At 42.8% G+C, this 57671-nt stretch carries 35 protein-coding genes and 7 pseudogenes (1 of these 42 running past the window's edge); 30 read left to right on the forward strand and 12 right to left on the reverse strand.

Translation table 11 applies throughout. The features are described from left to right. Positions 1-179: pseudogene (locus HMPREF9007_RS26785) on the forward strand (IS5/IS1182 family transposase); the annotation flags it as partial. Positions 180-291: 112 nt separating this feature from the next. Here HMPREF9007_RS26785 and HMPREF9007_RS19575 read toward each other — a convergent pair. From HMPREF9007_RS19575 to HMPREF9007_RS19555, 5 genes and pseudogenes are all read right to left on the reverse strand, one after another. Next, positions 292-1863 (reverse strand): arylsulfatase, encoded by a 1572-nt coding sequence (locus HMPREF9007_RS19575; protein ID WP_008760398.1) that lies wholly within the window; start codon positions 1861-1863, stop codon positions 292-294. Between the two features lie 54 nt (positions 1864-1917). Next, entirely contained in the window at positions 1918-4605 is a 2688-nt protein-coding gene (locus HMPREF9007_RS19570) for a glycoside hydrolase family 2 TIM barrel-domain containing protein (protein ID WP_008760399.1), read from the reverse strand. 193 nt (positions 4606-4798) lie between these two features. After that, a complete protein-coding gene (locus HMPREF9007_RS19565; protein ID WP_032850140.1) occupies positions 4799-6820 on the reverse strand; it encodes a RagB/SusD family nutrient uptake outer membrane protein in 2022 nt (673 codons plus the stop codon). A gap of 10 nt (positions 6821-6830) precedes the next feature. Next, positions 6831-10361, reverse strand: a pseudogene (locus tag HMPREF9007_RS19560) (TonB-dependent receptor). Between the two features lie 252 nt (positions 10362-10613). Further along, entirely contained in the window at positions 10614-11558 is a 945-nt protein-coding gene (locus tag HMPREF9007_RS19555) for a FecR family protein (RefSeq protein WP_277754624.1), read from the reverse strand. Positions 11559-11692: 134 nt separating this feature from the next. Between HMPREF9007_RS19555 and HMPREF9007_RS19550 the strand changes: the two are divergent. Further along, positions 11693-12271 (forward strand): annotated as a pseudogene (locus HMPREF9007_RS19550) (RNA polymerase sigma-70 factor). 595 nt (positions 12272-12866) lie between these two features. On the opposite strand, the gene HMPREF9007_RS19545 reads toward HMPREF9007_RS19550, so the two are convergent. Both HMPREF9007_RS19545 and pulA read right to left on the reverse strand, forming a co-directional pair. Further along, positions 12867-13931 (reverse strand): mechanosensitive ion channel family protein, encoded by a 1065-nt coding sequence (locus HMPREF9007_RS19545; RefSeq protein ID WP_008760401.1) that lies wholly within the window; start codon positions 13929-13931, stop codon positions 12867-12869. A gap of 56 nt (positions 13932-13987) precedes the next feature. Then, positions 13988-15955, reverse strand: coding sequence for a type I pullulanase (gene pulA, locus HMPREF9007_RS19540; RefSeq protein ID WP_008760402.1), 1968 nt, complete (start codon positions 15953-15955; stop codon positions 13988-13990). A 297-nt stretch (positions 15956-16252) separates the two neighbouring features. Between pulA and HMPREF9007_RS19535 the strand changes: the two genes are divergently transcribed. The 6 genes and pseudogenes from HMPREF9007_RS19535 to HMPREF9007_RS19510 all read left to right on the forward strand — a co-directional run bounded on the left by HMPREF9007_RS19535 (position 16253) and on the right by HMPREF9007_RS19510 (position 27707). After that, on the forward strand, positions 16253-17698 hold the full coding sequence (locus tag HMPREF9007_RS19535) for an alpha-amylase (protein ID WP_022471040.1): 1446 nt from the start codon (positions 16253-16255) through the stop codon (positions 17696-17698). A 116-nt stretch (positions 17699-17814) separates the two neighbouring features. Continuing rightward, a complete protein-coding gene (gene rlmF, locus HMPREF9007_RS19530) occupies positions 17815-18738 on the forward strand; it encodes a 23S rRNA (adenine(1618)-N(6))-methyltransferase RlmF (RefSeq protein ID WP_008760404.1) in 924 nt (307 codons plus the stop codon). 287 nt (positions 18739-19025) lie between these two features. Beyond that, positions 19026-22019, forward strand: a complete 2994-nt coding sequence (locus HMPREF9007_RS19525; protein ID WP_225651408.1) for a hypothetical protein — start codon at positions 19026-19028, stop codon at positions 22017-22019. A gap of 237 nt (positions 22020-22256) precedes the next feature. Next, positions 22257-23366, forward strand: coding sequence for an efflux RND transporter periplasmic adaptor subunit (locus tag HMPREF9007_RS19520; protein ID WP_008760406.1), 1110 nt, complete (start codon positions 22257-22259; stop codon positions 23364-23366). Between the two features lie 6 nt (positions 23367-23372). Further along, positions 23373-26479, forward strand: a pseudogene (locus HMPREF9007_RS19515) (CusA/CzcA family heavy metal efflux RND transporter). Further along, a complete protein-coding gene (locus tag HMPREF9007_RS19510) occupies positions 26457-27707 on the forward strand; it encodes a TolC family protein (protein WP_008760407.1) in 1251 nt (416 codons plus the stop codon). Before HMPREF9007_RS19515 ends, HMPREF9007_RS19510 begins: the two are co-directional and overlap by 23 nt. Positions 27708-27792: 85 nt before the next feature. On the opposite strand, the pseudogene HMPREF9007_RS25875 reads toward HMPREF9007_RS19510, so the two are convergent. After that, positions 27793-27897, reverse strand: a pseudogene (locus HMPREF9007_RS25875) (MmcQ/YjbR family DNA-binding protein); the annotation flags it as partial. A 145-nt stretch (positions 27898-28042) separates the two neighbouring features. Here HMPREF9007_RS25875 and HMPREF9007_RS19505 point away from each other — a divergent pair. From HMPREF9007_RS19505 to HMPREF9007_RS19465, 9 genes and pseudogenes are all read left to right on the forward strand, one after another. Next, positions 28043-28809: pseudogene (locus HMPREF9007_RS19505) on the forward strand (N-acetyltransferase). 377 nt (positions 28810-29186) lie between these two features. Then, positions 29187-30956 carry an AraC family transcriptional regulator gene (locus HMPREF9007_RS19500; RefSeq protein ID WP_008760408.1) on the forward strand — a complete coding sequence of 590 codons (1770 nt, stop codon included), beginning with the start codon at positions 29187-29189 and terminating at the stop codon, positions 30954-30956. 71 nt (positions 30957-31027) lie between these two features. Further along, positions 31028-31390 carry a DUF488 family protein gene (locus tag HMPREF9007_RS19495; protein ID WP_008760409.1) on the forward strand — a complete coding sequence of 121 codons (363 nt, stop codon included), beginning with the start codon at positions 31028-31030 and terminating at the stop codon, positions 31388-31390. A gap of 84 nt (positions 31391-31474) precedes the next feature. After that, on the forward strand, positions 31475-32707 hold the full coding sequence (locus HMPREF9007_RS19490; RefSeq protein WP_008760410.1) for a Cof-type HAD-IIB family hydrolase: 1233 nt from the start codon (positions 31475-31477) through the stop codon (positions 32705-32707). Then, positions 32704-33816 carry an isochorismate synthase gene (locus HMPREF9007_RS19485; RefSeq protein ID WP_008760411.1) on the forward strand — a complete coding sequence of 371 codons (1113 nt, stop codon included), beginning with the start codon at positions 32704-32706 and terminating at the stop codon, positions 33814-33816. The genes HMPREF9007_RS19490 and HMPREF9007_RS19485 overlap by 4 nt, the downstream gene beginning before the upstream one ends. A 19-nt stretch (positions 33817-33835) precedes the next feature. Then, a complete protein-coding gene (menD, locus tag HMPREF9007_RS19480) occupies positions 33836-35503 on the forward strand; it encodes a 2-succinyl-5-enolpyruvyl-6-hydroxy-3-cyclohexene-1-carboxylic-acid synthase (protein ID WP_008760412.1) in 1668 nt (555 codons plus the stop codon). Between the two features lie 3 nt (positions 35504-35506). Then, positions 35507-36331: a 1,4-dihydroxy-2-naphthoyl-CoA synthase gene (gene menB, locus HMPREF9007_RS19475; RefSeq protein ID WP_008760413.1), complete on the forward strand. Its 825-nt coding sequence runs from the start codon at positions 35507-35509 to the stop codon at positions 36329-36331. 3 nt (positions 36332-36334) lie between these two features. After that, positions 36335-37360, forward strand: a complete 1026-nt coding sequence (locus tag HMPREF9007_RS19470) for an o-succinylbenzoate synthase (protein ID WP_008760414.1) — start codon at positions 36335-36337, stop codon at positions 37358-37360. Continuing rightward, complete coding sequence (locus HMPREF9007_RS19465; RefSeq protein WP_032850223.1) at positions 37360-38463, forward strand: AMP-binding protein; 1104 nt, start codon at positions 37360-37362, stop codon at positions 38461-38463. Before HMPREF9007_RS19470 ends, HMPREF9007_RS19465 begins: the two co-directional genes overlap by 1 nt. Here HMPREF9007_RS19465 and HMPREF9007_RS25880 read toward each other — a convergent pair. Continuing rightward, positions 38437-38603 (reverse strand): annotated as a pseudogene (locus tag HMPREF9007_RS25880) (sigma factor-like helix-turn-helix DNA-binding protein); the annotation flags it as partial. The gene HMPREF9007_RS19465 and the pseudogene HMPREF9007_RS25880 overlap by 27 nt on opposite strands. Before the next feature lie 374 nt (positions 38604-38977). Here HMPREF9007_RS25880 and HMPREF9007_RS19460 point away from each other — a divergent pair. Further along, entirely contained in the window at positions 38978-40858 is a 1881-nt protein-coding gene (locus HMPREF9007_RS19460; protein ID WP_008760416.1) for an alpha-L-fucosidase, read from the forward strand. Between the two features lie 97 nt (positions 40859-40955). On the opposite strand, the gene HMPREF9007_RS19455 is transcribed toward HMPREF9007_RS19460, so the two are convergent. Beyond that, positions 40956-41432: a DNA starvation/stationary phase protection protein gene (locus HMPREF9007_RS19455; RefSeq protein WP_008760417.1), complete on the reverse strand. Its 477-nt coding sequence runs from the start codon at positions 41430-41432 to the stop codon at positions 40956-40958. 137 nt (positions 41433-41569) lie between these two features. Here HMPREF9007_RS19455 and HMPREF9007_RS19450 point away from each other — a divergent pair, with 137 nt between their 5' ends. Further along, positions 41570-42496: a hydrogen peroxide-inducible genes activator gene (locus HMPREF9007_RS19450; protein ID WP_008760418.1), complete on the forward strand. Its 927-nt coding sequence runs from the start codon at positions 41570-41572 to the stop codon at positions 42494-42496. A gap of 6 nt (positions 42497-42502) precedes the next feature. Here the strand turns inward: HMPREF9007_RS19450 and HMPREF9007_RS19445 are convergent, their stop codons facing one another. Next, entirely contained in the window at positions 42503-43435 is a 933-nt protein-coding gene (locus HMPREF9007_RS19445; protein WP_008760419.1) for a DMT family transporter, read from the reverse strand. Between the two features lie 121 nt (positions 43436-43556). On the opposite strand from HMPREF9007_RS19445, the gene HMPREF9007_RS19440 reads away from it, so the two are divergent. Further along, positions 43557-44246, forward strand: coding sequence for an MIP family channel protein (locus HMPREF9007_RS19440; protein ID WP_032850146.1), 690 nt, complete (start codon positions 43557-43559; stop codon positions 44244-44246). 118 nt (positions 44247-44364) lie between these two features. Here the strand turns inward: HMPREF9007_RS19440 and HMPREF9007_RS19435 are convergent, their stop codons facing one another. Next, a complete protein-coding gene (locus tag HMPREF9007_RS19435) occupies positions 44365-45084 on the reverse strand; it encodes a NigD-like protein (RefSeq protein WP_008760421.1) in 720 nt (239 codons plus the stop codon). 179 nt (positions 45085-45263) lie between these two features. On the opposite strand from HMPREF9007_RS19435, the gene HMPREF9007_RS19430 reads away from it, so the two are divergent. The 10 genes from HMPREF9007_RS19430 to HMPREF9007_RS19395 all read left to right on the forward strand — a co-directional run. Beyond that, positions 45264-45812 carry a sigma-70 family RNA polymerase sigma factor gene (locus HMPREF9007_RS19430; protein WP_008760422.1) on the forward strand — a complete coding sequence of 183 codons (549 nt, stop codon included), beginning with the start codon at positions 45264-45266 and terminating at the stop codon, positions 45810-45812. 8 nt (positions 45813-45820) lie between these two features. Next, a complete protein-coding gene (locus HMPREF9007_RS19425; protein WP_008760423.1) occupies positions 45821-47080 on the forward strand; it encodes an outer membrane beta-barrel protein in 1260 nt (419 codons plus the stop codon). A gap of 169 nt (positions 47081-47249) precedes the next feature. After that, on the forward strand, positions 47250-47870 hold the full coding sequence (locus HMPREF9007_RS19420; RefSeq protein ID WP_008760424.1) for an RNA polymerase sigma-70 factor: 621 nt from the start codon (positions 47250-47252) through the stop codon (positions 47868-47870). A gap of 128 nt (positions 47871-47998) precedes the next feature. Next, a complete protein-coding gene (locus tag HMPREF9007_RS19415) occupies positions 47999-48994 on the forward strand; it encodes a FecR domain-containing protein (RefSeq protein ID WP_008760425.1) in 996 nt (331 codons plus the stop codon). A gap of 45 nt (positions 48995-49039) precedes the next feature. Further along, complete coding sequence (locus tag HMPREF9007_RS19410) at positions 49040-51538, forward strand: SusC/RagA family TonB-linked outer membrane protein (RefSeq protein WP_277754625.1); 2499 nt, start codon at positions 49040-49042, stop codon at positions 51536-51538. After that, the gene (locus HMPREF9007_RS27495; protein ID WP_277754626.1) at positions 51525-52289 is read left to right on the forward strand and encodes a hypothetical protein; all 765 of its coding nucleotides are present in this window, start codon (positions 51525-51527) and stop codon (positions 52287-52289) included. Before HMPREF9007_RS19410 ends, HMPREF9007_RS27495 begins: the two co-directional genes overlap by 14 nt. A 23-nt stretch (positions 52290-52312) precedes the next feature. Continuing rightward, the gene (locus tag HMPREF9007_RS0124720) at positions 52313-53779 is read left to right on the forward strand and encodes a RagB/SusD family nutrient uptake outer membrane protein (RefSeq protein WP_008760426.1); all 1467 of its coding nucleotides are present in this window, start codon (positions 52313-52315) and stop codon (positions 53777-53779) included. 33 nt (positions 53780-53812) lie between these two features. Beyond that, on the forward strand, positions 53813-54850 hold the full coding sequence (locus tag HMPREF9007_RS19405) for a hypothetical protein (protein WP_008760427.1): 1038 nt from the start codon (positions 53813-53815) through the stop codon (positions 54848-54850). Positions 54851-54860: 10 nt separating this feature from the next. Next, a complete protein-coding gene (locus HMPREF9007_RS19400; RefSeq protein WP_008760428.1) occupies positions 54861-56576 on the forward strand; it encodes a DUF4091 domain-containing protein in 1716 nt (571 codons plus the stop codon). Between the two features lie 13 nt (positions 56577-56589). Further along, on the forward strand, positions 56590-57671 hold the 5' portion of the coding sequence (locus tag HMPREF9007_RS19395) for a family 20 glycosylhydrolase (RefSeq protein ID WP_008760429.1). 994 nt of this gene lie beyond the right edge of the window; 1082 of the gene's 2076 nt are visible here — the first part of the coding sequence; the start codon lies at positions 56590-56592; its stop codon lies off the right edge, out of view.

Genomic DNA, 57671 nt, shown 5'->3' on the forward strand with positions numbered 1-57671 from the left:
AATGGACTTTGCCTTCTTTGCCATAGCTTTTAATATCAAAAAGAATGTGTACAAAACTACTAAAAGCAGGAAAGAGAAGGAGTGCACACACTATATTTATCTTTATCAGACCACGTGTGACTCAAAATACGACGAATATTAAGCCTTATTACCTAATTACTGAAAAAATAGTCGCATAGACAAAAAAAGAGGAATGACTATTTTATATTAAAAAAAGAAGGGGATGTGCCTTAGTTTTGACACAGCCCCTTTTTCTAAACCTAGTATTAAGAAGGCTATTGTTCCCGGATTTTATTCTATTCCGCTTTGATCCGGATTTTGTTTCAGATAGTAGTTAATTCTTTCGGTCCAAGGTTTGTTTTCGAGTGGAAAGACATTACATTGTTTCGCCCATTTATTCCATTTAGCCTCTAGTTTTTTCACTAGCTTCGGATATTGGGCGGACAAATCCTTGGTTTCGAACGGATCTGCCGATAAGTCGATTAGCTCCCATGGTTCATTCCGGCTGCCGCGTACCAGTTTCCAATGATTGGAAATAATGGCGCAGGAACTTTGATGCTCAAAGTATAATTCTCTGGGCTTTATCTTTTTTCCATGGATTGGAGGGAGTAAGCTCTTGCCGGGCAAATTCTCTTTGAATTCTGACGGATAAGTAGCTGTGGCAATATCCATGCAGGTAGGCAGTATGTCTATAATGTGGGCAGGTTGCCTGCAAATCTGACCTTTCATCTTGTTTTTTTCGGCATCGCCATAAGATAAGATAAAAGGGGTACTTGTGCCTCCCTGAAAACATTGTGACTTATAGCTTCTATAAGGAGTATTGCTCAAATCAGCCATAAGCTGGCCCAGGTATCCGCCTTCTTTGGTTGCACCGTTATCGCTTAAGAAGATAAATACGGTATTGTCCAGCATCCCTTTCTCCTTGATGGTTTCCACCAGTTCACCGATTCCGCTATCCACAATTTCGATCATGGCGGCATAGGTTGCCATATCGGTAATCCATTGCTCCTGTTGCTTTGGTGTGAGTGTTTCCCAAGAGGGACGTTTTCCGTCAAATTCTTTTTGGTAGACAGGATAATCCATTTCGTCCGAAATGAACTTCAGCTCCTTTAACCTGTCGAAACGTTGTTTACGCAACATGTCATATCCCACTTTATATCGGTCTCTGCATTTCTCTACACGATCGGCAGGAGCTTGGAGGGGTAAGTGAGGGGCATAATGAGCTACGTACATAAACATCGGTTTGTCTGTAGGGTGTTGCTTGACAAAACTGACGGCGGAATCGGTGATGGCAGTGGTATAGTAATAGTCATCGGGGAATTCTTTGATTCGGGTCAGATTGCTGTATACCGGTGTTGGTTTATAATAACTGCCTCCTCCGCTCAGGCAACCGTAATATTTGTCAAATCCCCGTTGGGCCGGATAGCTGCCATTGGGAGTATCAAAAGCTCCGTCCACTGTGACGTGCCATTTACCGCTCATATATGTGCTGTAGCCATTCGCTTTCATCACCTCGGCAATGGTGGGGATGTTTTTTGTAATTTGTCCTCTGTATCCGGGGCGGTGTTCATCTACTGCCGTCATCCATCCCATGCCGGCTTCGTGCTGATAATGTCCTGTCAGCAAAGCAGCACGGCTAGGGCAGCTTCTTCCTGTATTTTTGAACAGGCTGAAGCGTACCCCGTTTTCTGCCAGACGGTCTATGTTGGGAGTCTGGATTTCACTTCCGTAGCAACCCAGATCGGAGAATCCCATGTCGTCACATAAAATCAATACAATATTGGGAGGAGTACTTACCTGTGCTTCTGTACTGGCGAAACTCGCTCCTAATAAAAATGAAGTATATACTATTCTATTTATCATAACTGTATTTTAATAAGTTTGTGTTTTTTCTGTTTATAGATAGAACTATGCGCATTATTCAAAGTCACTCTGTTGTTTTTCGACTTCTTTCAGTTTCAGGCGGTTCAGTTCCTGTTGTAATTCAAGTACACGTTTCTCACAATCGGATGGAGCGGTATTTATTTTATTTCCGGCATCTTTGCTTGCGGATTGTGCTTGTGTCAGTTCATCTTTGTCTGCTACCAGCGTATGTTCTGATGGAAAAGTAGGAATAATCAGTTCTGCCGGAACCGGCGTATGTTTGCCTTGCCATACCACTGATGCACGGATTTTAATTTCTCCCGGTGTAGTGGTGGACCTTACCAGCACCGGAGCAGTTCCCCAAAGTACCGGACGTGGATTGGTGAATGTTTCTTCATCGGCAACCAGTTGGCCCTGCCCTTCGATTTCGAACTTTACTTCATAATTATTCAAACGCTTGATGTTTCCGTTTTCATCTGCGATGGCTGCAATGATCGTCACGATGTCCGATCCGTCCGCTTTCATCTGTACTTTCTCGTCATCTGCCCAAAGCAACAGTTTTGACGGGCGGCGTGTGGGTGTTACTTTATGTGTCGCAACCACTTTTCCGTCCATTAATCCTTCTGCCAGAAGGTAAGAATCTGCCTGTTTCTTTTGGCGTGACAGCTTTTTATCATACATGACATCAAATACATCCTTGAATGTGATGACGGGTGAGGGCATTCCGCTTTCATTTGCCGGCTTATGATAAGTATATTCTTTGCCTCCCTTGCAATACGTGAGGCGAACTTCGTCACAGTTGCTATATATCGTTACATCTTTCGGAGAGAATGGGGTCATGGCATTGGCTATGTAAATCATCGGTCCATTATCTGCGATCAATTCTTTGTTAGGTTCGGCAGGACGCTGGGAACAGAACATATAATAAGATAGTTTAGGTTGTCGGAAGGCATCCATGATACCTCCGTAAAACGGGTCAGGATGATATCCTCTCTGGTGATCGAACGAGTGCCACAGGCAACCGCCCATATGTTGTCTTGAAGTTCTGTATAGTCCATCATAACTGGTGAGTTGGTAATCGTTTTTGGCATATCCCTGTGCCTGAATCAGCATCGGTACTTCTCCCCAGCCACGATTGACCCGGCTTGGTGAGTTGTGAGAGTTCCAGTCATCCACATTATCTCCCCATTCGCGGGTGAAATAACTGATTTTCGGATCCAGATTTTCGGTATTAAAGGCTCCTCCACCTCCGTTCATCGGATGGGTGAAGTGTATCGGAAAGTATTCGTGTCCACGTGCGGTTACATCACATCCGGCATAGCAATAAGGATACGGATATTCTTCATTGAGAATGTCCACTACATTTTTAGCAAAGTCAGCCGGATACCATGTTTCGTTCAGAATCGGTTCCCACATCCATACACTGGGGTGGTTGCGGTCGCGGCGAACCATATTGCGGATATCACTATATACTCTCTGAGCAAATATCGGCTGATCATTCCAGAATTGCCATCCCGGTGTGTTGACAATAACAAACAGTCCTAATTCATCACAAGCATCCATAAACGCCGGATCTTGCGGATAATGGGCGTTACGGATAACACGCATTCCGGCATCACGCAACTTCTTCGCATCCCGCCAATGAAGGCTGTTGGGTAAGGCGTTGCCAATCACTGCAAAATCTTGATGACGGTTGGCTCCCATCAGAGGATAGGGGTAAGGTTTGCCATTTAGCCAGAATCCGTCTTTTCCTTTAAATTCAATGCTGCGAATGCCGATACGGCGGTAATATCCGTCGATGGTGTTACCGGCTTTGTCTTTTATATAAATGTGTAGTTTGTAAAGATAGGGGCTGTCGGGTGACCATAAATGAGGTGTTTCTACGGTCACTTTGCAAGAAATTTGTTTCGCAAGATCCTTGCTTACCGACAAATCGGTCTCCTTAGAGAGAACACGTTTGTCGTCGCGGTCATAGAGTTCATAGATTATTTTACCACTGAAGGATTTTCCGGAAGTGTTACGTATATGTGCATCCAGTTTCAACTGTGCGGATTGCTCGGAAACTTTGTCGAAAGAGACAAACAATCCGCCTCCGGCTGTCTCATTCTCATAATTCGGATCGGTAATGAATACTTTGTTGTGAACTATCATCCAGCAATCTCGGTAAATTCCTCCAAAATATGCAAAGTCCAGTGCATCTTGCGGTTTGCCGGGAGGGTAGGAGGGATCGTCACTGTTGTCTGCCCATACGGTGATAACATTGTCTTCTCCATACTTCAGACTGGAAGTGACATCTACGATGACAGGTAGAAAACCACCGAAATGCTCTTTCAGCAACTTTCCATTCACCCATATTTTTGATTTTCCCATAATGGCTTCGAAGTGGAGGAATTGTTGTTTTCCTTTCCAGTTTTCCTCGGGAGTGAAATGCTTGCGATACCAGATTTCACCCTGATAATTGATGCATCCGCTTGCCTCGGTGGGGAGATATTCTATGCCATCGGGTAATGATACGATGTTCCAGTCTTTATCATTGAATCTCGGCTGTTCCGCTCCTTCGATATTGCCTTTATAAAATCGCCAGGCAGGATTCATGTTATACACTGTGCGGCCTGTGTTGGAAAGCTGATAAAAGCCTGCTGTGGAGTAAGATGGCTGGTAAGTGTCGGCGTTAGCTACCAGTGTCCCAGCCAATAACAGACCACTGAGTAAGATTTTCCACCATGTTGAAGTACTTTTCATAATTCTTAGATTTGCTTGATTGATCTATCTTTAATATATTAATGTCAGACTGTTTTGTTTTGCATTAGAACTTCGTCCCGCCAAGGTACAAATTTTCTAATAGTTTGAAGCATAGGACGCTGAGCTTTATTTTTTCTTAAACATTAGCCCGGTGCGTCCTACATTTTTACCATATCCGAAATGACCTATATCTTTATTTAATACCTATCGGGCCTTCATTGGCTTGAATTGGCCATCCTGGATTCTGGTAAATAATAGAAGTACTCAGATCGTTAGGATTTGAGGCCGTAATTCTGAAGTGCGTGATAGCGATAGGATTCAGATAATGCGCTTCACACCATGTGTATCCTGCATCATACATCAGATTATTTGTCTTCACAGAACGGTAAGGACAAAGATACTTACCGCTATTAACATAGCTTGATACATTGGAGGTTTGTCCTTCCGTTCCTTCCTGTATCAGAAGATTTTTTCCGTCCTGCATGTATTTATCCTTTAAATCGGATTCCCACAAGTTAACTCCTTGGATTACAAATTGTTTAACCTGGTCCAGTGCTCTCCAGCGTTTTAAGTCTAACATGCGTAAACCTTCTGCAAGTAGCTCACAACGCCGTTCACGGCGGATGTTATATAGTAGAGGAGAGACTAGTTTACCTGCCGAATATATGGCCCAGTCCAGTTCTTTGGACAGATCGGTATTGTTCACGGTCACTGTATAGTCTCTTGGTAATCCGGCTCTTTCGCGGAGATCTCCCCAATATCCTGCGGCCTCCGAACCAATGGAAGTTCCATTATGTTCCATACAGTCAGCCTCGATGTAATTGAGATAAGCTTCGGCTGCACGGTATACCGGACACCCTTCAATCGCTGTGTTGCCATCCCGATACCAGTTTCCTGATAATCCTTTACGTACCTGATAGCCTGTTACGCATCTCTTTTCCGTTATATCCAGAAGTTGTGGAACCTCCGGCAGCAAATCGGGAGTACCATTCATCACATTCGGGCTGAGAGTCTCACCCGGTGTCATCAGGAATAGTTGTAGACGTAGATCTCTGTTTTTGCGTACATTCAATAATGATTCGTCACCTTTATACTGGTCGGTTGCATAGATCGGCTTACCGTCACGGCAAAGGAAACTTTCTACATATTGCCGGGTAAATCCGGTATTTCCACCTACGCGAATATAGAAAGGAGCTGAGTGCACAATCTTATAGTCAAGCAGATTATACGCACGCCACATTAATATTTCTGAATATCCTTCCAGGCTGTTCGCTGAGAACTGAGCAAAATAGGGGTTGCTCATTTTATATTTGTCTTCGTCTGTTTTAGCTGTTTCATCCATGCAGTCTTTTGCTGTATTCTGTACCAAGGCTGCATTGCCTATCACTTCTTTGGCTGCCGCTTTGGCCTCCTTCAGAAAAAATGCGATTTCCGTATCGATATTAAAGTCCGCAATGTCTTCTGCCTTTCCCGGCCATCCCGGACTACCCGGTACTAGAGCAGTGCCTTTGTGATAAGTCAGCCAGGAAGCTTCAAACAGAGCTGCTCTGGATTTCAATAACAGAGCAGCATTTTTGGTAATTCGGTTCTTCCCACCGGATATATTATTGGTTAGCAAACTGATTGCCTGATCCAGATCTTCTAGAATAAAATGTGCTACTTTATAGCGGGGGGCCCGTTTGCTGGCCTGAATCAGAGATTCACTTTCATCCGGCAATGTGTTTTTTATAATCGGGAAGTCACCGAAGGTCTCTAGTTTTGACAAATAATTCTTAGCGCGCAGGAAATACATTTCACCTATATAATGCTTTATGTTTGTTTCCGAACCTTCTATCTCTCCCTTTTCGAAGCGGGGCACTACTGTTTCGAGGAAGTAATTAGCTTCACGAATGGCAGAGAAATACCACGGATCATTACTTGCTGGATTATCATAAGCTTCCGGAACTTTCCATTGACCGGGAATCCATTTCTTATCATAGTCAGTGGCAGCCTGATTATCTGTAGCATTGTCGTTTTTCCAGATTCCGGCATTAAATCCCTCATGCGTCGTGAAGTTGTAATGCTTTACAGCATAGGCAGCCAAGTCATTTTCAGTAAAGAAAAAGTTGTCCGGGGTTACACTGTCTAAAGGTTCCCTGTCCAAAAAATCATTGCAAGAAGCGAGTATAAAGCTTCCCCCTGTCAGCAAAAATAAATATTTAATTATCTTTTTCATACGTCATCAATTAAAAGTTAACACTAAATCCTGTGGAAAAAGTACGGGACAACGGATAAGTTTTTCCTGAACTGTTCGATCCGTCTTTCGCTCCATAACCGGTATTAATTGTTTCCGGGTCGAATCCTCCGGGCAATCCCGTAAGGGTGAATAAGTTTTCTCCTGAGAAGAAGACTCTCAGGTTGGAAACACCTATTTTGCGTGTGATATAGGCGGGGATGGTATACCCGATCTGCAAATTCTTCAACCGTACATAGGCGGCATTCTGAAGATAGCGGGTTTGCGTCTTTTGATTTTTTGCGAAGTTATCAACCAAGATACGCGGGAAATAAGCGTCCTTGTTAGCGCTCCAGAAATCATCCCCTTCTTCGCGGAAGAAATCAAGATGAGAAGTAAAGCAGGCCGATTGCCAGATCCCTCCTGTAGCTCCCCAGAACATGTTGTCGTTCAACCAGGCATCGCGTTTTGCCACTCCTTGGAAGAATAAGCGTACATCAATGCCTTTCCAGGATGCATTCAGATCCAGACCAAAACGGAATCGTGGGGAAGTATTGCCAATCACTTTTTTGTCACCTGGGTCATTAAGCGTAGCTCCATCGGAAATCTTGCCATCACCATTCAGGTCCCGATACATGATGTCACCTGCGCCCCATTTGACTCCTAATGCATCTTGTCCGCCGTTGGGCAGTGAAGCAAGATGAGCATCCATTTCTTCCTGGCTTTTGGCTATGCCAATGGTTTCGAATCCCCATATATCTCCATTATATTTACCGACATACCACGTGTTTATTTTACCGGTCGTGTTTGGGTATTTGAGGATTTTCTGACGGTCGTCCGAAAGCAACAGGTGCACTCCGTAGTCAAAATCTTTAATGCGGTCCCGCCATCCTAGATCCAATTCAAAACCGGTAGACTGCATATCCGCATTGTTCATTTTGGGTACATTTGCCCCTAAAGTTACAGGAAGTTCGGGAGCTGGTCCTACCATATTGATAGTCTTCCGGTTGAACCAGTCAAAACTTACGGTCAGACGATTGTTCAGCGTACCCAGGTCAAAACCGATGTTCCATGACCGCATGGTTTCCCATCCTAATAGCGCTGAAATCAAATCCGGTGCATTCGCTGTGTTGGGACGGCTGTTGTTAATCAGCCAGTGGGAGTCGGGATCTTGGGCGACAAACTTCATTAACTGGATATACGGATATAGGTTTTCCGTATTCTGATTGCCCAGCTCTCCCCAGGAACCGCGGATCTTTAACGTATTAATGATATGGTTGGTAGGTTCCATGAATGCCTCACGGGCTACGTTCCATCCGGCAGAGAAGGAAGGGAACAAATTCCAGCGTTTGTCTTTTGCAAAACGTGAAGTACCGTCATACCGGAGATTGACTTCCAGCAGATACCGTTCTTTATAATCATAATTGAGTCGGCCGAAGAAACCGGCTGTTGCCCAATGTGTCAGTTTGGACTTATCGATAGTCGATTCACCCGTAGCGGCATTAATACTGGGCACGGATTCTGAGATCAAGTCCAGCTTGGACGCCTGCAACTGCCGCCATTTATTTACTTCGGCCTGAAAACCGACCATTGCTTTCAGATGGTGTGCGTCGGCAAATGATCTGTAATATTCACTGTAGACGTTGGCATTGAAATAATTGGTACGTTCGGCGCCTTCGGTAACTTTCGACGTTTTCCATGTATCACCGGAATAAGGCTCTCCGGCTACATTCATCTGCGGCACCTTTAAATAATCCGTATGGGTGAAGGCATCTATCACTTTATAATTGATTTCTCCGAAGATTTTCCAGTCTTTGATCGGTTCTATCACCACCTGGAACTGTTGGTATAGCCAGTCAGTCTGCGAATTGTTGTCGCCTCCATAGAGAATCGGCCGGATAATCGTGTTACCCATCGGATAACCGTTGGGGTCTACAGTTGGTTCCATCGGCCAGCGTTTGGCTATATTCTGATATAAGGTATTATCAGTCATCGCGGTAGGCTTGCTATAATCTTTCCGCATATATTTCATGCTGTAATTCATGTTCAGCCACGGATAAAGCTGTGCGTTAATCTTGCTGCTCACCGAATAACGCTGTAATTTATCACGGCGGATAGCCATCATTCCTTCCTGTCCCATATAGTTGCCGGAGAAATAATACTGTATTTTTTCTGTTCCTCCGCTGACGCTGAGAGAATGCTCCTGCGAGAATGCCGTACCTCCGAAAACTACGTCATACCAGTCTGTATTCGTATTACCGATCCAGTCCCAGATAGTGGGAGTATTTCTGTTCGGTTGGGTAGTAGTGGTAATTGTGCCTGATGCGTAATCTTTGATAGCCTGAAGACGGGTATCGTCAAACTGTACCGCTGTTTTACCATCATTCAACTGCATTTTGTTGAAGTACATGGCATAAGTGTAGGCGTCTGTTACATCCGGCAGATTAATGGCTTCCGACCAGCGGAAACTATTATTATAATTAATGTTGACTTTTCCCGCTTTTCCTTTTTAGTCGTTATCAAACACTACGCCGAATGGCGCACGGGAACCATAGATGGAAGAGGCTGCCGCATCCTTCAATACCGAAATACTTTCAATATCATTGGGGTTCAGCATATTCATATTTCCTTCCATACCGTCGATCAGAATCAGCGGAGATGCATTGGAACCGTCGCCGATCGTACCGGCTCCACGGATATTCACTTTCATGTCTGCGCCGATTTCACCACCGTTGCCGTCCGAAGCATAAGAAAAATTCATTCCCGGGACTAATCCTTGTAATGCCTGGCTTACATTAGAAACCGGACGAGACAGTAAATCCTCTGCATTTACCGTAGATACCGAACCGGTCAGGTTGACTTTCTTCTGCGTACCGAAACCTACAACAACGATTTCGTCCAGTGTCTTGGTATCCTCTTTCAGAATGACCGACAAACTTTTGCCGGATTGCGCCTTCACGGTCTGAGACATATAGCCTACGTAAGAAACCGTAATCGTCACATTGGCGGATGCTGTATTCAATATGAAATTCCCATCCAGGTCTGTAATCGTACCATTCTGGGTGCCATCTTCCATTACGGTAGCGCCAATGACCGGATCGCCAAACATATCCGTCACTTTTCCCTTTATCTGCACGGTTTGCTTCACGGCAGGCGCTTCCACTATTTGCGTAGATAATATTATTTTTTTATTGCGTACGGCATATTTGACGTTGGTGTTTTTAAACACTTCATTTAATAAGGTAAATATATTGCTCCGTTCGGTAACTACCGATACCCTGCGGTCTACATCGATATGATGGTCATTGTAGAAAAAGCTAAAATCAGATTGTGCCTCAATTTGTGACAGAACTTCTTTCACAGTTAAGTTTTGCGCTTTCACATAGATCATAGTACGTTGGGCATAGCTGTCATTAGCACATAGAAGCCCAACAAAACAAAAACAGAAAACAAAGAGCATTTTCATAGACAAAGGAATTTTTTTCCAAGCAACAAAAACGGGATTATCCACCCACAATTGTTGGACATAATTGTTTTTCTTCATATATTTGCATGAATTAAAGTTAAGAAATAATTTTCTCTGTTTGTATTCAAACAGGTTAAAGGCTTTCTCATACAGGCTGGATGCGGGAACATCTGCCTGTATGCTTTTTTTTAAGGCGGTTGGAAGTTTCTCATACGTATTATAATTTTATTGGTTAAACATGAAAGGCTTTAATATATTTCAATCTGCCTCCTTTCTTCACTTTGATTATTTGTCAGTTTCACATTACGCCAGCGTATGTGTGAGGATATTTTAAAAATTCTCCAGAATCTCTTCTATATATTGTTCTGTAAACGCTCCGGTAAATGTATATTTGTCAAATTTCGAAGTGTTTACAATAAAATCTACATTATAGCGTTTCTTCAGTATATGCAATGCTGCCTTAAATGGAGTTTTATCAAAAATAATCTTTTGGTCCATCCAGGCAAGCTCCGATTCGCCATTGGTGTTGTATGACAGAATCTGTCCGTCCTTATTATTATAAATCACTTTTTGTCCGGGACGCATTAGTATTTTACTTCCCTGTCCGTCTTTCTCATAAACAAATTCGACCTTTCCCTCTACCAAAGTGGTAATCACCTCATCCATCTCATCAAATGCTTCCAGGTTAAAGTGTGTACCCAAAACTTCCACTTTAGATTTTTGGGGAGTCGAAACAATGAATTTATGTTCAGGGTCTTTCGCAACTTCAAAATACGCTTCGCCATTCAGACTCACTTCACGAATGTTACCGGTGAAAATGGAAGGATACTTTAAGACTGAGCCGGAGTTTAAGTACACTAAAGTGCTGTCTGGTAATCTGAAAGAAGTTATCATTCCGGGTTGTGTCCGGACTTCGAATATCTGGGCATGGACGGGGGCGGTAGATTGGGGCTGGTTAAGCAAAACCAAAATAGTAATAGCCATCGGTATGAGTAAGGCAACAGCTGCACGTTGTATCCAACCCCACCAGGAAATATGATACTTATTCTCTTGCATCCGTCCCTTCACTTTTGATAGCTCCTCATTCATATCCATTTTTTCAGTAACCTGTTGCGTGTCAGTCATAAGAAGAAGTGTGTAAATGTCCATGGCCTTCTTTTTATTTTCATCTGACAATTTGATCCAGGCTTCTATTTCCTGAATTTCGTCTGCTGTTGCTTTACCATCATAATAGCTGATCAGCAAGTCTTCTATAGATGAATGATGCATTTCCATGATAAATTTATTAAAGAGACAAGCGGGAAAATAAAACTACTAAGGTTATTTAAATAATTAACATTAATAAACTTTATGGTTAATAACTGTGTTATTTTACGCTTATTTAAAATATAAGCATTATCATTGCAGCCATGGAATACAGCAATGAAGATGCGTACTTATTGATGGCACTAAGGAGAGGGGAGATGATCGCTTTTGATAGTATATTTAAAAAATACTACCCGATTCTTTGTGCGTATGGAAATAGGTTTGTAGACTATGAAGAGTCGAAAGAAATAGCGGGTGACGCTATTTTATGGCTGTGGGAACATCGCGAAACACTTCAGGTTGAAACTTCCTTAGGCAGATATTAACTCAAATCGGTTTACCATAGATCACTTAACTGCATCAAGCAAAAACAGCTGAAGAATCATGCTGATACTATGTATTATGAGGAGATGGAAAAGCTGATACATGATGCAGAGACTTACCAGTTCCAAGAGCTTTCAAAAAGAGTGAAAGAAGCTATAGATGCATTGCCTGCTTCCTATAGGGAGGCTTTTGTTATGCATCGTTTTACTAAAAAGAGCTATAAGGAAATAGCTGAGAGTTCCGGGGTTTCAGTAAAAACAATTGCTTATCGTATACAACAGGCAACAAAGCTGCTTCGAAAAGATCTTGCAGACTTACTAATTACTATGATCGTTTGTGTATTGTTAGTCGTTCGTTAACTATTGCTCAGGCTTACCTATTGCTGAAAAAAAAGAACTTTCTTAAAAAAAGGAATATTTAATCAGCCAAGGAATGCTGTAAATTACATTACGGATAAATAAGAAGTAGAAAAACGCCTGCATTTGCTTGAATGAAAATCTCTCTTTCTTTTATTTAAGTTGTATGCTGAATAGATTGATATGATATTACTTCTTATGTTTTCTTTTAGATGATGTATTGACTGAAAGGATAACTTTTTGTTTAATCTTGCCTTTTCGCTATTTGTGATTAGCCAGCGTGAAAACAAGCTCCGGATAGTCTTTTTATCTCTTCCTCACCGAGGAAAAACAGGTTCCTCGGTGAGGAAGAATACGTTGGTTTTAAACCAAGGAGGCGTTCCTTTAAGACCAACGAGTGGTTTAGTGATAGAAAAAGATGCATATCTCATGTGAATTTATGCAATAATAATCTGTTATTCCGTATATTATTGCACTAATTTATGCGCTTTATTCTTTGTTTTACTATTTTTATTTCAACTGTATTTTTGTTTAATCTTAAAAATAGCACATTGATGTTGGGCTGCATGTACATATTTCTAAGAGAACGATGGGTTTATCAACTTTCTTGTTTCAATGATTCGTCTTTCTGAATATAGACAGTCCGTGTCGGAAAAGCAAGGTTCAATCCTGCTTTATTAAAAGCAGCCAGTATTTCCATATTCATATTTGAGGTTACGCCTAAAATATCTCCTTGTTTCTCTATAAAATAGATATACATGATAACCAATGCGGAATCTGAGTATTCTGTAAAAACAGCGACTATATCAGAAGGGTTAGAAGATACATTTTCTACTCTTTTGGGGATGGATTTCAATAGTTCTAAAGCTTCTTTCATCTTTTCGGAAGTCGTATCATACGTCAGTCCAAGATTCAAGACTACTCGGCGCATAGGTTCGGATGAAATATTAACGATAGAAGTATCGGTAATCTTATAATTGGGGAAAGTTATAATACGTTTGTCGTAATTCATTATTTTTGTGCTTCGGACTCCTACGTCTACTACCGTTCCTTCATAACTATCCACGCGAATTGTGTCTCCGATGCTGAAAGGTTTATCCGTCAGAATGGTAAACGCACCGAAAACGTTTTTTACTGTATCTTGTGCTGCCAAAGCAAATGCGATACCACCAATACCCAAAGTTCCCAACAGAGCACTGATGTTAACTCCCACATTACTCAAAGCCATGACGATGCCGATGAGCCAGACTATAACCAAGATGGTTCTTTTGATGATTGGCATCATTTTGTTAGCTTGTCCGTTGGACTGCTTTCCCCAGTAAACCTGAAGTAAACTACTGAACAAACGGCCGAAAAACCAAGTAATATCCAGAACAATCAAAATGCTGTAAGCATTGTCAACTACTTTCACAAAACTGTCCGGATAAACCAACCGATGGATAGCGATCCAGATTCCCAACAGAATTATAGCAAACTTAACAGGCGCTTCCAAAGAGTAAAAAATGACGTCGTCCAGGTGATTGTCGGTTCCCGTAACAAAAGGTTTGATAACTTTCTTGCCTAATAGCGATAATAATTTCACAATAATAATTGCTCCTAAAATAATAAGAATGGAAATACCCCAGTTTTCAATAGTATTTCCCCATAATTCATTTTCTAACATAGTCTAACTGATTTATAATTGTACTTTTATTTAATAATATCAAGTTGATCTCCTTTTTATTGACGATACAAGATAAGAGCTGAAGATGCTGCGATAGAAATATCCCCTCCCGATAAATGCTCCTGACTGTCTAGATCAATTTGTCCGTTATGGCAGACTATAATCCAATCTTGTTCCGGGATATTGATATCTGCCTGATTCCGGTTACCGTTGTATGCAACCAGAATTTCTTTCCATTCATCACCGTTAGCATACTCGCCTAGAGTATAAGCGATGACACCGGAATCGCCTGTATCAAGAAAATGAAGCCATTTCTCTAAGCCCTCTGCTGTAGGAATACGGAAGGCGGGATGTTTTTTGCGGAGTGCGATTAATGTTCTGATATAATTGAATATATCACGGTTTTTAGCTTTTAACGCCCAGTCTATTTGGTTGACGGCGTCAGAAGACTTGTAGCTGTTTGGCTCTCCCTGTTTGTCCTGCATGATTTCTTCACCGCCACGAATAAAAGGAATACCTTGCGAGGTTAAAAGCACGGTGTGTATTAATTTGTCAATAGGAACTAGTTCTTCTTCAGAATGTTCGCCTTGAACAGATAATTTCAGCTTATCTACCAGCGTATATCCGTCATGACAGGAAACAAAGTTAATCATTTGAGAGGGAGCAGCGGCATATGGACCGTCACAGTAAAGTAACCCGCTATAATCTACCTGTGGGTGTTGTGTTCCGCCAACGATTCCATATTTGACAGGTTCAAAATGCCCGTTGATATTTCCGGAGGCATACCCTGGTTCCTGTTCGTCAAAGGTACTTCCTTTCAGACCGTCACGAAATTCATCATTAAATACGGAAATACCTTTCATTTTTCGTACATTCTCCTTTACAGCCCGTTGCTCGAAAGGTAATGGAGAATCTGCTGCTACCCAACCTTCTCCGTATACAAAAATGGTGGGGTCAATTTTTAATAATTCCTCTCTTAACTGGTTCATGGTGTCGATGTCATGTATCCCCATCAGATCGAATCTAAAACCGTCAATGTGATATTCTTTCGCCCAGAATTTGACCGACTCAATGATATAATGGCGAACCATTTCGCGTTCTGAGGCTGTCTCATTTCCACACCCGGAAGCATTTGAATAGGAACCGTCGGGATTCTGGCGGTAAAAATATCCCGGAACCGTCAGGTCAAAATTAGAATGCTCGGTTGAGGCTGTATGGTTATAAACCACATCGAGTACAATACGAAAACCATTTTGATGGAGGCTTTTTACCATCTCTTTAAATTCGCGGATACGGGTGGTGGGGGTGACAGGATCGGTGGAGTAACTTCCATCTGGTACATTATAATTCTTCGGGTCATATCCCCAATTGTATTTGTTTTTCTCCAATTTCCTTTCATCGATTGTGGCGAAATCGAATGAAGGAAGGATGTGTATATGCGTTACTCCCAATTCTTTTAAATGATCCAGTCCGGAAGATTCTCCTTCGGGAGTTTTAGTTCCGGTCTCTGTCAGAGCAAGAAACTTCCCCTTATGTTCAATTCCTGAGTTTGGATCAATACTAAAATCGCGGTGATGAAGTTCATAAAGAATGATATCGGAATACATTTTCAGTTCGGGTGACTGGTCTGATTCCCAACCTTCGGGATTTGTCTCGTTCCAGTCGATTACAGCAGCGCGATTGCCATTGATGCCGACTGCTTTTGCCCAGATACCGGGTGTTTCGTCCAGCCATTTTCCATCTTTTTCTATCTGGAAGGTGTAGAAAGAACCTTTCAGATCACGGTCTATATGGATACACCAGGTCCCATTGTCGGCTATGTCCATTTCCAGTTGTTCTTCCGGATCTCCCGCTTCGCCGGATGAATACAGGTTTAAACGGACATTATCGGCACTTGGTGCCCATAGCGTAAATATGGATTGCTGGGGTGTATAGACTAATTCCAAATCGTTCTCATAATAGCACGGATACTTGTCATACGAATCCAACTGGTCCGGGGACGGATGATTTTTCAACTCTCTCATATTTTCTAATTTTATATTAATACTATATAAAAAAAATAATCATGTTGTGGAATAAATGAACCGGATTATTCCGTTATGGTATGACTGAAAACAAATGTGAAATCAAAAATTCCTGTTCACGCTCTGATAAATATGAATAATAAAAGAATAATTAAGGTAATTTTACGGTGTTGTAAATCAGCTTTTTATCCTTTGCACTTTTTTGTATTTGTTAGCTTATGATTTATAGAAACGTAGGAACTTTGTTAACATCATCTTTGTTTTGTATAAAGTTAATTATAAAAAAAAATGAAGCGTATGGAAAATGGTGTTATGATGCAATATTTTGAATGGCATCTCCCGAATGACGGGAAGTTATGGAAACAGATAAAGGAAGATGCGTCGCATCTTCGTGATATAGGTGTGACTGCTGTTTGGATTCCCCCTGCTTATAAGGCCGATGAGCAGCAAGACGAAGGATATGCGACTTATGATCTGTATGACTTGGGCGAATTTGACCAAAAGGGAACCATAAGAACTAAATATGGTACGAAAGATGAACTGAAGAAAATGATTGACGAATTGCACAAATATCATATTGCTGTTTATCTGGACGTTGTATTGAATCATAAAGCGGGTGGTGATTTTACTGAAAAGTTTATGGTAGTGGAGGTCGATCCCAAGGAGAGAACCAAGGCTTTGGGTGAGCCGTTTGAGATACAAGGGTGGACCGGGTATAGCTTTCACGGACGTAAGGACAAACATTCGGATTTTAAATGGCATTGGTATCATTTTTCCGGGACGGGTTTTGATGATGCGCAAAAGCGCAGCGGTGTTTTTCAGATACAGGGAGAAGGAAAAGCTTGGAGTGAGGGCGTGGATAGTGAGAACGGTAATTATGATTTTCTGTTATGTAACGATATTGACTTGGACCATCCGGAAGTTGTATCTGAATTGAACCGTTGGGGAAAGTGGGTTTCCAATGAATTGAATCTCGACGGAATGCGTCTGGATGCCATTAAACATATGAAAGATCAATTCGTCGCACAATTCCTCGATGCGGTGAGGAGTGAAAGAGGCAATGATTTTTATGCCGTAGGTGAATATTGGAATGGTGACCTGGAAGCATTGGATGCTTATATAGAAGCTGTTGGGCACAAAGTAAACCTATTTGATGTCCCGTTACATTATAATATGTTCCAGGCATCACAGGAAGGTAAAGACTATGATTTGCGGGATATTTTAAAAGATACTCTGGTTGAACATCATCCCGATCTGGCTGTAACCATTGTTGACAATCATGATACGCAACGCGGAAGTTCTCTTGAATCCAATGTAGAAGATTGGTTTAAACCGTTGGCTTATGGTTTGATTTTGCTGATGAAGGAAGGTTATCCATGTCTGTTTTATGGAGATTATTATGGTATAAAGGGGGAGAAGTCTCCTCATACCCGGATTATTGATATATTGTTGGATGCGAGACGAAAGTACGCTTACGGTGATCAGATAGAATACTTCGACCATCCTTCAACGATTGGCTTTATCCGTACAGGAGATGAGGAACATAATGGCTCCGGGCTGGTCTTCCTTATGTCTAATGACGAGGCGGGAAGTAAAATAATGAGCTTGGGTGAGAAACATAAAGGCGAAGTCTGGCACGAAATAACCGGAAGTATATCCGAAGAAATAACTTTAGATGAAGAAGGAAATGGAGAGTTCTCTGTCGAATCCCGTAACCTGGCTGTTTGGGTGAAGAAGGATTAGGTTATGGTACTTATATAATTAATTATGAAGATGCTTGTTACAGTTGTAATCAGGTATCTTCATGATTTGTATGAAAGTCATTTGCAGACAGAAAGATTCTCTGTATCTTTGCCGCCATGGCAGAAAGAAGCGAACTACATACGAGAAATAAACACAATGGACAATATGATTTTTCATTGTTGACAGAGAATTATCCACCGCTCAGAAAATTTGTACTTCTCAATCCTTTGGGAATACAAACAATCGATTTTTTTAATCCACATGCTGTGAAAGCGCTGAATAAAGCATTGCTGATAAGTTATTATGGTATCCGCTACTGGGATATTCCAAGGAATTATTTGTGTCCGCCTATCCCCGGGAGGGCAGACTATGTTCATTATATTGCCGATTTAATTGATCCGGAGAGAGTCAGTAATACGGCAAATGAAGAGAATGGAGATAAGCCAAAACGACAGTGCAGATGCTTGGATATCGGTGTAGGTGCAAATTGTATTTATCCGATTATTGGGCACGTTGAGTATGGATGGATGTTTGTGGGTTCCGATATTGATCCGGTATCCATAGAAAATGCGCGTAAGATAGTGACTTGCAATCCTGTATTAGCACATAAGATTGATTTGCGGCTTCAGAAAGACAATCGGAGGATTTTTGACGGAATCATTGCTCCCGATGAATATTTTGATGTAACAATTTGCAATCCTCCGTTTCACAGTTCGAAAGAAGAAGCAGAAGAGGGGACATTACGTAAATTGAGTAGTCTGAAAGGGGAGAAAGTAAAGAAAACCAAATTGAATTTCGGTGGAAATGCGAATGAACTTTGGTGTGAGGGTGGAGAATTACATTTTTTGCTGAATATGATTTCTGAGAGCCGGAAATACCGGAAGAATTGCGGTTGGTTTACAAGTCTGGTTTCTAAGGAGAAGAATCTGGATAAACTATATGCTAAATTAAAAGCCGTCCATGTATCGGAATATAAGATAATTCGAATGTGTCAGGGTACAAAAAATAGCAGAATTTTGGCTTGGCGATTTTTGGAATAGCTGATTTTGTTTTTTCGATAAACGGATATTTTTAAAGAAGATTATCTGTATAATGAAAAAATATTGATGATTAAGACCGTTATTTGTTATAATGTGCCTGGATTTGTTGTTGTTTTCGATAATAGAGTCGTTTCTCTCTCTGTATATTCTATATGAGTATTAATTCCCCTTTCTCCTTTTCTTTGATATGCCGATATTTGTAGTATGAGATTATAGTGCTAGGAAATATCAAATCAAGGGAATATATGTTTGTTGTTAGATTGAGAAACTATTTACATTTGTCGTTTTTGGTTATATTTTTATTGTTTTCCTCCTGTATTGATGAGTTTTATAAAGATACACCTAAAGAGGGATATATAACAATTACCGGTATCAATACACGTGCCTATACAGGAGCCTATCCGGGTGACGGGCTCGATGATAAGGTTGAAACTCTGCGTATTCTGGCTTTCAATAAGACAAGTCGCATCTGCGAAAGTAATACTTTTTATTATGGAGATGTGCTGGGCGGAAATACGCTACGGCATCCGATTAATAAGGGTGAATATGATTTTGTCTTTTTGGCCAATGAACCTCATAATACAATTGTGAAGGCGGTTCTTGACAATATAACTGATTATGATGCACTAAAGTCAATATCCTATCCGGCGGAGTTCTTCGATTCGGAACGGGTTATACCTATGATTGCGGAAAATAATAGTATAAAAGTGCTGGCTGATGGAAACTTGGAGGTAAATGGTGTTGCATCTACCAAGTTGACAGTAGGACTCAGACGCTTGGCGGCACGTGTGGATGTGGTTTTGAAATCGAAAGTCGATTTTGGTGATGCCAGTTCGAGTGAATTTGAAGGAATTACTTTTTCTAATATACCGGATAGAGTGCCTTTGGTATATGGCTTGCCTAGTGATTGTTTACCCAGTTCCTGGGCGTATGCCGATCCGGTTCTTCCTTATGGTGGAACGGCCATAACCAGAAATGTGGAACGTAAACTCACATTAGCTGATAATGCCGACTGTTTTAAAATAGATCCCACTTTATTGACCACTGAGGATAAAAATAACGATTTAGTCTGGGCTGTTAAAGTTAAAAAAGTAATTCTGCCATCTAGCTTCTTTTCATCGAAGTCCGACGAGACGAATGCGATAAATTTTACTGTTAACCTGATTGACAAGTATAGTCCTTCCTGCAAATTGAAGATTCTGTCCGACCCGGATTATACATTACCGGCAAATGCGAAACTTGATTTGACAGGTATCATAAGAGAACCTTTAGAAGTAAATATACAGCCTTCTCCGTGGATTGACGATGGAGATGATTGGGAAATATCAGGCGTCCGTGTTCTGAATGTATCGCATATACAGGCTAAGATGACGGATATGAACGGAGTCCGGATTTCTTTCTGGTCCAATATGCCGGTAGTGAAGGTGTTGGGCACAGTAAAGAAAGAAGGTGAAGCGAATGAAAGAGCAACTAATACAGTCTTTAACTGTTTGGCAGTAGATGATAATAATCCTGATCCTTATCGTTTCTTTTATGATTCGGCTTCGGGCAGCGGATATATGGATTTACTGGTTGACGGAACAAATACCACCGGTTTTGGTACGCATGACAGGACCGAGAATATGAGTGGTACATATACATTGACTTTATCTGCAGCAGAGGATACTAATGGTAAGAATGCATTGCAGAGGAAGATAAAGGTTACCGTCACACAAGAAGGTTTGCGATTTGTGCACAATCCTACGGCAAATCAACATGGTTTGTTCAATGCAGCATTTTTTAAACATAACCAGAAAGGAGAACGTATTATAACAGGACAGCATCGATTGGATCAAACATGGTCTGTTAGTGTACCTGTTGCCTATCAAAACTGGCTTGTTGTGAGCGCGACTCCCAGCTTTGATCCGAATATTGGAACAGAATCACCGGGTGATGCGGAACATTATCCGGTAACTCTCAATCCGTATAGGGGAGAAGATGGTACTAGTATCTCAGGTCTCACCGGTCGTATATATTTCCGTATTGGCGTTAAGGAAAATGCCGATTTTGTACCAACTAAAGAATCCGAGCCTAAATTTGGATATATCAATTTGTCATATTATCCGGGATGGCGGACAACAATGAAAATTTATATTCGTCAGGGCGAAGCCGGTGCTTATATATATGCACCGGGGGATGCTATTTCGGGAACTGTATGGGGAGCGTGGAATGGAGGTACGGATATTACTACACATGTGAGAGAAGATATGCGTCTTTTATCGACGAATGCCCGTAGGGGAGCAGCTAAGTTCTCTGCTTTAAACCTGACAAGCGAGAGGTTAGCAGGGAATACGAATCCGGATTATGAGAATGTGAACGTAAAAGGTGCTCGTTTTGTAGACTTCCCTTCGCAGGCGGGTGCATTCTTTCAGTGGGCGGTCGATTTGAAAGGCACTACTTCCGGTATGACTGATTATTACCGCAGAGCTTTTAATCCCTCGAAGTCATATCTTGTTTCAGGATTCCCTTGGGGATATGGGGAATTTCCGATCATGTGGGATGGAGATGTCAGTGCTAATATCCCTGCATATAAAGAACAGTTTGAAGTTTGCCCTCCGGGATATCGTCGTCCGACGGATGGCTATACGGATAAAATATCTTATAATGGATATTATGATTATTTGCCGGATGAGGGTACTACGGGTACTGCCACGAATTATAAAGATCAAATAGAGTATTCAGAATTAAGGGTTTCTTTATTTAATGTACCTTTTGCAGGAAATGCGGCTTCAAGTGCAGACTACGCTACAGCTTTTACTACTCCTTTTAGTGGAACTGGTAATACAGGTCCTGGGACATATCCTTACGGAGCAAACAAAGATATGCTTGCCCGGAAACAACTAAAAGGAACAACTTATACATTTTATTCGGACGGATTTTTCGACAGACGTCCGATAAAAGAGGCTTCGAATGGAAACTATGGCGTATCATTAGGAAATAGTAATGTTGCTTATCAGGGAGTATTGTATTTTAATCCCGATTCCGGAACGAATGCATCTGTCTTTTTTCCGTCAGCCGGTCGTCTGAATAACACAAGTGGTGCTTTGGAAAGTAGGGGTAGTACCGGATACTATTGGTCGGCAAGTGTAGGTCCTCCTTATATGAGATCGGAATTGCAGAATCCACCTTATGACAGGAGAATACGTTATGGAGCCTGGTCGCTTGAGTCTGCATATAATTCTCATAATTTCAGATTGTCATATCAAGGTTTTGCTCAAAGTATACGTTGTGTGAAAGAATAAGAACTTTTCGGCTTACGATAAAAATACCGGAATATCATCCGTTGAGGGGTTGGCTTTTTAGTCAACCCCTTATTTGTGCGTACTCTCTAACAACAAAGCTGCTGTTTTAAGAAGAAATCTTTATTTACTCTAATAAGATTCTAATAGGATTCTAACTATTCTCTAACAGGCTCTCCGAAGGGAGCCGTCTATCTTTGTGCCCGGAAATCCGGTTACTAACTTAACTTATGTTTAATTATGATGATGAAGAGAGAGTTACACACATTTATTATTGGCAGTGTGTTGTTTTTTACCGCATGCGGGGATAAACAGGAATCAGAGCAAAAAAGTGGCTATCGTATACAAGGTGACACGGTCTATATTGCAGATCCTCTTTTACTTGAAAAAATCAAAGTATCAGTGTCTGAACTGAAACCCTATTCCAAGAAGGTGATAACGTCCGGTGTGGTGCGTCCCATTCCTCCCCGTTATGCTTATGTTGCTCCTCCATTTGCAGGGAGAGTCACAAAATCTTATGTGCGTATCGGACAGTCGGTACGTCAGGGAACACCTTTATTTGAAATCAGTTCCCCCGACTTTACTTCTGCACAAAAGGAATACTTTCAGGCACTTTCGTCCAGGGAACTTGCTAAAAAAGATTTGAAACGCAAAGAAGATCTGATAAGGAATGGTGTCAGTTCGCAAAGAGAACTGGAAGAAGCCCAGAATGCTTTATTGATAGCAGATAAGGAGTTTGAAAACGCCTCTGCCGCATTGCGGGTATATCAGGTGGACAATCCGGCGGAAATGATATTGGGGCAACCGATGATTGTTCGTTCTCCTATTCCCGGGGAAGTGATAGAGGATAACATCGTAACAGGGCAATATCTGAAAGATGATACCGAACCGATAGCTATTGTTGCCGACCTGTCTAAGGTATGGATTGCGGCTCAGGTAAAGGAGAAAGATATCCGGTTTATAAATGAAGGCAGTAGTCTGGATATTGAAATTTCGGCATTGCCCGGTACGGTTATTAAAGGCAATGTGTATCATGTAGAGGAGGAGGTAGACGAGGAAACCCGGTCCATTCAGGTACTTTCGGTCTGTGATAATTTGAACGGACATCTGAAGCTGGGGATGTACACTACTGTCCACTTTCTGAGTGTTCCGGTCAGACAAATTCAAATCCCGGAGAAAGCGTTACTGCAGGGAGAAAAGGATAGCTATGTATTTGTGCAGATTGCTCCGTTGGTTTTCGTACGAACGTCGGTGACAGTGGAGACAACAGAAAACGGAATAGCGGTGATCAGCGAAGGATTGCGTCCCGGAGATAAGATAATCAGTGAAGGAGGATATTATTTAAAGTAAGAAATTATGAAGAAGGAATTAATGCTTTCAATTATACAAAAAAGATGGGTAATGCTTTGCCTGTTTGTGATGATGTGTATCTTTGGATATTACTCATGGAAACAGCTTTCGATAGAAGCATATCCGGATATTGCAGATGTCACTTCCCAGGTGGTCACTCAAGTTCCCGGACTGGCTGCGGAGGAAGTGGAACAGCAGATAACCATTCCTTTGGAACGCGCTATTAATGGGCTGCCCGGTATGCACGTCATGCGGAGTAAGAGTACATTCGGGCTGTCAATGATTACCATTGTCTTTAAGGACGGGACAGAGGACTACTGGAGCCGCCAGCGCGTACAGGAAAGATTGAATGAAGTAGAACTGCCTTATGGAGCTGTTCCGGGACTTGATCCGCTGACATCTCCCGTAGGAGAAGTGTATCGTTATATCATAGAAAGTGACCAGCACTCATTACGCGAATTAACCGACCTTCAGAACTGGGTAATTATTCCCCGTATCAAGGAAGTGTCGGGAGTGGCTGATGTAACCAATTTCGGTGGGATCACTACTCAGTTCCAGGTTGAAGTAGATCCGTCCAAACTGGAACAATATAATTTATCTCTCAGCCAGGTTGTTGAAGCCATTGAGAATAACAATGCCAATGTGGGGGGAAGCGTGTTGAATCGTGGTGACTTGGGTTATGTGGTACGGGGAATTGGATTAATCGGAAATTTGGACGATTTGGGACATATTGTAGTGAGTACTACTTCCGGAGTTCCTGTCTTTCTGAATGATATAGGTTCTTTGAAGTATGGAAATCTTGAAAGAAAGGGAGTGCTGGGATATACGGACCGTACCCGCAACTACTCTGAGAGTCTGGAAGGAATTGTACTCCTTCTGAAACATGAGAATCCGTCTAAAGTACTGGAAGATATTCATGTGGCAGTTGATGAGTTAAATAATGAGACATTGCCGGAAGGAGTGAGGATACATACTTTTCTGGATCGTACCAACTTGGTGGATACTACTTTGAGTACCGTATCCCATACCTTGCTGATGGGTATGGCTTTGGTGGTTCTTGTGCTTATTCTGTTTCTAGGCAACTGGCGTGGTGCATTATTGGTATCTATAACGATTCCTGTGTCATTGCTTATCGCTTTTATTCTTATGCATCTGACGGATATTCCGGCTAACCTTCTGTCGCTTGGTGCTATTGATTTCGGTATTATTGTGGACGGCGCTATCGTTATGCTGGAAACGATCCTTAAGAAACGTGAGGATAATCCCAAACAATATCTCGAAGAAAAAAGCATGGCGCAACGCACCAAAGAAGTGGGTCGGCCTATTCTTTTCTCAACCATTGTCATTATTACGGCATACCTTCCGCTGTTTGCCTTTGAACGTGTTGAACGCAAACTTTTTACTCCAATGGCATTTACGATGAGCTATGCAATGATTGGAGCACTGTTGGTTGCGCTCTTATTGATTCCGGGACTTGCCTATGCAATCTATCGTAAACCACATAAAATATATAAGAATAAATGGCTGGACAGACTAAAGGATAAATACATTCGTACCATTACAGGATTTCTGGAAGCTCCCTTAAAAGCCATCATTCCATCAGGACTGATTCTGACAGCGGGGATCGTGTTGAGTGTTGTCGTAGGAAAAGACTTCCTTCCGGAGCTGGATGAAGGTTCGATATGGTTACAGGTTAATCTGCCACCCGGAATTTCCGTAGAAAAGTCACGGGAGTTATCCGATACTTTGCGTGCCCGTACGATGAAGTATTCCGAAGTAACTTATATTATGGTACAGGCGGGAAGGAATGACGACGGAACTGATCCGTTCACCCCTTCACATTTTGAAGTGTCCATCGGTATTAAGCCTTATGATGAATGGCCGAAAGGAAAACTAAAAAGGATTTGATTCATGAACTGGAAGAAGAATATAAGTTACTTCCCGGTTTTAAAGTAGGATTTAGCCAACCTATGATAGACGGGGTGATGGATAAGATAGCCGGGGCCCATAGTGAACTGGTGGTGAAAGTATATGGCGAAGATTTTCGTGAAACACGTCGTATTGCCGAAGAAATAACCAGGGCATTAGGAACTGTGCGAGGGGCTGTTGATCTGGATATTGATCAGGAACCACCCTTGCCACAGTTACAGATCAGTATGAATCGTGATGCCATAGCCCGTTACGGATTAAATGTATCCGATGTAGCGGATCTGATTGAAGTGGCTGTCGGAGGTAAAGCTATCGCACAACTTTATCAGGGTGACCGCCAGTATGGCATCACCTGTAAGTATAAAGAGGAAGCGCGGAATACTCCGGAGAAAATAGCCGGACTTATGTTGACTTCTTCCACCGGTGCAAAGATACCTCTTTCTCAGGTTGCCGATGTCAGATTGAGTGTCGGCGAAAGTACGATTACCAGGGAAATGAACAGACGCCATTTGACGGTAAAGCTGAATTTGCGCGGTCGTGACCTGACATCTTTTCTGAATGAAGCCCAGAATACGATCAATGAGAAAGTACATTATGACAAGAATAAATATACCATCAAATGGGGAGGGGCCTTCGAAAATCAAAAACGGGCTTATACACGTCTTGCTGTCATTATACCGCTGACACTGACGGGGATGTTTATACTGCTTTATGTCACGTTCGGGAAGTTCTGCCAGGCAGGACTGGTATTGGCTATTGTTCCTCTGGCACTTTTCGGAGGTATGCTTGCTCTTAATGTGCGTGGTATGACGCTGAATGTATCTTCTGCCGTAGGATTTATAGCGATGTTCGGGCTTTCCATACAGAATGGAATTATCATGGTATCGCAGGTCAATGGGCTGCGCAGGGGAGGAATGGAACTCCGGAAATCGGTCATAGAAGGGGCACGCCAGCGTTTCCGACCTATTCTGATGACTTCGGTCACTACGATACTCGGACTTTTCCCGGCTTCGTTGGCAACTGGAATCGGTAGTGATGTACAGCGTCCGCTGGCAACAGTGATTGTGTATGGATTGATGTTTTCAACCCTTATTTCTATGTTTCTGCTTCCGGTTTTCTATTATCTGGTTGAGAACAATGTTTTAAATAAAAAGAAGAACGATGAAAAAGAATATACGATATAATATAGTGCTCTTGCTGTTAATGGTGGAAGCCGTACTCATTCCGGCTTTTACGCAAATGCCTGAAATAAAGCTGGGGCAGTCTATTTCTTTCGAAGAATATCTGAATCGGGTAGGGAAAAAGAATCTGAGTTATTTAGCCGAAAAACTCAATGTGAGTATTGCTGATGCGGAAGTAATTGCCCGGAAAATCTTTCCGGACCCGGAGTTGGGATTTGAAGCAGGTAATGAGACTTTCTCGTTGGGAGTTTCCTATTCATTAGAAATGGGAAATAAAAGGGGAGCACGTATTAAGTTGGCGCGGACTCAGGCAGAATTGGAGAAACTGGTCCTGCAACAGGGCTTTCAGGATTTGAGGGCGGAGGCTGCCGACCTTTTTCTAGAAGCAATTCTTCAGCGCGAATTACTTGAAGTACAGAAAAGTTCTTATGAGTATATGTATCAGCTGAGTCAGTCTGATAGTTTACGCTATGTATCGGGAGAGATTACGGAGAATGATGTCCGGCAGTCAAAACTGGAAACTGTCACCTTGCTTAATACTGTTTACAGTCAGGAGGCGGCTTATCATTCCGCTTTGGTTTTGTTGAATAAACACATGGGGATGAGTGCTGATACGCTTCATATCCCTTTGGGAAATTGGGAAGAGCTAAGCAGGGACTTTGCTCTGTCTGATTTGGTCAAAGCGGGACTGGATAATCGCATCGACCTGCTTGTTGCTCAAAAAAGTACTGAAGTTACTACCCGGGAATATAAACTGACGAGAGCGGAACGCAGACCCGATATCGGAGTATCTGTTTCTTATGAAAGAAACTGGAACGGCTTTCTTCCTCCGTCCCGTTCTGCTACTGTCGGTGTATCTGTTCCTCTGACATTCTCGAATATAAATAAAGGAGCTGTAAAAGCTGCAAAGTTTCGGATTGCCCAATCGGAGATAATGGAAAGAGATATGGAATTGCAGATACAGGCAGAGATAACCCAGGCCTGGTTCAACTATGAGGCTGAAAAGAAAAAGATAGCTCAATATAAAGCCGGTGTACTTGAAGACTCGCAGAAGGTGCTCGACGGAATGGTATATAAATACAAACGGGGAGAAACGAGTATTCTTGATGTACTGGTTGCCCAGCGTACTTATAATGAAGTGCAACAGGAGTATCTGGAAACAATGAAAGAATATGCCGCTTCACTAGTAGCATTGGAAAGAGCTTGTGGTATATGGGATATATGCTTTTGACAGTTAAATATCCGGCTTTACTATTGTGAATTGCAGCAAAGCCGGATATTTGTATGGTTACCAGTCAGCGGTTTCACGCTTTATGTTAAATCATTGTGCGATATTCCTCCTGTTTTTTCTTAGGGAGTTTTTTGATCACTTCTTCCACAGAGTGGTCAATAAGTTCTTTGATAAGTTTGTCACTCAGGTTTATTTACTTATCTGTTTTCCGAACTTTAATCCGTACTACTGTGTCATTTTGACGAGACTGGACAATGTTTTATTACTTTCGATTGTGTATCTTTGCTGTAGTTAAAATGGACAACCGGAATTTATATACTAATAAACAGAATATTATGGAAGCGAAGTATATCACTCTGACTAAAGAGAATATCGAAAAAGAACATATTTGCTGTGCTTTCTCCGATAAGAAATGCAAGGATAGCTATGAGTTGAAAAAGACATGGCTGAAAAATGAGTTTGAGAATGGCTATGTTTTCAGACGGCTTGACGAACGTGCAAAAGTATTTATAGAATATGGGCCTGCCGAAAAAGCTTGGGTTCCGGTTAATGCACCTAACTATTTAATGATAAACTGTTTTGGGTTTCAGGAAAATATAAAGGATGCGGGCATGGCAAAGCACTATTGCAGTCTGCTGTCGAGGATGCCAAAGCACAGGGTAGGGATGGCTTGGTGACTGTGGTCGGTACCTCTAAATTTCATTTTATGGGTGATGCGAAATGGTTATTACGTCAGGGGTTTGAGACGATAGAAAAACTACCCTATGGTTTCAGTCTTTTGGCTTTGAAGATAAATTCGGCAGCTCCTGATCCGTCATTCAATGGAACAGTATCAAGTGGAGAATGTGAGGAAAAAGAAGGTGTAGTCGTTTATTATACACATCGTTGTCCGTTTGCAGAGTTTCATGTCCGTAATTCTTTAGTGAGTGTGACTGAGAACAAAGGTATTCCATTGAAGATAGTCAGATTGGAAACAATGGCACAAGCACAAAATGCACCTACACCTGCTACTATCTTTTCTCTTTTCTATAAAGGAAAGTTTGTAACGACGGATTTGAGTGCATGTATGGAGCAACGGTTTGATAAAGCGTTGGGATTATAATCTTTCTTATTACAGTATGTGTTTCTCTTTTTTGATTTTCTGTTTTTGTGCTGTTTTGCTCTGATGAGTGTGGCGGGTTAATAATTGTCTGGTGTTTATTTAGACTGGTCGGTTCGATTTTTCATGTGCTGCTCTGATCTTATGCAGATTCATTAATAGAATCGGCAGTTTATTTATATGTTGAGATGTTTTGTTTTATGTATGTGACATATGCTTGATTTTTAGTATTTTATTGTATGTGGTTGGTGGGGAAACTTGATGGCTCCTGACTTTTATAATCACTAACTTTTCTTATTTTAGTTCATTCAAATATGTTTAATTCTTGCATTTTATGAAACTATGTTTTACTTTTGGGGAGTAAAATCATTGGGATTATAATGAAAAGTATTCGCTCGGTTATTTGTTTTTGTTTGTTTTTGTTTGTGTTTAACCAGCTCCTTTTCGCCGACAAAACTATAGAGAATGATTCGCTATATACCAGTGAGTATATAAGTCGAATTTATATGGCAGAACCTGAACGGGCTTTAAGTTTGTTGGATGGAGCTGAAAGTAAGAAGACTATCCCTCTGCGTATTATACATGAATTACGCAGCAGGGTTTATCGTAATATGTATATGACTAAACTGGCTTTTTTGTATGCCAAAAAGTCTTATTTGCTGGATTCCGTTTCTCAGAAAGATCCTAAGCACTTGTTGACCATGACTGTCGACCTGGCAGAATTAGCAGTGCTTATGAGTGACCATAAAGAGAGTATGAGGTATGCTCTTGATGGTATCAAGCTAGCACAAAAAGAAAAGGATAAAGGGGCTGAAAGTAAGCTGTTGTTTTGCATTGGTGAAAATAAATGGCAATTGTCTTTCAAAGAGGAGGCATATGACTATTTTGACAAAGCTATCAAATTGCTTCAAGGTACAAGTTCCAAATTGGAAATGGCTATGCTTTCATACTTTTATGGGATGAAAATGGATTATCTGCTCAATGATTCCCGTAGTAAAGAAGCATTGGAGGTTGGGTTGAAGCGCGAAAAGCTACTTAAAGATATAGCTAAATTACCGGAAAAAACAAAAGGCTTTCTTGATCTGCAATATACTTACTTGTATGCAAAAATGTCGTATATCTGCTATCTGGAAGGAAAGTATGATCAGGCGGAAAAATATTATCAACAATATTTGTCAACAGAGAATTCACAGACACCGGATGGAAAAACCTATGCGATACCTTATCTGCTAGTGTCTAAACAATATCAGAAAGTCGTTGATCAATGTCAGGATTTTAAGAAATTGATGCAAGAGCAGGATACTGTCAACTTGCAGTATATTAGTATCCTTCAGAAAGAGGTGAAAGCTTATAAAGGCTTGAAGGATTTTGAAAAAGTAGCAGCATTACGTGAGTCTATTATTTCTATTATTGATGGTATTAACAGCAAGGATAAACAGAATGCGGCTTTGGAATTAAATGCTATTCATAAAGCTGACGAGCAGGAAGAATATATTGCCGAACAGACTTTACAGTTAAGAATCAGAAACATATCACTTGCTTTTTTGGGATGTGTCACTTGTCTCATTTTATTTGTGCTATGGCGGATTTGGCGTCATACGATTATTGTTAAATATAAAAACAAAATGCTGGCAAAGTTTATCAATGAGAAACTGGCTGGAAAAGTAGAGAACAAACAATTATTCATAGATGGAGATGCGGAAGATCCGATAGCTGTTCCATTGGACTTGGAACCGGAAACTGGCTTTTCCGAAAAAGACGATTTATCTCCGGATGAAGTAGTGGAGAGTAGGGAGGAAGAGGATGAGAATAAGAAAATTTTCAAAGAACTGAATCGTATTGTTGTTCAGGATCAGTTATATCTGTCTCCGGAATTGTCGAGAGAGGATCTGGCTCAGATTGTACATTTGAATAATGCGCGTTTCGCCCGGATGATCAAGGAAAACACCGGAACTAATTTCAACGGGTATATTAATGAACTTCGTATTAACTATGCGATTCAGTTATTGAAGCAACATCCCAATTATACCATTCGTGCGATAGCTGATGAAGCCGGATTTAATAGTACGCCTATTCTGTACAGTATGTTCAAGAAAAAGACTGGTATGACTCCTTACGAATTTAAAAAAGCGCAGGAATCCTTAGGTTGATTTTTGGCTTTTTCGATAAACAATTTTCCGTTTTATCGGTTTATTCTTATGATAACTAAATATAAACGGAAATGGTGCAAGTTAGGATAAAGCGAGTGTACGAAGACTTTTCAAAGACCGACGGATATCGGGTGCTGGTAGATAAACTCTGGCCACGTGGAATCAAAAAAGAATGGTTGAAATATGATTACTGGGCAAAAGATATAACGCCTTCCGCAGCACTGCGCAGATGGTTTCATGAAGATATTCCGGGTCACTGGAATGATTTTGTCGTAATGTATCAGAAGGAACTGGAAGCTTCTCAAGCTGTTGCCGATTTTCTGACTCTTATCAAACCTCATCCGGTGATCACTTTGCTTTATGCATCCAAAGAACCGGTTTATAATCATGCCCGGATCCTTCGTGATTATTTGGAAATGCATCTGAAAGAGTGAAATTAAAGTAATTTTTATCTCTTTCCGCTTTCAGTCGTTCACTCAATTTCCTACCTTTGTAATCTAAATCAAAATCGTGTGTCCATGAAGTATAAATTATTAGTTCTTGATGTAGACGGAACGCTTCTCAATGATGCAAAAGAAATTAGTAAACGTACATTGGCTGCTTTGCTGAAAGTTCAGCAGATGGGAGTACGTATCGTGTTGGCATCCGGCCGACCGACTTACGGTCTGATGCCTTTAGCCAAATCCCTAGAACTCGGAAATTATGGAGGTTATATCCTTTCTTATAATGGTTGCCAGATAATTAATGCTCAAAACGGAGAAATACTGTTTGAGCGGAGGATTAATCCGGAAATGTTGCCTTATCTGGAAAAGAAGGCAAGAAAAAATAATTTCGCACTGTTCACTTACCATGATGATACGATCATTACTGACACTCCGGAGAATGAACATATCCAGAATGAAGCTCGCTTGAATAATTTGAAAGTGATCAAGGAAGAGGAATTTTCTGTAGCAATTGACTTTGCTCCGTGTAAGTGTATGCTTGTCAGCGATGACGAGGAAGCGTTGGTTAGTCTGGAAGGACACTGGAAGAGACGGTTGAACGGAGCTTTGGATGTTTTCCGTTCCGAACCTTATTTTCTGGAAGTAGTGCCGTGTGCGATTGATAAAGCCAACACATTGGGAGCTTTATTGGAAGAACTGGATGTGAAGCGTGAAGAAGTCATCGCTATAGGAGACGGTGTGTGCGATGTAACGATGATTCAGCTGGCAGGACTGGGAGTGGCGATGGGGCATTCGCAGGATTCGGTAAAGGTCTGTGCGGATTATGTGACAGCTTCCAATGAGGAAGACGGAGTGGCTCTGGCTGTCGAAAAGGCGATAATAGCGGAAGTTCGCGCTGCAGAGATTCCTTTGGACCAGTTGAATGCACAGGCGCGTCACGCATTGATGGGTAATCTGGGTATCCAATATACATATGCCGACGAAGACCGTGTAGAGGCGACGATGCCGGTAGATCACCGTACCCGTCAGCCGTTCGGTATTTTGCACGGTGGAGCTACGCTTGCATTGGGAGAAACAGTTGCCGGACTCGGCTCGATGATTCTCTGTCAGCCGGATGAAATTGTGGTAGGAATGCAGGTCAGCGGAAATCATATATCTTCTGCGCACGAAGGTGATACAGTACGTGCAGTAGCGACGATTGTACACAAAGGACGTTCCTCCCATGTATGGAATGTGGACGTTTTTACTTCAACCAATAAACTGGTGTCCTCTATACGGGTGGTCAACAGTGTGATGAAAAAAAGATGATTGACGAAAAAAGTAACTTGACAACTATTGATGCACTTATTCAGCGGAAACAGCCCTTTGCTGTTTATCGTGTTCCCGGGGAGAAGTATCCTCGTCTGTTGACAGAAGATGTCGGAGCTGTCCGCTTGATTTTCGATTTGAAAGAACTGAATGGACAAAGAGGATTTGTGATTGCTCCGTTCCGTATAGATAAGTCATGTCCGATTGTGTTGATACAGTCCGACAGGACTGGACAACCGTTGCCTATGGAAATCGTGGCAGAGGAAGAGCAGGACTTGCAAAGTTATCCGGAGGAATCTTTTCATACCCTTTGTACTGGGAAGTATGCGACCTGTTTTCATACATTTATTGAAGCCTTGCGTGATGCTACCTTTGATAAACTGGTGCTTTCCCGTAGTCTCACTATTGGAAAGAATCCGGAGTTTTCCCCTTCAGCTGTTTTTCGTGCAGCTTGTCAACGTTATATTCATTCCTATATCTATCTGTGTTATACTCCTCAGACGGGCGTGTGGCTGGGAAGTACCCCCGAAATTATATTGTCGGGCGAAAAAAATGAATGGAACACAGTTGCCCTGGCAGGAACTCAACCTTTGCAGAATGGTAAACTGCCGCAAGTATGGGATGACAAAAACCGTCAGGAGCAGGATTATGTGGCGTCCTATATCCGTCGGCAGCTTCTTTCGCTGGGCATTCGCTCCACAGAGAGCGGACCTTATCCGGCTTATGCCGGTGCCCTGTCACATCTGAAAACTGATTTCCATTTCTCTTTGAAAGATAATAAAAATCTGGGAGACCTTCTGAAAGTCCTGCATCCGACTCCTGCCGTGTGCGGACTGCCTAAAGAAGAAGCCTACCGGTTCATTTTGGAAAATGAAGGGTACGATCGTAAGTATTATTCCGGTTTTATCGGTTGGCTCGATCCGGAGGGACGCACAGATTTGTATGTGAATCTGCGTTGCATGCACATTGAAGACGAGCAATTGACACTGTATGCCGGTGGCGGATTGTTAGCCTCTTCAGAGTTGAATGATGAATGGCAGGAAACGGAAAAGAAATTGCAGACCATGAGGCGTATTCTTGTGTCTGCTCCAATAATGATGAATCACTAACAAGCTAATCACTATCAATATGTATTCGGACAAGAAAAATATACTCCAGTTGGTCGCGCTGCTTGAGGCGCATGGAATTACGAAAGTAGTGTTATGTCCCGGTAGCCGTAATGCACCTATTGTGCATACGCTGTCTACTCATCCGGGTTTTACTTGTTATGCTATGACGGATGAACGGAGTGCCGGTTATTTTGCGATTGGTCTTGCGCTGAATGGCGGGCATCCTGCTGCCGTTTGCTGTACTTCCGGTACAGCGTTGCTCAATCTTCATCCTGCTGTGGCAGAAGCGTATTATCAGAATATACCTTTAGTTGTTATCTCTGCCGATCGGCCTGCTGCCTGGATTGGACAGATGGCGGGACAGACATTGCCGCAGCCCGGTGTTTTTCAGACATTGGTGAAGAAGTCGGTAAACCTTCCGGAGATTCAGACAGAAGAGGATGAATGGTACTGTAACCGCTTGGTGAATGAAGCCTTGCTGGAAACCAACCATCATGGAAAAGGTCCGGTACATATTAATATTCCTATATCCGAACCTTTGTTCCAGTTTACGGTGGAGTCGCTTCCCGAAGTACGTGTCATTACGCGCTATCAGGGGCTGAATGTATACGACCGGGATTACAATGACCTGATCGAACGCTTGAACAGATATCAGAAGCGGATGATTATTGTCGGACAGATGAACTTGATTTACTTGTTTGAGAAACGGCATACCAAATTGTTATATAAACATTTCGTGTGGCTGACCGAGCATATCGGTAATCAGACAGTACCCGGTATTCCAGTGAAGAATTTTGATGCGGCGCTTTATGCGATGCCCGAAGAGAAAACCGGCCAGATGACTCCCGAGTTATTGATTACTTATGGCGGACATGTGGTTTCCAAGCGGTTGAAAAAATATCTTCGGCAGCATCCGCCTAAAGAACATTGGCATGTGTCTGCTGATGGAGAAGTGGTTGACCTTTACGGTTCTCTGACTACCGTCATCGAAATGGACCCGTTTGAGTTTCTGGAGAAAATAGCTCCATTGCTGGATAACCGCGTGCCGGAGTATCCCCGTGTATGGGAGAATTATTGCAAGACCATTCCCGAACCGGAGTTCGGATATTCGGAAATGTCGGCTATCGGTGCTTTGATAAAAGCATTGCCGGAATCATGTGCATTGCATCTGGCAAATAGTTCTGTTATCCGCTATGCTCAGTTATACCAGGTTCCTTCTACGATTGAGGTATGTTGTAACCGGGGTACAAGTGGCATCGAAGGCTCGTTGTCCACGGCAGTGGGATATGCCGCCGGTTCGGATAAACTAAATTTTATAGCTATAGGTGACCTTAGTTTCTTTTATGATATGAATGCTTTGTGGAACATCAATGTCCGTCCCAATCTACGCATTCTTTTGCTGAATAACGGAGGAGGGGAGATTTTCCATACATTACCCGGACTGGATATGTCGGGTACATCGCACAAGTATATTACAGCCGTTCACAAGACATCTGCCAAAGGATGGGCGGAAGAACGCGGATTCCTTTATCAACGGGTAGAGAATGAAGAACAGCTTGCCGAAGCGATGAAAACCTTCACACAACCGGAAGCCATGGAACAACCGGTTCTGATGGAAGTATTCAGCAATAAAAATAAAGATGCACGTATACTGAAAGATTATTATCATCAACTAAAACAAAAATAGATTATGTCAACACAAAGAGAATGGACAACCATCAGAGAATACGAAGATATCCTCTTTGATTACTATAATGGGATTGCCCGCATCACCATTAACCGTGAACGCTATCGAAATGCATTTACTCCGACTACAACGGCTGAAATGAGTGACGCATTGCGCATTTGCCGGGAAGAAGCGGATATTGATGTGATCGTGATTACGGGAGCTGGTGACAAGGCTTTCTGTTCGGGCGGTGACCAGAATGTGAAAGGGCGTGGCGGCTATATTGGCAAGGACGGTGTTCCCCGTCTGAGTGTTCTGGATGTACAGAAACAAATCCGCAGCATTCCGAAACCGGTAATTGCTGCCGTAAATGGATTTGCCATCGGTGGCGGACATGTGCTTCATGTAGTTTGCGATTTATCGATTGCTTCGGAGAATGCGATCTTCGGACAGACCGGGCCTCGCGTAGGTAGCTTTGATGCAGGTTTCGGAGCCTCTTATCTGGCTCGTGTCGTCGGTCAGAAGAAGGCACGTGAGATATGGTTCCTTTGCCGGAAATACAATGCGCAGGAAGCGTTGGATATGGGATTGGTGAATAAAGTAGTTCCATTGGAGCAACTGGAGGATGAGTATGTGCAATGGGCGGAAGAAATGATGCTGCTCAGTCCGTTGGCCTTGCGGATGATTAAAGCCGGATTGAATGCCGAACTGGACGGCCAGGCAGGTATTCAGGAGCTGGCAGGGGATGCGACCTTGCTTTACTATCTGACGGATGAGGCTCAGGAAGGAAAGAATGCATTTCTGGAGAAACGTAAACCTAACTTTAAGAAATATCCGAAGTTCCCTTAAACAATGGATTGCAAAATAGACATTATTCCGCGGGTGCTTCATTTCAAGCAGCCGGCCGGAACTTCACGAGGCACATACACAACGCGAAAAGTCTGGTATCTTCATTTTACTGCTCCCGAATTTCCCAATTGGGTAGGGATCGGGGAGTGCGCTCCTCTGCCAAATCTTAGCTGTGATGATCTTCCCGATTACGAGGAAGTGCTGACTAAAATCTGCCGGCAGGTAGAGAATCAGGGAGGCAAGCTGGACATGGAAGCTCTATGCAAGTACCCTTCCATCCTTTTTGGCTTGGAGACAGCCATTCGTCACTTTTTTGAAGGAAGCTGGGCTTTGTGGGATACACCCTTCTCACGTGGGGAAGCAGGTATTCCGATAAACGGGCTTATCTGGATGGGTGACTTCAATAGAATGCTTGCTCAGATAGAGAAGAAGATGGAGGCGGGATTCCGCTGTATAAAGTTGAAGATCGGTGCCATCAACTTTGAAGAAGAACTGGCTTTACTCCAACATATCCGCTCTCACTATTCTTCTAAAGAAATAGAATTGCGTGTAGATGCCAACGGAGCATTCTCGCCAACAGATGCGATGGAGAAATTGAAACGCTTGTCCGAACTGGACTTACATTCGATAGAACAGCCCATTCGTGCCGGACAATGGGAAGAAATGGCACGTCTTACTTCCGAATCTCCTTTGCCGATAGCTTTGGATGAGGAACTGATAGGCTATAATATCTGGGAAGAAAAGCAAAGATTACTTTCGGCTATCCGTCCGCAATATATTATTATCAAACCTTCTCTTCATGGCGGATTAGCCGGTGGCGAGGAGTGGATTGCAGAAGCGGAGAAACTGAATATCGGTTGGTGGATAACTTCTGCTCTGGAGTCTAATATCGGTCTGAATGCTATCGCTCAATGGTGTGCTACTTTTCAGAATCCATTGCCGCAAGGGTTAGGCACCGGGTTACTCTTTACAGATAATGTAGAGATGCCTCTTGAAATCAGAAAAGATTGTTTGTGGTTTTGTAAATGATGATATTCGACCGACAAAAACAGCGTTTGTTGCTGGAGGGAAAGGAATATACTCCGGGCGATATACATAGCCTTGTAGCAGAAGGTGAGGGAAACCACCCTTCTGCTATATGGGACTTGTATCTTTTTCTAAACGAATGGTTTAATGATGATCCTGTGATCACTGTACATACTTCCGGTTCTACGGGGGCACCTAAAGAATTGCTTGTTCGCAAAGATCAGATGATACAGAGTGCACGCCTGACTTGTGAGTTTCTGGATTTAAAGCAGGGTGAAACGGCATTATTGTGTATGAACCTTCGCTATATCGGGGCGATGATGGTAGTCGTCCGTTCTTTGATTGCCGGGTTGAATCTTATAGTACGTCGGGCTTCCGGTCATCCATTGGCAGATGTGGACACTCCTTTAAGGTTTGCGGCTATGGTGCCTTTGCAGGTGTATAATACGTTTCAGATACCCGAAGAGAAAGAGAAATTAAAGCAAACGGAGATTTTAATTATAGGAGGCGGAGCAGTTGACAAAGCTTTGGAGGAAGAAATCAGAAATCTGCCCAATGCTGTTTATTCAACTTATGGGATGACGGAAACACTTTCTCACATCGCTCTCCGCCGTCTGAATGGTGCAGTGGTTTCCGATCGTTATTATCCTTTTTCATCCGTAGAGTTATCTTTGTCTTCAGAAGATACATTGATGATTAATGCTCCGCTTGTCTGTGATGAAACTCTGCAGACGAATGATATTGCCCGCATTTATCCGGACGGCAGTTTTACGATTTTGGGACGAAAGGATAATGTAATCAATAGCGGAGGTATTAAAATTCAGGCAGAAGAGATCGAAAAGTTACTTCAGTCGTTTATTCCTGTACCGTTTGTAATCACTTCCGTTCCGGATCAGCGTTTGGGGCAGGCTGTTACTTTGTTGATAGAAGGGCAGATGGAAATAAGTGCGCTAGGGACTAAATTGGAATCAGTCTTAGCACCTTATTATCGTCCTAAATATATTTATCAGGTAAATCATATTCCTCAAACGGGAAATGGGAAGATTAATCGTAAAGAGTGCCGTGTTTTAGCAGAGAGCTTACAGTTGCTCGGGAGACAGGAATAATAAAAACAGCGGGAGGTAATCTTTCAACTCGTTCCGCAGGAGTTCCATTGTTTTTGTTTATACCGATTAATGGATTTTACGCTGAGATTCATTTCTTCGGCAATTTCCGCATGTGTTTTGCCTTCAAAGAAACTTTTCATAACTTACGGAAATATATAGCCATAAAAATGGAGTTTACCCATTGGAGGATTCATTGATGGTGATCCATTGGACATGACGGATGGGTAAGAAGTTCCGACTACCCCTTTGTGGAATTTTTATGATTTGCAAAAAGATCCGAAGGAAGACCATAATGTGAATAATGATGAAGGAGTATGCCTTTATTATAAAGCAGATGAAATAGGAAATAATGAAATTGCGAGAAGAAGTGGGAGATACGGATGAGAAATATCCCCAGATACATTAGTTTGTATACTGTCTAGATACAAAAAAAACTAAATAAAAATATACTAGAGTCATATATCAGGATATTAAACTTATTTTTGCACCCATTAAACCCCCTAATTGAATAAACATGAAAAAACACTCGACCTTAGTCGCTGCCATTCTGGCAATTTCCGGCTCACTGACAGGATGCCAGGAAGTCAAATCACCGGAACCTGTTTTACCCATCCCGCAAGAGAAACAAGTCAATTGGCAAAAGATGGAAACTTATGCCTTTGTACATTTCGGTCTCAATACTTTTAATGACCGCGAATGGGGATATGGCGACTCTGATCCGAAAACTTTCAATCCTGCACGTCTGGATTGCGAACAATGGGTGCAGACTTTTGTCAACTCCGGCATGAAAGGAGTGATTCTGACAGCCAAGCATCATGATGGCTTTTGTTTGTGGCCTACCCAGCTGACTGAATATTGTATTCGAAATACTCCTTACAAAGATGGTAAAGGAGACATCGTCCGTGAACTTTCCGATGCCTGCAAGAAGTATGGGATTAAGTTTGCCGTATATCTTTCTCCGTGGGACAGACATCAGGCTAATTACGGCACTCCGGAATATGTAGATTATTTCTATAAACAACTTCACGAGTTGCTGACTAATTATGGAGACGTATTCGAAATCTGGTTTGATGGAGCCAATGGAGGCGACGGTTGGTATGGAGGAGCGAAAGATGCACGTACCATTGATCGCAAAACATATTATGATTATCCGCGAGCTTACAAAATGATCGATGAACTGCAACCGCAAGCCGTGATATTCTCCGATGGAGGACCGGGTTGCCGTTGGGTAGGAAATGAGAGTGGATTTGCCGGAGCTACTAACTGGTCTTTCCTTCGGGCAGGCGAAGTATATCCGGGTTATCCCAAATATCGTGAACTACAGTATGGTCATGCGGACGGAAACCAATGGGTGGCTGCCGAATGTGATGTATCTATCCGTCCGGGATGGTTCTATCATCCGGAAGAAGACAATAGAGTGAAGACAGTCGATCAATTGACGGATTTGTATTACCGGAGTGTAGGTCATAATGGTACTTTATTATTGAATTTCCCGGTAGATCGCAATGGTTTGATTCATCCGACGGACTCTTTGAATGCAGTAACGTTCCATCAGCGGGTTCAGAAAGAATTGGCAGACAACTTATTGAGTAAAGCCAAAGTTTTAGCTTCCGATGAGCGTGGAGGTCAGTTCAATGTCCGTGCCTTGACAGATGGACAGTATGACACCTATTGGGCTACCAATGACAGCGTCATGGCGGCTGATCTGACTTTTACTTTCGAACAGCCGACAAAGATGAACCGGGTTATGATTCAGGAGTATATACCTTTGGGACAGCGTGTTAAATCCTTTGTGGTCGAATATAAGAAAGGAGATCAGTGGTTGCCGGTCAAATGTAATGAAGAAACTACGACTGTAGGTTACAAACGTCTGTTGCGTTTTGAAACGATAGAGACGGAACAGCTGCGTATACGCTTTACAGATGCCCGTGCGTGCTTGTGTATCAATGAAGCAGGAGCTTATTATGCTCCCGATGCTACGGAAAGTTACACATCCGCCACTTCGGAATTGAGGAGTTTTCCGTTTACTATCGTGGGCGTTGATGAGGAGGAAGTCAAGAAATGCAGCGATAAAGACGATCAGACTACTGCTTTTATCCCCGGGAAAGAAATCGTGATTGATCTCGGTGAAAGCCGTACCCTTCATTCATTCTACTATTTGCCCGATCAGAGTGAGTACAGTAAAGGTTTGATTTCATCTTACGAATTGTCTGCCGGTTCGACTGAAGAAACGATGCAGGTTATTGCAAAAGGAGAATTCTCGAATATCCGCAATAATCCGATTCTTCAGAGTGTATACTTTAGTCCTGTTGAAGCCCGTTTTCTTAAATTGAAAGCGACACGTATGGTGGACGAAAGTGATTCTTTAGGATTAACCGAAGTGGGATGTCAATAATCCACTCAGAGTTCAAGTCATAAACGAAAAGTGGGACGTATTGCTTTACGATACGTTCCACTTTTACTCACTTTCACTTAAAACCTAAACCTTTTACTTACTTGCTGTTATAAGCCGTCAACATCCAAACCATCTTTTCCTGTTCTTTCAGATAATCGCTCATCATCGAAACGGTTACTTCATCTCCGGCTTGTGAAGCGATAGACAGAATCTTGCGTTCTTCACCGATCAGATAACTGATAGACTGTAGGATATTATTCAGTGCCTGTTCTCCGTTGCTGACCTTATCCACTTCGTTAATATTGGCTACTTTCAGATAATCACTGAATTTGTTGGCAGGAGTACCGCCCAGCATCAGGATACGTTCTGCGATTTCGTCCACTTTTTCGGCAGTGTCATCATACATCTTTTCGAATTGGCTGTGAAGTACGAAGAAGTCATGCCCTTTGATATTCCAGTGGAAACCGCGGAGGTTGGTGTAATATACTTGGAAGTCTGCCAGTAATTGTTGCAAAGATGCTACTACGTTATTTGCTCCCGATTCGTTCAATTTGATAAATTCTAAAGTTTTCATATTCTATTTGTTTTTAATGATTTATATTCGTTTTCTTTTTTTCTGTACTGCAAAGATAAGGCGGAAAATGCTTGTTGTCAAACTGATAATTTCTATCTTTGCATAGAAGAAATCTATAACTTAATCATATTTGATAGATGACGATACAACAATTAGAATATATATTGGCGGTTGACCAGTTCCGTCATTTTGCCAAAGCGGCGGAATATTGCCGCGTGACGCAGCCCACGCTGAGTGCTATGATCCAGAAACTGGAAGATGAGCTGGGAGTGAAGTTGTTTGACCGTACGGTGCAGCCGGTCTGTCCCACAGCGATTGGAGAAAAGATCATTGATCAGGCACGTGTCATTCTGGCACAGACAGCGCAGGTGAAAGAAATAATCAGTGAAGAGAAACAGTCACTGGCAGGCGTGTTCCATTTGGGGGTATTGCCTACCATAGCACCTTATTTACTTCCCCGCTTCTTCCCCCAACTGATGGAAAAGTATCCGGAACTGGATATACGTGTCACAGAAATGAAAACACAGAATATCCAGCAGGCATTGCATGCCGGAGATATTGATGCCGCAATTATAGCCAGCAAATTGGAAGACACTTTCCTGAAAGAAGAAACACTTTTCTATGAAACATTCTTCGGATATGTATCCTGCAAAGAACCTCTGTTCAAGCACGACGTGATACGCACTTCCGATATAACGGGCGAACGTCTCTGGTTATTGGACGAAGGGCATTGCTTCCGTGACCAGCTTGTACGTTTCTGCCAGATGGAAACGGTCAAAGTCAATCAGATGGCCTACCATCTGGGAAGTATGGAAACCTTTATGCGTATGGTAGAAAGCGGAAAAGGAATCACCTTCATTCCCGAACTGGCTGTTTCGCAACTGAACGAAGAACAAAAGAAACTGGTACGTCCGTTTGCCATTCCCCGTCCTACACGGCAGATAGTGCTTGCGACCAGCAGGGATTTTATCCGTCATAGCCTGCTCAATGTACTCAAAGAAGAGATACTGGCAGCAGTACCCAAAGAAATGCAATCCCTGCAATCCATTCAGTACTTGCTGTAATATTGCTTATTCCTGCGTACTGCTTCCGGCTGTATGGCGTTTCAACCATCGCCCTATTTCAGCTCCCTTAAAATAGATAATGAGGGAGCTGACTATGATAATCATTCCTGCAACGGTACTGAATGTCGGATACTCTCCCGGGAGCATGATCCAGCTAAGTATGGCGCCCAATATCGGGTTGATCAGTCTGCACATATTGATATCACTCACTTTGGCTCCTTTACTCTGTAAGGCGATAAACCAGAAACTGAAAGCAAAGACCGAGATAAATACCAGAATAGAAAGACTGATATAGAATCCGGCAGGCTTTCCGATAAATGAATGATACCCTTCCGTACCTAATCCTATCATATAGATGAGCAGTCCGCCGAAGAACATCTGCACGGCATTCAGGAAAATAGGGTTTATCTTGCCTTTATCTTCTGATACCGAAATCGCGGAATATCCCTGAAAGATGATACTGAGCAGCAAAAGTACAATTCCCGTGATCCCTTTCCAGTCCAGCGGAGCGCCATTGCTACCCATGCCTACGATAAGCAGCAAACCGATGAGGCTGACAATAAGGCTGATAATCTTGTGCACATTCAGCCGGTCATTGCTGGCCAGCAGATGGGCTAGCAGTACATTGATCAGAGGTGTCATTCCCATAATGATAGAAGAGATAGCCCCGCTGACGAAATCGACTCCGAAATAGAAAGCGGTGTACCCCATAAACATATTGATCAGGATCAGATTCAGAAACAGTTTGCTGTGCTGGCGTATTTCTTTCCACATCCCCTTATGCCAGGTATAAGCAAAAAGAATGATGCCTACAGTGGTAAAGCGGATTCCTGCAAAGTTCATCGGCGAAAAGTCGTAACTCAGTCCCTGCTTGATAAACGGATTGACGATAGCCCATAATACAGAGGCCAATATAGCATAAAAAAGTCCTTTTTTCATTTTATGGTTTGGTGGTTTTATTCAAAAATGCTGCAAAGATAGTAATAATTAGGCACATACATTTTGAATCTAGGTATTAATTCCTTATATTTGGGGAATCAACCATTTTTTATTTAGTAATATGAAAAAATACATTGCAGAAATGATTGGGACGATGGTGCTCGTCCTGATGGGATGTGGAAGTGCTGTTTTTGCCGGCAGTATGGCTGGTACTGTAGGAGCCGGCGTGGGAACGGTCGGCGTTGCTTTGGCATTTGGACTTTCAGTAGTGGCGATGGCGTATGCTATCGGAGGTATTTCGGGATGTCACATCAATCCTGCTATTACGTTAGGAGTATTCCTTTCGGGCCGTATGAATGGAAAAGATGCGGGTATGTATATGCTTTTCCAAGTTATAGGAGCGATTATCGGTTCGGCTATTCTTTATGCCCTGGTGACCACCGGCGGGCACGACGGACCGACGGCTACCGGTTCCAACGGCTTCGGTGACGGCGAGATGCTACAGGCATTCATCGCAGAAGTGGTCTTTACTTTCATTTTTGTATTGGTGGTGCTGGGGTCTACCGATCCGAAGAAAGGGGCGGGAGCTTTCGCAGGCCTTGCCATCGGTCTTTCTTTGGTATTGGTGCATGTCGTATGTATCCCTATTACAGGTACTTCCGTCAATCCGGCACGTAGCATCGGTCCGGCATTGTTCCAGGGTGGAGAAGCGTTGTCGCAGTTGTGGCTGTTTATTGTGGCGCCGTTTGTAGGAGCGGCTGTCAGTGCGCTCGTCTGGAATTATTTCGGTGACAAGAATGAAAAGAAATAATAAGAAGAAATAAACGGATCACTTTATGATAAAATTAAGGGCGAGAGTTTCACAACTGTCGCCCTCTTTTGCGTAATTATATATTATAATAAAAAGAGTGTTTCTATAATTACTAGATTTAATTAGATGCGGGGAATTCCACTTCATAGAATTTTTCCCCGTTATATAAGGTCTTGACACGTATTCTGAGTCCTTTCTTGCCTTTCATCTGATCTTGAATCTTATCCAATTTGAAAGATATATACCCTTCGCCCAGACGGTCGGCGGTGTCGCCTTCGTCGTTATGCCGGAATTCAAGATTGATATACTCATCGTTGGCATCATCGGCAGCAGGTTCAGCTTCCTTGTTGTTGATGACCAGATTCAGGAAATGTTTCTTGTCCTCGCTATGCGTGCCGTAATATTGGAATTCGATTGTCAGATATTTCTTGTCTTGGGTAATCCACATATAAGTAGAATTGATTTTATCGTCTCCGATCTTCTCTTCCGTATTTTCTCCTTCCCCCATAGTCACGATTTCTTTGGTCAGGATCTCTTTTATTTCTCTTACCTGAATATTATAGTCATATCCCTTCACCGGTTCTTCCAGCTCTTTGAATATCACAAAGGCGCGTTGCCCGTCTTTATTCTTGTCACTGATCCATCCGTTTCCATTGCTCGGGAACATTGTTTTTCCATCATCCAGAGTGAAATAGAAATCCTTGCTATCCGGGCTGATCAGATTGATGGTGCCGATGACCAGTGAATCGGATGAGGAGTCATCATCCAGACACGACTGAAGTATCGGCATTGTGGTCATAACAGCAATAAAAAATGCAATGAATTTAAATTTCTTCATATACTATAAAAATGTTTTTTAATGAGTACTATTTACTTGCTTTGTACTCTGAAAATGCAAAGGGGGAGAAAATATTGCATTTGGATCTGTTAAAGAAACAAAAGTTGCAAAAGAGTTGTTCTCTCTGTGCAGTATTTCTATCTTTGCTGCATTTATAAGGTAAACACGTGTATAAGCAAATGGAAGAATTTGAGTTGTCGGAACAATGCAGGCTGGGAAATAATCGAGCCCGCAAAGAATTGTATGAGCATTATGGAGGGCGTTTGCTAGGCGTCTGTCTGCGCTATACCGGCGACCGTGATACAGCTCAGGATCTGCTTCACGATGGTTTTATAAAGATATTCAGTTCTTTCGACAAGTTCACCTGGCGGGGTGAAGGCTCACTTCGGGCCTGGATGGAACGGGTGATGGTCAATACCGCTTTACAGTATCTTCGCAAGAGTGATGTAATCAGTCAGTCTACGCCTTTGGAAGAAGTACCCGAAGATTACGAGGAACCCGACGCTTCGGCTGTAGAGATGATTCCGCAAGCGGTATTGATGCGATTTATCGAAGAGTTGCCGGCAGGATACCGTACCGTGTTCAACCTTTACACCTTCGAGGAAAAATCGCATAAGGAAATAGCACAGTTGTTAGGTATTAATGAGAAGTCATCGGCTTCGCAATTATTTCGGGCGAAGAGCGTGTTGGCTAAGAGAGTAAAAGAATGGATAATGAATAACGGATAGGTAGAGATATGGAAGAGAAAGAATTATGGATGAATAAGTTGAAGGAGAAGCTCGGGAATTACTCGGAGCCGCTTCCTGCTTCCGGTTGGGAACAACTGGAAAAAGAACTTATGCCTCCTGTGGAGAGGAAGATATATCCTTATCGTAAATGGACGGTAGCCGCTGCGGCTGTCATTTTATTGGCTTTGGTGTCATCGGTCAGTCTGTATTTCCTCGGGACTCCTGCTGCTGATGAAATTCGTCATGCCAAGACTCCGGCGTTAGCCTCTGTACCGGATGTTTTGCCGGATGCGCAGCAACCGGATATGACAGGAACAACGGTAGAACCGGTAGTGCGTCCGGTAGTGAAGAACCGCATCGCGAAAGCAGAACGGAACATTCCCCAGCCGACGGCAAATATCGACGAACCGGTGAAGAAAGAAGAGCAGCAACCTTCGGAACGGAACGCTCAGACCGGCGACCGGAAAGAAAAAGAAGAAGTGGAACCGGTGGAAGAGACGAAGGCCGCCCAGCATAAGCCCGCAGATACGGAACAACCGAGAAATAAGCCGCGCCGTCCTTCCAGCAGAGACAAACTGCATATTCCGGCAGAAAAGGCATCTTCACAGAAAGGCACATGGTCGATGGGACTTTCGGTAGGTAACTCCGGTGGTGCTTCTACAGAGTTGGGATCGGGCATTCCTTCTTATATGTCCCGCGTGAGCATGGTATCGGTATCAAACGGTCTGCTGAGCATACCCAATGATCAGCAATTGGTCTTTGAAGATGGAGTACCTTATTTGCGTCAGGCCAATCAGGTGGTCGATATGGAACACCACCAACCTATCTCCTTCGGATTATCTGTCCGCAAGAGTCTGGCGAAAGGTTTCTCTGTCGAAACAGGATTGACTTACACTTTGCTTTCTTCGGATGCAAAGTTTGCGGACAGCGACCAGAAGACCGAGCAGAAACTGCATTATCTGGGTATCCCGTTAAAAGCGAACTGGAACTTCCTTGATAAGAAACTGTTTACTCTTTATGTATCCGGTGGAGGTATGATTGAGAAATGTGTTTATGGCAAGCTGGGCACAGAGAAGGAAACTGTGAAACCTTTGCAATTCTCCGTCTCCGGTGCAGTCGGCGCACAGTTTAATGCCACCAAACGGGTAGGTATATACGTAGAACCCGGTGTTGCTTATTTCTTTGATGACGGTTCCGATGTACAGACCATCCGTAAGGAGAATCCGTTCAACTTCAATATTCAGGCGGGTATCCGACTTACTTATTAGTCAATATAGTTGAGCTATATATTTTAAAAGCGATATTTTACCAATAACGGTTAAAATATCGCTTTTAAAGTTTTATATGCAGAAACTTTGCTGAAAAATCGGAAATCTGAGAAAATATTAATATCATTGTCATCTGTAACTTTATACCTTTGTTTCAAAATACGACACTATGGTTGATTTTTCAGATGAAAAGTTCTTATTAGACGAGATTAGAAAAGGTAATAATCAGGCGTTTGAATATCTTTTTAAGGCTTATTATCCCCGTTTGCGCGGCTATGCTATTCGTTTCGTGGAAGATGAAGAGACGGCTCGTGATATTATTCAGGAGTGTTTTCTGCGTTTTTGGGAGAAGCGGGAGTTGTTGTCGGCTGTATCGGTCACCTCCTTACTTTTTGCAATGGTACGCAATGGATGCCTGAATTACTTGAAGCATCTTTCCATTGTCGAGAAACATCAGATAGAATATCTTGCATCCATTGATGGTGAAGAAAGGCTCTATTATGCCGACTTCACGCTAGATGCAGAGCACAAACTACTATATGACGAATTGCAGGAACAAATCAACCTTGTCATCGGGCAGCTGCCCGAGCGTTCGCGGGAAATCTTTCTGATGAGCCGTTTCAAAGGACTGAAGAATCGTGAAATTGCAGATAAACTTCAGATATCGACTACGGCAGTCGAGAAGCACATTGCGAAAGCATTGAAAAGCTTCTCCAAACACTTCAAAGACAAGTATCCGGTAGACATTTATATTATGATTGTTGCCTGGGTGATTATGAATAATAAATAAAAGAATAAAATATAAACCATTGATAATTAGATTGGAAGAGCAGGGACTGAAAAATTCCTGCTTTTTTCTTTGTATGGGTGGTTGGGTAAAAGAAATAATAGTTGTTACATCTTATAGAAAGTGAAATTATGGAAGAAAAGAAAAACATTCGTGAGTTGGCCGTTCAGTATTTCGAAGGAAGAATCCGGCGAAAAGACGAAAAACTTTTGTTTGAGTATGTCGGACAAAGTGAAGCAAATCGCACGGCATTCAGACAGTGGGAAAAGGAGTGGATTGCCTCGGGCATTACCGATTCCAATACCACGAAGGAGTGGGAGACATTACAACGCAAAATTCGCACGCAGGAAGCCATTATCCCGATGCTGGGTATTTCGAAAACGAGATTTTCCGTCTGGCGGAAAGTGGCTGCTGTTGCAGCCATCGTACTTCTGACTGTAGGAGGAACCCTCGGTGTCCGGCAACTCTCTTCCTCATTGCAACCGGAAACGTACTTTGTATGCGAAACTCCTTATGGCGAGAAGAGTAAAGTCGTTCTGTCTGACGGTACAGTCGTTTGGCTTAATGCAGGTTCTACACTGAAGTATTCGAACAAGTTTAATACCGCCAATCGCAGAGTCGAACTGAACGGTGAGGGGTATTTTGAAGTCACCAAGAAAGCGGGAGCTACTTTCATCGTGCAGACACATGGATATGACGTCGTTGTGAAAGGAACGAAGTTCGACGTATCTGCCTATGATGATGATCCTTTCATTTCCACCACTTTACTTGAAGGCTCGGTCGAACTGAATTATAAAGGCAGTCCGATAAGGATGTCTCCTGGAGAGTCCATGAGATTGAACGTAGAAACAGGAAAATTCATCCGTACCCAAGTAAACGCTTCACAATCAAAAGCGTGGGCGGAGAACCGTATAGAATTTGATCACATTACATTGAAGGAACTGGTTGCAAAACTATCCCGACAATATGATGTGAATATTCGGCTGGAATCGGAAGCTGTAGGAGACAAGACATTCCGTATTTCTCTGCGCAACAGAGAAACAATCGGAGAGGTGATGACGGCTTTGCAAGAGATTATCCCGATAACCGTCGAACGTAAAGGCAAGGATATATATATCAGAGAATAATTTCCATTTCGTAACAACTATTATTAAATTAAATCGAGAAAAACTATGAACAACCGAAAGAGCTTATTACGGCTGCTTCTTTTAGTTTCATTCTGTCTGGCGACAGTGACTTTGCACGCCCAGGTCATCAACAAGACATTCAAGAATGAAACATTGAAGACAGTATTGAAAGAAGTTGAGCAACAAACAGGTTTATCTGTCATCTATAAGACAGATGAAGTGAATGAGAATAAAAGAATTACGGCAACTTTCAAAAATGCATCATTGGATGAGGTGCTGAATAAAGTCTTGGATAAGGATTTGACTTATAAGTTGCAAAACAAGATGATAGTCATCTTGAAAAAGACGCAGAAACCTCATGACGGCAGTACAAAGAAGAACATCAAAGGAACTGTCGTGGATGATAAGGGCGAACCGATCATTGGGGCCAGCGTGGTAGTGAAAGGAACTTCAACCGGAATAATTACGGACCTTGACGGAAACTACACTATAAATGAGGTATCGGAAGATGCCTGGATTTCAGTCTCCTATATCGGTTATCAAAGTGTGGAACTTCGAGCTGCCGATAGCAAGAATCTGCTTCGGATTGTCCTGAAGGAAGATACTAAAGTGCTGGATGAAGTAGTTGTTGTGGGGTATGGTGTACAAAAGAAAAGTGATATCACCGGTTCCGTTTCTTCCGTAAAGTCAACAGAGCTGTTGTCAGCTCCTAATGCCAGTACTGCGCAGGCATTGCAAGGACGTGTGGCAGGTGTTGTTGTGCAGAATTCCAGTGGTGCTCCTTCGGGATCGGCAACGATCCGCATCCGTGGAGCCAACTCGCTGACTTATGGAAATGATCCTTTGATCATCATCGATGGTGTTCAAGATGGGAATATCGGGAGCTTGAATCCTAATCAGATAGAATCCATCGAAGTATTGAAAGATGCCGCCGCCCTTTCTGTCTATGGTTCGAAAGGTGCGAACGGTGTTATTCTGGTGACAACTAAAAATGGGAAAACCGGAAAGCCGCAGGTTTCTTACAACGGTTTTGTTTCATTTGATGAAGTACGGAAAACCTTGCCTGCATTGAATGCAAAAGAATATGCCCTGCTGATGAATGAGGCTCAGGAAGAGAATGGGCTCAATCCTGTTTTTGGACCGGATGAGATTCCGTTGGAAGGAAACAGTACGGACTGGCAGGATAAGATTTTTCGGAATGCGGTTTCCCAATCACATAACATCAGTATCAGTGGAGCGAAAGAAAGCATTTCTTATTTCATAGCTGGAGGATATACCAATAAAGATGGCATTGTGCAGAATACCAATTTTAAACAATATACTTTTCGTGCAAACTTTAAAGTTCAGGCTACATCCCGTTTGAATTTGTCGCTGAATACGTTTGCCTCTTATGACGAGACGCACAATGGAGATTATGAACAGGCTATCAATGCAGCACTTCAATGGTCGCCTACGAAACGCATCTATGATCCCGATAGTGAAGGAGGATATACACAGCCGGGTGGAGGAATAGGACCGGTTTCATTGTACAATCCGGTGGGGTATGCTTTGGAGATAGTGGACGATAAATCCGTTGCTTCTTTTAATGCTTCTTTAATGGGAGAATATAAATTCTGGGATTTCCTCAAATTATCTTCTTTGTTTTCATATAAGACTCATAGCGATACCAACGGGTATTTTGATAATCAGCGTGTCAATAATGGCGATATTAGAGATATTAACGGAAGTAAGGCCCAATCACGCTATATTGCTTTGCAAAGTACCAGTATTCTGACTTTTGATAAGGCTTTTGGTGATCATACCGTTCAGGCTACCGGGGTATACGAAGTGTTGAAGGATAATTATCAGAGCACATCTGCTTCTTCTAGAGGAATCCCGGTGGGAATGGGATATAATGGAGTGCAGTTCGGTTCTATTTTGCAGGCCCCTTGGGTGGAATATTCTACTACAGTGATGCAGTCTTTTATGGGTCGTGTGAATTATAGTTATAAGAATAAATACATGTTTTCCGGATCGGTTCGTTATGATGGAGCCAGCCAGTTGGCAGAAGGAAACAAATACGACAATTTTACAGCATTTTCATTAGGATGGAATCTTATGGAAGAGAAGTTTATGAAAAGGCTGAAAGATATGGTACCGGAGTTTAAAATTCGCGGGAGTTACGGTACGGTAGGCAATGCGGCAGTGCCCGCTTACTCTTCTCATTTAAAGTTTTATCCGGGCATGGACGATAGCGGAAACCCGACTTTGGCAATATCAGATTTAGGCAATGAAAATCTGAAATGGGAACGTACCCGTGAGTTGAACATCGGTATAGACAGTCGATGGTGGGGAGGGCGTTTGAGTTTCTCAGCCGAATATTATAACAAGAAAACCACAGACCTGTTGATGTGGCAGAAAGTGCCTTCGGTATTGGGTGTCAGTTCCATCCTTACCAATGTCGGTTCCGTGTCCAATAAAGGATTTGATATCATGTTGGGTGGCATTCCTGTCTCTACCAAACATTTTAAAATGGGACATAAATTATACATTGAATATCAATAAAAATAAGATTCTCGAACTGGACGGGCTCTCTAATACGCTTATTACAACCGGTGCCGATTATCCGGGATTGGTGGGTTCTTATGTCCAGATGGTGGGACAACCGATGGGCACATTCCTCGGATATACCTTTGCCGGTGTTTGGCAGAAATCAGAAGTTTCGACGGCTGCGCTTTACGGAGCAAAGCCCGGAGATGCCAAATATGTAGATATCAACCGTGACGGAAAAATAGATAAGGATGATATAGGCATTATCGGTAATGCCCAGCCGAAGTTGAGCTTCGGATTCAACAATACATTTACGATTTTTGATTTCGACCTGAATATTTTCTGGCAAGGAGTATCCGGTAATGACATTTATAATCAGAATCGTATCCGGCGTGAGACTTATTCGTCAGATGCATTCCCGACCAGTACGGTTATGAAAAATCATTGGACACCGGAAAATCCGACAAATATTCCTGCTTTTTCGGGAGCAGAGTATGTTAATTCTTCCCGTTGGGTGGAGAAGGGAGACTATTTGCGCTTGAAAAATATCACATTGGGCTATCGTATTCCGCACAAGATACTGTCAAAAATAGGATGTTCGTCCGCCCGTATCTATGTCAGTGCCAATAATCTATGGACAATAACCAATTATTCGGGATTTGATCCGGAAGCAAGTATGGGAGCAGACTCGGATGCGGCAGGCGTGGACCGTGGTGTGTATCCTTCGTCAAAGAGTTTCCTTGTAGGATTGGATATTTCGTTTTAATGATCATTTAATAATAACAGACTATGAATTGTACACTTATAAAAAAGAGCTGCGTCGGATTATTGGCGATAATATTAAGTACGAGTTGTGCCGATTTGACAGAAAATCTTACCGGACAGCCAACTGTCGATAAGTTCTTCCAGACACTGACCGACTTCAATAGTTATATCACAGGAGCCTATACCCCCTTAATCCTTTTATATGGTACCGATATGCCCTATGCGGCCAGTGCAGGTGCCGAAGATGTAAATACCCCCGTCATCAGATGGAAAGGATTCGAACAGGTTAACATTAACACAGTAGGAAATCCGGACGAAGTGACGGATGAGTTATGGAACTCATATTACACAAGTATTAGCGCGTGCAATACATTGATAAAGATTATCGGTGAGAACACGAAATTATCTCCCGACGAATTGTCCCCGATTGGAGGGGAAGCCCATTTCTTGCGTGCTTTTAATTACTTCCAGTTGGTGCGTTGGTTTGGCGAAGTGCCATTGTTGACGGAGGAAAATCAGGATAATGCGGCAAAAGAGCCTCAGGCGAGTGTTGCCCGGATTTACGAGCAGATAGTTTCTGATTTGAAGAATGCAGAGTTGACATTGCCTCTTTCACAGGATGATCCGAGCCGTCCCAGCCGTTGGGCGGCAAAAGCGTTGCTGGCAAAAGTCTATTTGACAATGGCGGGATTTCCGTTGAATGAGACTTCCTGTTATGCGCTGGCACGTGATAAGGCAAATGAAGTAATTAGTGAAAAGGTCTATACCTTAGAAAAAGTATATTCCCAATTGTGGTTATGGAGCAACCGTAAAATAAACTCCGAATTTATCTTTGCGCTTTATGCCAGTTCGGACAATGCAACAGGCAGTTATATCCATCAGGCCGTGCGTCCTACTGATCACGGAGAAAACGGCTGGGCAGATTGGACCAGTGACAAACGCTTTCTGGAAACTTTTCCCGTAGGAGATGGCAGCCGTTTGAGCGGAACTTTTTATACTTGGATGAGGGACGGTGCTTCGTGGGAAGACACCAATGTGGCACAACCTTATGTGGGAAAGTACCGGGATGCAGGTCCAAAGAGCGGAGGATATTCAGGGATAGCTACAGCTAATAAAGCGGACGGATTTTTCTGTATGTTACGCTATGCCGATGTGTTGCTGATCTACGCGGAAGCCGCTAATCTGGCGGAAGGCAGCCCTTCGAAGGCGGCATACGATGCTATCAATGAAGTCCGCGAACGGGCAGGGCTGACTAAACTATCGGGACTGACTCTGGCACAGTTTGACAAGGCGGTATTGGACGAACGCAACTGGGAATTGGCTTTTGAATGTAATCGTTGGTTCGATTTGTGCCGTCGTCATATTCTGAAGGAGACTTTGGAAGCTTATTATCCGGAGGCAAAGATTGACGATCACAATTATCTTCTACCGAAACCGAGCGACCAGATGACCATCATGACCGGTATTGTTCAAAACCCCGGATATAATTAAATGTCAATAACATAATCGAAAAGAAAGAATGATATGGAAAGAAATATAACTTTGATTTTAACCACTTTGTGTCTGGCGATAGGAGTCGTTTCTTGCAGTGAAGATTCTTATCCGGAGAATCCTACCCTTGTTTCGCCTATTTCGGGATTAGTCTTGGAAGTGAACGGAACGGACTATGTGGCTACCCCTCTGTTGCAGGAGGATGGTTTGTTGAGTAAAACATTGTTGGTGGCAGTCAATCAGCCTTCCACTACTGCCATAGTGAAACAGATAGACGTTTCCGACCCTTCGGCTACGGTCAATATAAATGTGGGAGATGTGATTACTTTCAGGAATAACCAATTTGCATTGGAATGGACGAAGGGGACACAAGCTGAGACTTTTTTACTGGAGATGAGTTATAATCCTCCTCCGGTAATGTATTTGGTAATGTCGGGTGAGAAAGGAGATTACTATGGCCTGAATACAGAAACGGCACAGACCATTGCTTCCATTACCTATAATAATCTGTTTGAAGGATATATAGACTTGACAAATACGAGCTGGAACAACATCGGCTTGGTGCAATCCGACCAGTCCGCCTATTTTGATGTTAGCGCCGGATTGGGCGGCGGACAATCTTATGGAACTTTAGCGATGGTGGAGAAATCCTCTCCGGGAACCGGCTATTATCCGTGTGACGGGCCTTGGGGAGACTGGACAACTAATGGAGGTAATGCCTCGATTGTTTCTCCCGGCATTTGGAAAGTTAATTTTGACCTCACTACCCGTCAGATCGTTTTACTGGAGACACAATGGGCTGTTACGGGGACAGCCGCAGGAACGGTGAAAGCAATGGTCTACAATTCTGACACCCGCAAGTGGTCTTTGACGACAGAACTTGCAGCCGGAAAATTGAAATTTACCACTATTCCGGTTTCTGCCGGTGATCCGACTGTAACGTATGGGGCGTCCGATGGTATTGTCAGACTGTCGGAGACAGGGACGGATATTACTATCGACGAAGCTGGCACGTACCGGATAGAATTAGACTTGAGTACACCTTTTTATGATTATACTATAACGAGATAAATCAACAATTATGAAGAAATTCTTATTAAGCAGTATATTTTTGTTTTCACTGGCTTATGGAGTAATAGCCTGTACCGAGGGGTTGCCAACCGACAACTGGGAAGAACCTGTCGTTCCCGTAGATCCTGCCGTTACTACCCTGCGGGGTTCGTTCGAAAGTAAGTTTGTGAGATACTCCAAAGGTCAGCAACACGAAGCTCAGATGGAAGAAGCGAAGATCGTCACCCTTTGGAAAGACACCCTTTGGCAGAACGACCGTACACACAAACAGATAGTGTTATGGTCAGGAGATAAAAAATATGACGACCTCACTTATGAAGTTTCGGATCTGGTGAGCGACGCGAACAGCATCTCTGCCTCCAATATCCGACTTCGTTTCCCTTCTTATATAAAGGGAGACGATCAGGCACTCGATTGTGGAAATTATGAGAGTCGCACCACTACCTTGATTGCCGATGCTCTTTCCGAAGTACCCGTCACAACGCTCACCACTCAAGATCCCGTTAAGATATGGGTGACCATAAACACGCCGGCAGATGCCGTACCGGGCATATATACCGGAACCATTCAGGTGAAATCAGCCAATGAAGTGAAGCAGAAGTTTAATCTGGAATTGCTTGTCGTAGATCATCAGTTGCCTGCGGTAGCCGATTGGAGTTTCCATCTTGATTTATGGCAGTTCCCTTTCCAATTGACAACTCTCTGTCGGGACAACGGAGAAAATGTCGTTCCTTTCTCCGACGAATATTTTGCGATGATGAAGCCGTTTTATCAACTGTTGGCAGATGCCGGGCAGAAGGTAATCACCACGTATATCAAGGACGGTGCTTTCAATAGCGGACAAACGATGGTGAAGTGGTCGAAAAACAGTTCCGACGAGTGGATATTCGACTATACCGATTTTGATAAATATGTCGGGAAAATGATGGAATGGGGAATCAATAAACAGATCAGCTGTTTTTCTTTGGCCGGATGGAAGACGTCTGTCGGATATAAAGATGCGTCGGGCACGGACCGGACATTGGAACTCACCATCGGTACGGAAGAATACAACACAGTGTGGTCTGCTTTCCTGACTTCTTTCAAGACGCATCTGCAAGAAAAAGGCTGGTTTGACAAAACCGTGCTTTATATGGATGAGATTAAAGAAGACGGTATGAAGTCAATCATAGCTTTAATCAAAGAGAACGATGCGAACTGGAAAATAGGACTGTCGGGAGGAAATGTCGACAGCGGGATAGAGAACAGCCTGTATGATTATTCGACCATTTTAGGCTACGAGCGCCAGTCGGACAATGCCGTTTCTACCTTCTACACCAGTTGCTCGCAGCAATACCCGAACAACTACGTTACAGCGCAAACCAATCCGGCAGAAATGTCGTGGATGGCGTGGTATGCGCTGGCAAAAGGATTTGACGGATATCTGCGCTGGGCATACGATTACTGGACACAGTCTGACCCTACCAGTGCACAGGATGGAAGTAATGCGTCCGGCGATTTCAATATGATTTATCGCAGCGAAAATACCGCCGCCGCTGTTCCCATCTCCAGCATCCGTCTGGAACTGCTGCGGGAAGGCATTCAGGATTTTGAGAAGGCACGTATACTGAACAACGGACAACTGGACGCAGCTATCCGCAATTTCACCTCTGCTTCGGGGCGTGAAGCTGCCAAGTGGGTAGGAATAGCCGAAGGAACATTGAAAGAACTATCTGCAAATGATTAAACAGAAATAGATAATGAAGAAATTAAAGAATAAAATAGCTTTCGTACTGCTGTTTATACTTGTCTCCGCTATGTCGCAGGCAAAGGGATTGGACCCACGTTTTCAGATACTCCCTTTACCCCAGAACATAGAGATATTGAAAGGGCAGGGGATAGCAGGTAGTGAACTGGCATATATCGTATCGAAAGGCGAAAGTAAAATCCCCGTTTTAGGAACATTGCTGGACGCTTTACCCCGCATTGAAAAACAAGGAGCAGGTATTACACTTTCCCTGTCGGAACAGAACACACCCGAATCTCCGGAAGGATATACGCTGGAGATCACCTCCCGGGGAGTAACGATCCAATCGCGTGGACAAGCAGGATTGTTCTACGGTTGTCAGACCTTGGAACAACTGATGGAGGATAGTCGTGACCTTCGTATCCCTATTCCATGTCTCCGAATGACGGATTATCCCGAAATCTCTTACCGTGCCGTTCACTTTGATACGAAGCATCATCTGGACCGGGCGGAATACTACTACCGGACCATTGATAAACTGGCCCGCTATAAGGTAAATGCCATCATTTGGGAAGTGGAAGACAAGCTGCGCTATACCCGCCGTCCCGAAGTGGGCGCCCCCAATGCCATCAGCAAACAAGAGATGCAGGCTATCAGTCGCTATGCCAAAGAACGTAATATCGAGATTAGTCCCTTAGTACAAGGATTGGGACACGCCGGCTTTATCCTGAAACGCCATTGGGAACTGCGGGAAAATCCGTATAGTGACTGGGAGTTCTGTCCTTCCGACCCGCGTACCTATGAGTTACAGTTTGATCTTTACCGGGATGCGATGGAAGCCATGCCTGATGGCAAGTATCTTCATATCGGTGGAGATGAGATAACGGCTATCGGCATAGACGAACGTTGTAAAGCGACCGGAAAAACAGCTTTTGAATTGCAGATGATCTGGCTCAAAAAGGTTTGCGACTTTGCTGTGGAACATGGCAGAACTCCCATCTTCTGGGATGATATGCCTTTGAAGTATGCCGACCTTTGGTGGTTGTTGCATCGCCCGCTCACCGATGATGAAATTCGTAAGAACTGGAATACCTC

Source organism: Bacteroides sp. 1_1_14, assembly GCF_000162515.1.
GTDB lineage: Bacteria > Bacteroidota > Bacteroidia > Bacteroidales > Bacteroidaceae > Bacteroides > Bacteroides thetaiotaomicron.

Coding starts and splice junctions, on each gene's coding strand:
- HMPREF9007_RS19440 (WP_032850146.1), top strand. CDS start 43,557: ATGAAAAAATACATTGCAGAAATGATTGGGACGATGGTGCTCGTCCTG.
- HMPREF9007_RS19490 (WP_008760410.1), top strand. CDS start 31,475: ATGAAGTATAAATTATTAGTTCTTGATGTAGACGGAACGCTTCTCAAT.
- HMPREF9007_RS19520 (WP_008760406.1), top strand. CDS start 22,257: ATGATGATGAAGAGAGAGTTACACACATTTATTATTGGCAGTGTGTTG.
- HMPREF9007_RS19410 (WP_277754625.1), top strand. CDS start 49,040: ATGAACAACCGAAAGAGCTTATTACGGCTGCTTCTTTTAGTTTCATTC.
- HMPREF9007_RS19435 (WP_008760421.1), bottom strand. CDS start 45,084: ATGAAGAAATTTAAATTCATTGCATTTTTTATTGCTGTTATGACCACA.
- HMPREF9007_RS19460 (WP_008760416.1), top strand. CDS start 38,978: ATGAAAAAACACTCGACCTTAGTCGCTGCCATTCTGGCAATTTCCGGC.
- HMPREF9007_RS19405 (WP_008760427.1), top strand. CDS start 53,813: ATGGAAAGAAATATAACTTTGATTTTAACCACTTTGTGTCTGGCGATA.
- pulA (WP_008760402.1), bottom strand. CDS start 15,955: ATGAGAGAGTTGAAAAATCATCCGTCCCCGGACCAGTTGGATTCGTAT.
- HMPREF9007_RS19455 (WP_008760417.1), bottom strand. CDS start 41,432: ATGAAAACTTTAGAATTTATCAAATTGAACGAATCGGGAGCAAATAAC.
- HMPREF9007_RS19485 (WP_008760411.1), top strand. CDS start 32,704: ATGATTGACGAAAAAAGTAACTTGACAACTATTGATGCACTTATTCAG.
- HMPREF9007_RS19500 (WP_008760408.1), top strand. CDS start 29,187: ATGAAAAGTATTCGCTCGGTTATTTGTTTTTGTTTGTTTTTGTTTGTG.
- HMPREF9007_RS0124720 (WP_008760426.1), top strand. CDS start 52,313: ATGAATTGTACACTTATAAAAAAGAGCTGCGTCGGATTATTGGCGATA.
- HMPREF9007_RS19510 (WP_008760407.1), top strand. CDS start 26,457: ATGAAAAAGAATATACGATATAATATAGTGCTCTTGCTGTTAATGGTG.
- HMPREF9007_RS19570 (WP_008760399.1), bottom strand. CDS start 4,605: ATGAAAAGTACTTCAACATGGTGGAAAATCTTACTCAGTGGTCTGTTA.
- HMPREF9007_RS19400 (WP_008760428.1), top strand. CDS start 54,861: ATGAAGAAATTCTTATTAAGCAGTATATTTTTGTTTTCACTGGCTTAT.
- HMPREF9007_RS19430 (WP_008760422.1), top strand. CDS start 45,264: ATGGAAGAATTTGAGTTGTCGGAACAATGCAGGCTGGGAAATAATCGA.
- HMPREF9007_RS19445 (WP_008760419.1), bottom strand. CDS start 43,435: ATGAAAAAAGGACTTTTTTATGCTATATTGGCCTCTGTATTATGGGCT.
- HMPREF9007_RS19495 (WP_008760409.1), top strand. CDS start 31,028: ATGGTGCAAGTTAGGATAAAGCGAGTGTACGAAGACTTTTCAAAGACC.
- HMPREF9007_RS19465 (WP_032850223.1), top strand. CDS start 37,360: ATGATATTCGACCGACAAAAACAGCGTTTGTTGCTGGAGGGAAAGGAA.
- HMPREF9007_RS19415 (WP_008760425.1), top strand. CDS start 47,999: ATGGAAGAAAAGAAAAACATTCGTGAGTTGGCCGTTCAGTATTTCGAA.
- HMPREF9007_RS19450 (WP_008760418.1), top strand. CDS start 41,570: ATGACGATACAACAATTAGAATATATATTGGCGGTTGACCAGTTCCGT.
- rlmF (WP_008760404.1), top strand. CDS start 17,815: ATGGCAGAAAGAAGCGAACTACATACGAGAAATAAACACAATGGACAA.
- HMPREF9007_RS19575 (WP_008760398.1), bottom strand. CDS start 1,863: ATGATAAATAGAATAGTATATACTTCATTTTTATTAGGAGCGAGTTTC.
- HMPREF9007_RS19535 (WP_022471040.1), top strand. CDS start 16,253: ATGGAAAATGGTGTTATGATGCAATATTTTGAATGGCATCTCCCGAAT.
- HMPREF9007_RS19425 (WP_008760423.1), top strand. CDS start 45,821: ATGGAAGAGAAAGAATTATGGATGAATAAGTTGAAGGAGAAGCTCGGG.
- menD (WP_008760412.1), top strand. CDS start 33,836: ATGTATTCGGACAAGAAAAATATACTCCAGTTGGTCGCGCTGCTTGAG.
- menB (WP_008760413.1), top strand. CDS start 35,507: ATGTCAACACAAAGAGAATGGACAACCATCAGAGAATACGAAGATATC.
- HMPREF9007_RS19555 (WP_277754624.1), bottom strand. CDS start 11,558: ATGGAAATGCATCATTCATCTATAGAAGACTTGCTGATCAGCTATTAT.
- HMPREF9007_RS19420 (WP_008760424.1), top strand. CDS start 47,250: ATGGTTGATTTTTCAGATGAAAAGTTCTTATTAGACGAGATTAGAAAA.
- HMPREF9007_RS19545 (WP_008760401.1), bottom strand. CDS start 13,931: ATGTTAGAAAATGAATTATGGGGAAATACTATTGAAAACTGGGGTATT.
- HMPREF9007_RS19565 (WP_032850140.1), bottom strand. CDS start 6,820: ATGAAAAAGATAATTAAATATTTATTTTTGCTGACAGGGGGAAGCTTT.
- HMPREF9007_RS19470 (WP_008760414.1), top strand. CDS start 36,335: ATGGATTGCAAAATAGACATTATTCCGCGGGTGCTTCATTTCAAGCAG.